Raw genomic sequence first — 57,278 nt, 5'->3', positions numbered from 1 at the left:
ACGATGAACTGGTGCTGGTACGAAATTTATCGCAGGTCAATTTCTGGAGTTTTTATACCCAGCTGCCTTATCCTCTACCACAGCGCAAAGATGTCGGCAATATTCATCCGGATGATGAATGGATGCAGAAACTCGGACCGGCGCTGATTGAAGCCGATGACTATCTGGCAGCCAAGCTGTCGATTCCATTGTCGAAAATTTTTGAAGAAAAATAGAGGTAGCACCTGCTGATCTTTAAGGCCGGGAAATAAGCGCCAGCTAAGCGGAAATTTCGCTGGTGCTTTTCCAGCAGATCAGCGCACCCAGACTGACCAGACTACAGCCGAGCCAGAACACCCAGCCAGGCTGTAGCTGCAACAGCCACATCGAGATCAATGAAGACAGCACTGGAATAAAATAGGTGGCCAGAATTAGCAGCTGAATACGGCCAAACTGAATACTCTGGTTCCAGTTATGATAGGCCATCCCAATCAGGGCACCGGCCAGCACAATCCATCCCCATAGCGAAAGGCTTGGCCATTGCCATGGCTCATCCAGTCCTACATGCAGCGCCCACAGCAAACCCGCAGTCACCACAAAAAACAGTGACACTGCATTGCTGCCTTGGGCATAGGCTCGGGTCAGCGCCCCGTAGCAGGGCCATAACAAGGCCGCTAAAAATGCCAGACTATAAGCCAACGGATTTTCCGTCAGTACGCTCCAGAGCTGGGCCAAGTTCCAGATCTCCGGATTGACCACCAGCATCAAGCCCAGTACGGCCAGCAAAAAGCCTGGAATTACCGCCCAGTGATAACGCAGCTGTTTGGCCAGAATCGCCAGCACAATACTCAGCGGCGGCCACAGATAATTGATCATGGCAATCATCAGCACCTGTTCGCGCTGTGTCGATAAAGCAATCGACAGCAGGAACAGAATTTCATAGCTGACAAATAATGCCCCACTCCCCCAGAGATAGATTTTCGGCATCTGGCTAAGTTTGGGCCAACCTTGGTGCAGCAGAATCACCAGCGCACTGACACTATAAATAAGCGCAAGTGCCAGCACCGGACTGAGCTGCTCACTAATCAGCTTGACCACACCTACTAGGCTGGCCCAGATCAGCAGTGAGCTCAAGCCCAGTGCAGTAAAGCGTTGTGATTGGCTCAGCATCAGGCCACGCGCCGCTTGAACCAGCCCTGTGCGCTGACCATAACCACGCCCAGCATCACCAGGATAGCACCCATAATAAAGCTGTGTTCCAGTTGCTCACCCAGCAGCCACACGCCGAACAGCACCCCAAATAATGGGGTTAAAAAAGAAAATACCCCCAAGCGTGAGGCCAGATAGTTTTTCAGTAACCAGAACCAGATTAAATAACTGGCAAAAGAAATCAGAATGGCATGAAACAACAGGCTGCCAATAGCGACCGGACTCCAGTGCACCACCGCCTGTCCGGACCAGTAGGCCAAAGGGAATAGCACGATAAAACCGCCCAGCAGCTGATAGAACAAGGTTTGGGTGGCTGGTGCTTCGGCCAGCGGGGTTAAGCGCACCGCTATGGTAGTGGCCGCCCATAAAATACCGGCACATAAAGCCAGAAAGTCGCCATAGAGCATGGAACTGGTTGCGGCACTGAGCTGACTGTCACGCCCCAAAAAAGTCACCACAATGCCCAGAAAAGCCAGCAGAATACCGCTCCATTGCAGCAGGGAAAGCCGTTCACTGGGCAGCTTCCAGTGCAGGCCTAAAGCTACAAAAATTGGCGCGGTATACAGCAGCACCACGGTATGGGAGGCCGAGGTAAAGCGGATGGCTTCAGCCAGCATAAAAAATTCGGCGGCAAATAGCAGCCCGACCAGCAAGCCCGGATACAAATACGTCGGTGTCCATAAATGCACACCTTGAGCCAGCCGGATTAACGGCCAGACCAGCAGCGCAGAAATCCCGGAACGCAGCGCCATTTGCATTAGCGGTGAAATATCAGGCGCGGCAATTTTTAGCACCACCTGCTGCAGTCCCCAGAAAATACACAGCACAAACATTATACTGGCTGCTCTGGCATCCAGTGCCTGTCGTTGTTTCACCAAAATTCCTTGAAAATTCTCGTTTTTCCCTAGCCTACCTTAATTGAATTGGCAGGCATTTAAAATATGTGCTGCACGCTTTTCCTGCAATTTACACATAAACAGCTGCCATAAAAAAACGACCCGTGATGGGTCGTCCTGAGTCTGGCCTGTCACGTTTAGTTATCGCTGACAAAGGCAATATCACTGAGTCCGGCTTCACTCGCACGTGACATTACCTGGGCAACGGTATCATAACGGGCATCTTTGTCGGCACGTAATTGTACCGTTGGCTTACGTTCCTGCTCGCCTGCCGCATTTAAACGGTTTTCCAGCTCATCCAGACTGATGATCTGATCATCCCAGGCCACTTCACCCGAAGCATTAATGCTAACGGTAATCGCCTGTGGTGGTGGATCAATAATTTCTGCCGTGGTTTCTGGCAAGGTTAATGGTATTGATGGGTTGGCAACGGTCGCTGTCACCAGGAAGATGATCATCAAGACCAGCATAATGTCGATGAGCGGAATGAGGTTCATCTCATTCATGCCGCTATCGTTGTCTTCACCCAATTGAAATGCCATTAAGCCTGACCTCCCACTAAACCTTGCTGTGCAGTTTTCACTTCAGCCTGAGCGGTCGCAGAATCCTGCTGCAGCATGGTGTCAATTAACAGGTTGTGTGCATGATCTTGCAGTTCATGTGACAAGGTCCGGTTAAAACGGCTACAGATGTTATAGGCAATAACTGCTGGAATTGCGACAGCCAGACCAAAACCGGTCATGATCAGTGCTTCACCGACAGGCGTCGCCACTTGAGCAAGGCCAGCCTGACCGCTTTTACCCACCGCTACCAGCGCGTGGAAAATCCCCCATACAGTACCAAACAGACCGACAAACGGTGCCAGCGATGCAATAGTTCCGAGTACCGATACGCCTTTTTCTGCAGAGGCTTTTTCTGCCGAAATCTGGCGTAACAGCGCCTGCTCTGCCACGGCCTTGCGCTGTTCAAAACTTAAAGGCGCAAATTTGGCTTTCAGGCTGTTCAGCGCTTGAGCGAGTTGAGCATAGGCTTGCTGTTTAAGTTGGCGGGTGCCCATCAGACGCAGCACAAAAATTGTCCAGGTCGCAATCGACATTGCCAGTAACACGAAATACAGTGTTTTGCTGACTGCATCTGCATGTTGCCAATAAACTGAAAAGTTCATACTCGAACTCCTGATTAAAGTTAGCCGTTAGGATTCAATGTCAATTCAAAGGGTTGCTCGGCACGAATTGGATAAGCAACGCCATTTTCCTTGTACGGTTTGAATTTTGCACTACGCACAGCGCGTAAAATCTTTTCATCTAAAGCAGCAATGCCGCTTGAACGGGTAATCCGCGCACTGGTAATTGAGCCTTTTTCATTGGCTTCAATTAAGACCACAACGCTACGGGTTTCACCCTGTAAATCTCGGTTGGTATACGATGGTTTTGGTGAGCGGCTCCACTGCACGCCCGAGCCCCCAATTGATACCGATTTGGTTGCTGGCACAGCTGGTGCAGGCGGCGCTACTGGCGCAGGCTGTACCACCGGTTGCGGTGCCGGTTTCACCACTTTGGTTTCAGAAACCGTGGTGGTAACGGTTGGCGTTGGCTGCGGCGTTGGCTCAACCGGTTTGACCACAGGTTTTGGCGCTTCGGCCTTTTTCACCTGCTGGACTTTTTCCACTTTTTTCGGTGGTGGTGGCAATGGTTTTTCAACCACCTTCACTTCTTTGACTTCTGGTGGCTTAGGCTGTGCCGGTTTTGGTTCTGCTTTTGGTTGTGGCGGTAAAGGTTTTGGGGGTTCCTGAATTTTGACAAAGCGGACTTTTAGCGGCTCCTTGTCAATCGGTTTCAGTTCCGGTGATTCCATCTGGCTAACCGCCCACAACACCCCGATATGGCCAATAACCACGGCCACCAGTGCAGACAGCACTTTCTTTTTCATGGGATGAGGAGATTGCATCATGGGAGTAGAAGATGGACTCATTAAACTCAGTTACCTTAAAGAGGTGATAGCCAGTTTCAGATTTGACCTATCAAGCTCATCGGTTAGCACAATTAAAGTACCGCAATGATAAATGAGAAGTGTTTTCATTTGCAACAATTAATTTGGCTATTTTAATGGCTTTTTCAAATAATCAATAAAAAAGGCATACTAAAAGTATGCCTTTAAATCTGCTGATTCACAACAACTTATTGGAATACCACTGTTTTATTGCCATCGACAATAATCCGGTCTTCCAGATGCCATTTCACTGCACGCGCCAGCACGTTACGCTCCACATCCTGACCCAGTTCACGCAGCTGCTCGACCGTAAAATCGTGGCTGACACGCTCCACATCCTGCTCGATAATCGGGCCCTGGTCTAAATCCGCGGTCACATAGTGCGCAGTTGCCCCAATCAGTTTCACGCCTTTGTCATAGGCTTGCTGATACGGGTTGGCGCCAACGAAAGCTGGCAGGAAGGAATGGTGAATATTGATCACTTTCATTTCCCATTTGCTGACAAATTCTTCATCCAGAATCTGCATATAACGTGCCAGCACCAGTACATCATTGCCCTGCATCAATTCATCAATTTTGGCATAGGCTTCGCGTTTATTTTCCTTGTTAACCGGCACCACTTCAAATGGAATACCAAAGTTCTCAACCGCTTCACGTAAAGTTTCGTGATTCGACACCACTTTGGTGATTTCACACGGCAGACCACCACGCGCATGACGCCATAACAGTTCCAGCAAGGCATGATCGACTTTAGACACTAAAATACCGACCTTTTTCACATCGGCCACCAAGGCCAGACGCCATTGCATTTCATAACGCTCGGCCACATTGCTGGCAAAGGTCTGGATCAGGCTTTCACGACGGCTTTGCAGATGATCCAGCTCGAATTCAACGCGCATGAAATAACGCCCGCCCTGAGCTTCAGTCGCGTATTGATCAAGTGCGGTAATATTTGCTCCCTGATGATACAAAAAGCTCGATACAGCCTGCACGATACCTGGCTTATCCTCACAAGTAATCAGTAAACGTGCAGTATTCGCAGTCGTCATATTCATGTTGGTTTATATCACTAATCAGTTAAATTGAAAAAATAAGCCGGCTATTCTAGCGCGTTTCCTTAACAGACTAAATAGGGGAATCAGTTTCTGTATTCTTGCTTGAAGATAAGCTGGCAAACAGTTCCGATGAACCCAGGGTCTGTAACAGGCCTTCATAGGTTTGACGGCTTTCACCACGCAAATACGCCCCTTCCAGGAATACCATCTGACGCAGCGCCTGCCAGACCCACTTCTCTTCCAGCGTATTCGAGTCGGTAATATGCCCCGACATATACAGGAAGTTGGTCCAGTTGGTCAGCACAATCCACAGGTTAATAATTAAGGCTTCAATTTCCGAGTCGGTCATTTCCATTAAACCGGCTTCCACGAAAGCTTTATAAATTTTTTGTCCCTGCTGCATCACCTGTCCGGCAAAACGCGGATACATTTTGCGGAAATCTTCGTTATTTTCCACCAGATGATAGACATCCCGATGCAAAAAGCGGTAGTTCCATAACTGGCTGCTAAGGACCTGAAAGTAATGAATCTTATCGTTGGCATCCAGCGGACGGTCATCTGGCAAGGCCAGCATGCTCAGGGTTTCGGCCTGATACTGCTCCATCAGCTCTTTAATAATTTCGTTTTTATTGCGGAAATGATAGTACAAATTACCCGGACTCATACCCAATTCAGCTGCAATATGATTGGTCGTCACGACACGTTCGCCACGTTCATTAAAAAGTTGCAGGCTTAACTGCAAAATACGTTCTTTGGTTTTCACCGTTTTCGAGTGTGACATCCTAAAGTAACCATTCTTTCAAACTGTTAAGAAACTAACAGATAAAGTAACTTGACTATTTAGAGTAAATACTCTAAAAACTAAATTAATTGATTCAATCGAATGGTAACACGCCATGAACAGTCAAACAAAAACAACTTCGATGACCACTCCCGACAGCACGCCCCATAACCTTGATGCACAACGTTTACATGATGTTCTGGCCCTGCAGAAATACGCCTATCAGCGCTATCCGCTGCCAACCGCCAAAGAACGGATTGACCGTCTGGCACGGTTAAAACGGGTGCTGGTTAAATATCAGGATCAGTTTGCCGAAGCAATTAATGAAGACTATGGTAACCGTTCGATGGGCGAGACCAAAATTGGCGAATTACTCACCTGCCTTGAACATATCAAATACTACAGCAAAAACCTCAGTGGCTGGATGAAACCATCCAAGCGACATGTCGGAATTATTCATCAGCCGGCCAAAGCCTGGGTGCAATACCAGCCTTTGGGTGTGGTCGGCATTATTGCACCGTGGAATTATCCGCTGTTACTGTCGGTCGGTCCGTTAATCTGCGCTTTAGCAGCCGGCAACCACGCCATGATTAAAATTTCCAGTGCCTCGATGCATTTTGGCCGTGTGCTGGAAAATGCCATTGCTGAAGCTTTCCCGCAGGAACTGGTGGCGGTCATTACCGGCGGCGGTGCGATTTCCGATACCTTTAGTCATCTGTCCTTCGATAAAATGATTTTTACCGGTTCGACCAATGTCGGTAAAACCGTGATGGCGGCGGCAGCCGAAAATCTGGTGCCGGTGATTTTAGAGCTGGGCGGTAAATCGCCCGTGCTGGTGCATCCATCAAGTGATATGGCCGATGTTGCCGAGCGGATTGCGGTTGGTAAACTCTGGAATGCCGGACAGACCTGCGTGGCACCGGACTATATGTTCCTGCCTAAAGGCAAAACCGCCGAATTCCTGGGTCATTATGAACAATATATTAAGCAGATGTATCCAAGTCTGCGCGACAATCAGGATTACACCTCCATTATTAATGACAAGCAGTACAACCGGCTGCAGGGCTATTTAGACAATGCCCGTGAACAGGGCGCCCAACTGATTGAAATCAATCCGCAAAATGAACTGCTGGACGATGTACGCAAAGTCGCTCCGACCGTACTGACCGGGGTCACCACCGAAATGCGCATCATGAAAGAGGAAATTTTCGGACCACTGCTGCCCATCATGGAATATGAACAAATTGATGATGTAATCGAGTTTATTAATAGCCGTCCGCGTCCACTTGCATTATACTACTTCGACTTTGATCAGGCGCGTGCCGACTATGTCGCACAGCGTACCCATTCAGGGCATTTCGGACAAAACATGGTACTGACCCATGTCGCACAGGATGACTTACCATTTGGTGGTGTCGGTGCGTCAGGGATGGGCAAATATCATGGTCCCGAAGGATTCTTCAGTTTGTCGCATGAACGCTCGGTGATGTCTAATCCGAAGCTGTATAGCTTGAAATACATCCTGCCGCCGTTCAATAAGCCGATTCACAGACTAATTTCAAAGATGCTTCTTCGCTAAATGATCAAGGCATGAGCTATTAGCATGGCTCATGCTGCGTTTTCCTGAAAATCGCTTGTCTTTTAAGCGCATTTTTGGTATAAAACGCCCCTTGAATGAATTCATCCGTTTATTTTTGACTGGCCATACAGATTTGCTGTTGGCTAAATCAATGGAGTTACACCATGTCTAAGGTTTGCCAAGTTACCGGCAAGCGTCCAGTCGTTGGTAACAACGTCTCACACGCCAACAACAAAACTAAGCGCCGGTTCGAGCCGAACCTGCACCACCACCGTTTCTGGTTAGAAAGCGAAAAACGTTTTGTACGTCTTCGTTTAACCACTAAAGGTATGCGTATTATCGACAAATTGGGCATTGAAAAGGTTGTTGCTGACCTACGTGCTCAAGGTCAAAAGATCTAAGTAAGGAGTCAGGACAATGCGTGATAAGATTCGCTTAGTTTCTACAGCTGGTACAGGTTATTTCTATACCACGACTAAAAACAAACGTACTATGCCGGAAAAAATGGAAATCAAAAAATTTGATCCAAAAATCCGTCAACACGTAATCTTCAAAGAAGCTAAAATCAAATAATTTTGGCTTTTTGAAAAAAACGACCTCTCTGCAGGTCGTTTTTTTTGCACTTTTTTTCTTCCAGTTGTTAAAATTTCCTGATCTTTTCAATCTGGCACTCTCTGTGCTTGTCTTTTTTACCCTTAACCTTGGCTTAAGGAGTTGTTAGTGCCGCATGATGTAGAACTTATTATCTTATTGGCTGTCGGCTTTGGACTGGCCTTACTGTTCGGCTATATTGCCGCCCGTTTACGTTTACCGCCCCTGATCGGTTATCTGGTGGCCGGTATCCTGATTAGTCCAAATACGCCCGGCGTGGTCGGTGATATTCACCTGGCCAACCAGCTGGCTGAACTGGGTGTGATGTTCCTGATGTTTGGCGTCGGGATGCATTTCTCGCTCAATGACCTGATGCAAGTCAAACGGATTGCCCTGCCCGGTGCCATCCTGCAGATTACTGTCGCCACTTTACTGGGGATTGGAGTCTCGATGATGTGGGGCTGGAGTTTCGGCTCTGCACTGGTGTTCGGTCTTAGCCTGTCCTGTGCCAGTACGGTAGTTCTACTCAAAGCACTGGGGGATCGCGGCCTGCTAGACTCGGTCAACGGCAAGATTGCCGTGGGCTGGCTGCTGGTCGAAGATCTGGTGATGGTACTGGTGCTGGTACTGTTACCGGCTACTGCGGTCCTGTTGGGTGGACAGGCACTTGCCGGTAGTGCAGCTGATGAAAACATCTGGCTGACACTGGGCATTACCCTGTTAAAAGTCACCGGCTTTATTGCCTTTATGCTGATTGTCGGAAAACGATTGGTACCCTGGATTATGCAGGTGGTGGCGCGTCTAGGTTCCCGTGAACTGTTTACCCTGACTGTGGTCGCGGCGGCCGTGTCAATTGCCTTTGGTGCCTATAAAGTCTTTGGTGTGTCGATGGCACTGGGCGCCTTCTTTGCCGGTATGGTGGTGAAAGAGTCTGACTTTAGCCATCGTGCTGAAGAAGAAACCCTGCCGCTACGGGAGATTTTCTCGATCCTGTTCTTCGTGTCGGTGGGGATGCTGTTTGACCCGCGGATTCTGCTGGAAGAACCGCTGCATGTGCTGGCAGTGGTCGGCATTATCATGATTGGTAAAACCATTGCCGCCATGGCCCTAGTCCTGTTCTTCCGCTACCCGATTAACACTGCATTAACGGTGGGTGCTTCACTGGCGCAGATTGGTGAATTCTCCTTTATTCTGGCCACGCTCGGCGTATCGTTACAGCTGCTGTCTCTAGAAGGTCAAAACCTGATTCTGGCCGGTGCCCTGATTTCCATTACCTTAAACACCTTCCTGTTTTCGGCGATTGAACCGGTACAGCGCTGGATTCGCGAGCGCTCACATCTAGCCCGTTTGCTGGAACGCAGTGGCGACCCGCTGGCGATGTTACCCGATGAAGTTTCACAAGATTATCTGCGGGATCAGGTCGTGATTATTGGCCATGGTGAAGTCGGCCGCCGTATTACCAAAAACCTGATGGCGGAAAATATCAAGGTGGTGATTGCCGAAGAAAACCGTGAGATTGTTGAAAACCTGCGGGAAAAAGGCATTGCTGCGGTATCTGGTGTGGCCACTGAGCCTGGAGTACTGATTCAGGCACATATTCAACATGCCCGTTTACTGGTGATTTCACCGATGGACATTATTGATATTCATAAAATTGTTGATATTGCGACTACTTTGAATCCGCAAATTCAGGTGCTGATCTGCGCGGAAAGCAAAGAAGAAGCCGAAGTCATTCGCCGTGACAATATCGGTGAGGTGTACTTTGCCAAAGAAGAAATGGCCAAGAACATGAGCAATCATATTTTAAACCAGATTGAAATTGCCCATCATCAACCACCCTCACATTAAGCCTCAGGCACAAAAAAGCGCACCTTCAGGTGCGCTTTTGCATTCCAGAGCATGAGCCGACTAGCTCAGATACTTCGGCTGCTCATCAACCACTTCGGCCTGCCATTCATTGACCTGCTTTTCCAGCAGCCCGAATAATGCGGCCTGAATCATGTGCTGGGCGACAATTGGCGTCTGATCTCCCAGCAGGGCTTTGACTTCATCATTAAACTGGATTTTGACCAGAGGTTCCTGTTCTGAACCAGCATTACGCAATGCCAACTCACCACCTTCAAGCTGAACCAATTCCAAAATCGCGTCCTGATTTCCAAATAAGGCTTTTAACTGTTCTATAGACATAATTCCTCCATGTTCAACATGGTGGCAAAGATGGACTCTTTGCATCGCTTAGATAGTTAATATGATGTCAGGTTTTCAGAATTCAAGGGACACTGGTCGGGTTTAGAATTCCACCATTTCATTTCTGAAACCATCAATTAACTGCATCAGCTCACGATGCCATTCACGCAGGATTTTGGTATCTGGCAGCCATGCTTGCGGGGTTTGAGTGACTTTAATAATCAGGTTCGATGAAGTCTCATCTTCCGGTTCCGGTGCGCTTGGCTCCGGCGTATACTGACAAAGACGATAAGCGCGTTTTAATTCAGCAATAAAGCCTTCTTTGGCCAGTTTTTGCAGAATCACCACTTCAGGCGATACCTGACCTTTGGCCGCCATCGCTTCTTCAATTGATTTTAAAGTCGGCTGCAGCTCATTCAGGCGGTAGTAACGCATCAGTTCCTGCAAAAAGGCCAGTACAGCACCATGCAGATGAAACACCGCTGCTTCGCGATGTGCCTGCGCCTGCTGGATATGTTCGGTTTGTTCGGCTTGCTGACATGAAAGACGGGCAAAATACAGTTTTTGATTGGTACGGTCGGCATGAAAGTGAGCAACACGGGACATGAATAGCGTTCCTAAATTTTGGCTTTTATTTCAACATTAAGCTTAAACGCTCTGCGTCCAAATGCCCAACAAAAAATACATATGAGCGCTATCATCAGCATCGATATTTTCTACGATAAGTTTAAATAGAGAAAAATGCAGCGCTAAAAAAGGAGCCACTAAGGACTCCTGTTGATGTTCAAGCTTTCGGCTTGTCTTCCGCAGCTTTAACGCGAATGCCAGCACCTTTGACTTTCAGGGTATTCAGGCCCTTAATCGCTTTGACGGCTTCACGACCATGCGGCATTTCCACAAAGCCAAACCCTTTGGACTTGCCACTGTCAGCCTCTTTAACAATCACCGCAGATTCGACTGTGCCAAACGGCTGAAACAGCGCCAGCAGTTCAGCATCGGTGATAGAACGCTCTAAATTACGTACAAGAATTTTCATTTACTTTTTCCAAATAGGCCAAATCATCCAAAAGCATGCGCCTACTCTACTCTGGAGATTGTGCATCAAGCTGCACAACACATGACTCTAGTTTAATCGAGATCAATCCCAAAATCTAAACGAATCTTCTGGCGTTCGATCAGCGCACTTTTAACAGTTTGTTCACGGGTTTTATAGTGGGTTTCACTTTGACACAGGTTACGGGTCAAATCGTTCAGAAAATAGCTTTCCACAGTACGCCCCTGTTCATCGACCGTATCTCTGGCCCACCAGCTGATGTTCTGCTTGGTCAGAATCAGCTCGTTTTGCGCCCGGGTTAAAGCCACATACAGCACCCGGCGTTCTTCTTCAACTTCGTCAAAATTCCCTTGCGCCCGTGCATGTGGATACTGCCCGGCAGTGACATTGGCCACATAGCAGACCTTCTGCTCGGTACCTTTGGCCGAGTGAATGGTAATGAGCGTGACCACATCATCATCTGACTGACGTTCAATTTCACTAATCGAAATCGGATCAAGCACATATTCTTCCAGAAACTCGCTGAGCTGACCGTGTTTGCTGGCCAGCTGCTTGACCAGATCAAAATCTTTAAGCCGTTTTGACCAGTCTTTTTTGGCGTAATTCTGTTCCAGCTGCTCCACCAGTGCCTCAATCGCCAGACTGACACAGACGTCGACTTCCTGTTTCAGTACCGCCATTTGCTTCATAATCAAAATGGTTTTATCCGGAATCCGGCCAAATTTCTCCAGCTTTTCCGCAATCTGCTCCATTTCCGGATTCAACAATAACTGCTGTGCCAGTTTACTGGCACCGACATCTCCCACGCCATTCCACAGGGTCAGAAAACGCATCCAGGCAATATCATCGGCCGGATTGGCAATGACCCGCAGCAGACTGAGCAAATCCTTAACGTGTGCCGATTCCAGTAATTTCATGCCGCCAATAAAACGATACGGAACATTGGCGGCAATAAAGGCCGCTTCAATATGCCGCGCGGCAAAACTGGAACGCACCAGCACCATATGCTCCTGCCATGCTGCGCCATGGATAAAGTGACGCTCTTTGATATCAATGGCAATCCATTTGGCTTCATCAAACTCATTCGGAAAAATGTGCATGCGCGGTTTTAAGCCGCTGCCGCGATACGCCTCCAGCCGTTTGTCATAGCCGATCGGACTTTGCTCCAGCAACCAGTTCGACAGATCCAAAATTTCCTGGGTTGAACGATAATTACGCTCCAGCTTATAAATCTGGGCACCCGGAACACGTTCTTTAAAGTGATGAATGTTTTCAAAGTCTGCACCACGGAAACCGTAAATCGACTGCGCATCATCACCAACACAGAACAGCTGCACCCGCTCTTTTAACGGCTCTAGTAAGGCCCATTGCAAAGGATTGGTGTCCTGCATTTCATCGACCAGCATGTGCTGGCACAACGACGCGACATAATCGACCAGCCCCTCTGATTGGGCCAGCGCCGAAGCGACAATTGCCAGAATATCGTCATAATCCAGAAAATGACGCGCCTGCTTGCGCGCTTCATATTCTTTCATGATCTCGGCAATCTGATCTTTATAATCCAGACATTCCGGTAACTGTTTTTCCAGGGCAATACTCAGTTTTTGCCGGGTATTGCGGGCAAATGAATACAGGTCACACAGCTGCTGTGGCTTGGGCAAGGCATTTGGATTTTTCTTGTCATCTTTACCACGCAGTAAACGGAACATCATGATCTGGTCATCACGATCAATAATCGAGAACTGTTCCAGCCCAAAGGCTTTTGGAATCCGGCGCAGCAGATACATACAGAAGGTATGGAAGGTCGAAGCACGCAAGCCCTTGGCCTGCTCGCCCAGCGCCAGTTCGACCCGCGCTACAATTTCGGCAGCGGCACGGCGGGTAAAGGTTAAAATCTGAATCTGGTTGGCCGGAACGCCCTGATCAATCAGATAAGCCGCACGCGCCACAATGGTTTTGGTTTTGCCACAGCCTGCCCCAGCCAAGACCAAACTGTGCTTTGCTTCAGTGGTGGCTGCATTTTTCTGTTGGGGATTTAACTCGTCGATGAGCTGTGCAAGTGACATACCAAATCATTTCTCGAAAATTCAAAGCGAGATCTTATCATAAGCATCCCATCAACATAAAAACTAGCCTATTTGTAAACCCGGATCGTTTTCGAATTGAGTACTTCGTATTGCAGCCCCAGCTGTCTGGTCGTTACGTCCAAAAATTCAAAAAAGTTCGCATTGCGTAAATGAAGGGGGAATTGATGATTCATGTCGACATCTGAATCCACAATCAGCGTGACCTTCTTTTCAATTGCCAGCAGATTTTTTAAAACGTTCAGATGTATCTCATCAAAATTAAAAGACAGTACTCTCGGCTGTGAGTTTTGCTGTACAGGATTTTTCTTGAGATAATTTTGCATATTTTCGCGGTAGGCTGGTTTTGCAAAACCGTGTACGGTGATGCAGCTTAATATCAAAACCAAGATGATCTTTTTCATGATTTCCCTATTTATCATTTTTTTAAACCCTTTTGGCATCTGGGTTTATCACGATTTCTTTAGCGATCGCATGACATTTTCGACGCTGTCGGTTAAATTATTTTCTGCATTTCGAATCGCATCTTCTACTGAAATATCAGGTAGATTAATGCCAATAATCTGTGTAAATCCCGCCTCTAGCAGTGGCTCAATATCTTCACCAATCATTCCTGCAAACGCATAGACCGGTTTATTCAAGCTTTTCGCAACCTGTGCCACGCCAAATGGGGTTTTGCCCATGAAGGTCTGCCGATCAATTTTCCCTTCGCCGGTCAGGACCACATCGGCCTGTGCAATTTTTTCAGCCAACCCGGTTTGCTGAATCAGCAGTTCAACACCTGACTGAATTTTTGCGCGAGCAAAAGCAAGCAAGCCAAAACCCAGTCCACCGGCAGCACCAGCCCCGGCCTGATGTTGGACCTTGACCCCAAGCGTTGTTTCAACCAGATTGGCAAAATAACCCAAGTTCTGATCGAGAATTTTGACCAGCTCCGGTGTGGCACCTTTTTGCGGTCCAAAAATGGCCGAGGCGCCATGTTCACCACAGAGCGGATTATTGACATCGCTGGCAATCAGCATCTCGGTGGTTGCCAAACGGGCATCCAAAGCACTAAGGTCAATCTCACAGATCTGCTTTAAATTGCCGCCACAAGGTTGCACCTCCAGGCCAGCCTGATCTAAAAATTTCACCCCCAACGCTTGCGCCATTCCACTGCCGGCATCATTGGTGACACTGCCGCCCAGTCCAATCACGATTTTAGACACGCCCAGATCCAGCGCCTGGCGGATCATCTCGCCAGTGCCATAAGTAGAAGTAAGCGCCGGATTGCGCTGCGCCAACGGAATAAGATGAATACCATTGGCCTTGGCCATTTCAATGACTGCAGTTTTGCCGTCGTCAATCAGGGCAAAGTAGCTTTCAACCTGTTGCTGCGGCAAAGGACCGCGTACCCGACACGAAACTTTCTGCCCGGTACATGCATTTAACAGGGCATCGACGGTGCCTTCACCGCCATCGGCCAGCGGTACCAAGCGACAGATTGCATCCGGAAACTGCCGCAAGATTCCGCGCTGCATGGCCTGGGCGGCCTGTACTGCGCTCAGGCTTTCTTTAAAGGAATCTGGTGCAATCACAAAACGAAGTGGCATGTGGTTTATCCCCAGCGTGGGTGTCCATTGTGGATAAGTGTTGACTTATCCGCATATTAGCGTAGCCAGCCAATTTCCGCAGCGGTCAGGTCATTAATCACGGTGTATTGCAGGCTGTCCGGCATTTTGCTGGTGCTGCTACTTAGCGGAATATGCCCGCCCATTAACTCAGCTTTCTGCTGTGGATAGCGTGGCTGTTGCTGCGGGTTGGCATAACCCAGCGGATAAATCGGCAGTCCGGTGGCCAGATCATATTTATCACGGGCGCCAAAAGCATGCAGTAATTCATGTGCCAGTACCACATGATTCTGCTGGTTCTGACGCTCGGCGGCAAACAGGTTAACCGAACCAATCCGGCCTTTTTCCAGCGCGGTAGAATGTTTTAAAGCTTTTTGATGGGCTGGATCATAATAGTTTAAATACAGGGTCACATGCGGTGCGCCATCAACCGACTGATGCTGACGCCAGGCATAAAACCGGAACTTGAGGCTCCAGATGATGCTATCGAGTAAAGAAGCCTGTTCCGGCACCTGTGGCGGCAACTGTTTCAGTTCCCGGCCAAGCTGCAGATAAAAATATACCGGTTGCTGGCGATACTGTGCCGCGGCCTGCTGCAAATACTGCTGCACCGTTTGAAAACTGCTGTTAGACAGCTGCTGGATATAACGCTGGGTGCTGTCCTGTCCATCGGCATTCACCGGATGCAAGAGCACCCGCACCGGTTTAGTCCAGTCCTGATTCTGGTCACGATAGGCATTTACCGCCACAATGAAAAGAATCAGCAACAGGATCAGGATACGAATCTTTTTCCACATCGGCTTAAGCGCTCTGTTTTTTGAGTTTTCTCAGATACATCTGACTCATTTCAATTTTGGTTTCAAACAGATTCAGAGTTTTAATGAGTCCGGAAAGCTTGGCCCGGCCATAGTTTCTGGAATCAAAATCCGGTTTTACCGCGCTGATATATTGCCCGACCATGCCCAGATTGGCCCAGCCATTTTCATCGGCATTGTCTTTGACTGCTTTATAAATCAGATTCAGTGTGGCGCGATCCATCATCTCTGCAGCCGGGTTTTCTTTCGGCACAGTGCTGGATTTTAGCTCGGAGTTTTTTGCACTTTCTAGGTTCTTTTTGTCCTGAACCGGGCTGATTTCATCTTCTTCAGCATTTTTCAGTTCATTTTCAGAGATCAGGTTTTCAATATAAATAAATTTATCACAGGCTTTTTTAAAGGCTTCCGGAGTGGATTTTTTGCCAAATCCATAAACACTGAGGCCATTTTCACGAATCCGTGAGGCCAGCGGAGTAAAGTCACTGTCACTGGACACAATACAGAAACCATCCAGCGCTCCGGCATAGAGCAAATCCATGGCATCAATAATCAGGATCATGTCGGTGGCATCTTTGCCTTTGGTATAGGCAAACTGCTGTACCGGGGTAATGGCATGCGGCAACAGCACATCACGCCACTTTTTCAGGGTTTCACTGCTCCAGTCCCCATAGACCCGTTTCACGCTGGCAATGCCATATTTGGCGACTTCTTCAAGCACCGAAGCAATAGCGTGAATCGAAGAGTTATCGGCATCAATTAACACCGCAAATTTTTTTGTTTGGATATCCACCGGTTCCCCAAGCGCTTATTATTCAAATTTATTGTGGAGTTGATTTTGACATAAAAAATGCCGATTGATGTCGGCATTTTTTATTTTTAGCTTTTAGGCTTCAACCCATTTGCCATCCTGATATACCAGACTCCATTTGGTCTGCTTGCCTTCAGGGGTTTCAGAGCCAATATATTGCGCCTGATTTTTACGGCTGAATTTCACCAGAGTCGGGTTGCCTTCTGGGTCTACATCGGGTGCTTGCAAAATGAATTGATATTTTGGATCAAGCTGGTCAGCAACCGTACGCAGTTCCGCCACCTTCGGTGCACGGGTTTCACGCACTTTCGGGAACTTGCTGGCCGCCAGGAATAGACCGGCAGCGCCATCACGCAGGACAAAGAAGTCATCGTGCTTGGTCGAGCGTAAATGTTCCATCTTGATGGGGTCGACACGCGGCGGCGCAGGCTGACCGTTTTTCAAGACTTTACGGGTATTGTCACAGCTGGTGCAGGCAAAGTATGGACCAAAACGGCCAGTTTTCAGCTGCATTTCGCCATCACATTTATCACATGGAATGGTCGGGCCATCATAGCCTTTAATCTTGAACTCGCCTTCTTCCAGCTCAAAACCGGCGCAGTCCGGGTTATTACCGCAAATATGCAATTTACGGCCACCATCAATCACGTAGCTATCCATGGCGGTTTCGCAAATCGGGCAGCGTTTTTTCGACATCAGGTCAGCAGTTTCAGCACTGTCATCATCTGACAGGGCTGCCAGAGATTCAACAGGTGTTAAATTCAAAGTGCCCTTACAGCGTTCTTTTGGCGGCAGGTTATAACCGGAACAGCCCAGGAATACCCCGGTAGTGCCGGTACGAATCTGCATTGGACGTTCGCATTCCGGACAATGCACGGCATCCACTTCCACCGGCAGGTTACGGCGCATGCCCTGTTCGCCCTGTGCATTGGTCAAACGGGTTTTAAAATCACCATAGAAGCTGTCGAGCAGATCTTTCCAGTTGCGTTCACCATCGGCCACTTTATCCAGCTGACCTTCTAAGTCCGCGGTAAAGTCGTAGTTCATCAGGTTGTTAAAGCTTTCATCCAGACGGTCGGTGACAATTTCACCCATCTTTTCCGCAAACAGGCGGCGGTTTTCCAGCTTGACATAACCACGGTCCTGAATGGTGGAAATAATCGCCGCATAGGTCGATGGACGGCCAATGCCACGTTTTTCCAGTTCTTTCACCAGCGAGGCTTCGGTAAAACGTGCCGGCGGCTTGGTAAAGTGTTGTGATGGGTCCAGCTTTTGCAGTTTCAGCACTTCGCCGACTTTCACTGCTGGCAGCAATACATCATCATCAGACTTGTTCTGACCACGCACTTTGGTAAAGCCATCAAAGACCAGGGTACGGCCTTTGGCTTTCAGTTCTACCCCATTGGCATTGACCAGAATGGTCGACGATAAATATTCGGCCGGAGTCATCTGACAGGCCACAAACTGACGCCAGATTAAATCGTATAAACGCTGGGCATCACGCTCGACACCGGCCAGGCTGTCGCCTTTCAGACCAACATTGGATGGACGAATCGCTTCGTGAGCCTCTTGCGCGCCGGCTTTGTTGCCGTAACGGTTTGGCTTGGCCGGTAAATATTTCTGGCCGTACTCGGATTCAATATGCGTACGCACCATATTCACGGCGTCATCACTCAGGAACGTCGAGTCGGTACGCATATAGGTAATAAAACCGGCTTCATACAGACGCTGTGCCAGCATCATGGTTTTCTTGACCGAGAAACCTAAGCGGGTACTGGCCGCCTGTTGCAGCGTTGAGGTGATATACGGCGCACTCGGATTCACCTTGGTCGGCTTGTCTTCACGTGCAGCCACCGTATAGTCTGCATCTTTAATCAGGTTCAGCAAGGCATCGGTTTCAGCCTTGTTACGCAGCTTTAGGGTCTTGCCATTTTGCTTGACTGCTTCCAGACGAATATCATCTTGTGCAGATTTGGTATCGGCAAATACCTGCCAGTATTCTTCCGGAATGAAGGCACGAATTTCACGTTCACGCTCTACCACCAGTTTCACGGCTACTGACTGGACACGACCGGCTGACAGACCACGGGCAATTTTTTCCCACAGCAATGGCGAAATCATAAAGCCAACCACACGGTCCAGGAAACGGCGCGCCTGCTGCGCATTGACTTTATTGGTGTCTAGACGTGCCGGATGCTTAAAGGCTTCCTGAATGGCATTTTTGGTAATTTCGTTAAATACCACACGCTGATAACGCGCATCATCACCGCCAATGACTTCTTTTAAATGCCAGGCAATGGCTTCCCCTTCACGGTCCAAATCCGTTGCCAGATAGACTTCATCGACCTGCGATGCCAGTTTTTTCAATTCAGCAACAACATTTTCCTTGCCCGGTAGCACTTCATACTGGGCTTTCCAGCCATGCTCCGGGTCTACCCCCATGCGGTTGACCAAGGCCTGCTGAGCTTTTTCTGCTTTTTGTGCTTCGGTCAGTTTGGCACGTGTGGTGGTTTTCTTTTCTGTACTTTTACTGGCGCCTGTAGGCAAATCACGCACGTGACCGACCGACGACTTTACAATGTAATTCGAACCGAGGTATTTGTTGATTGTTTTCGCTTTTGCAGGCGACTCCACAATCACCAAGGCACGCTTAGCGCCATCGGCAGATTTTGCTGTAGTGCTTTTCGATGTGGAGCGAGGAGCGTTCGCCATAGTTAACCGTAGTTCCTGTGAAAATGTTTTAAATTAAAGTTCAGCCAAAGAATGTAAATATGCCTTGATGTCATCCAGTTGGGTGGCTTTCAGATCAGCTTCTTCATCCCAATAGAGTCCTACACAGTTTGCCTGCATATCAATAGCATAAATGCCCTTTAATGCAACGGGTGTATGATTAAATTTTTCCTCACCATGCACCAGTTCAAGCTGCTGATCGACCACCCGGGCGCGCATTAACGGCAAGCGGGCCTCTGGAATCAATACGCTATAATAGGCCACCATACTGGCACGGCTTTCTGTGGCCATCGGAATTTTGGTCCAGTCCGGCGCAGCCACCAGACGCGGATGCAGGCCCATCTTGCGGGCTTTTTCACGCATCAGGCCGAGGGCTTTTTCTCTTGGACTGACACGCAAACCAAAAATCGAGCCCAGCACAAAAATGATGATGGCCAGTGCCACCCAAATTCCAGTATTTTCCATAGCTCAACCTTTATGTTCTTTTATTAGAGTTGCATAAGCGCCATATAAAACGCAAGTTTGCACGATAAAATTAATTCAGGAACATTTCGTGGCTATAGACCACTTCATGCCCGTTCCAGTAGATATAGCCTTTTTCCAGCAGTTCCTTGAGCAATAACCGCACGTCGGACTGGGGAAACATCTGTTCTAACAGGTCACGCAAGGCATAAATATCTTTGGGTTTATCGGCTTTCAGTTCGCGCAGTTTACGCGCCACTTCCAGCTGTACCGGATCAATCTGGTCAAAGTTTTTAAACAGCGGCTGCTGCGCACTTTGAATCGGCGCGGCGACAGAGTCCTGTTCAATAACAGGAGCAGCTCCGCTTTCTGTCGACTGTAACTGTTTTAAGGCCTGATCCAGACTGCTGGCCACCGGTGTTTTTTCAGCAGAGGCATTTAAATCCAGCTGAATCCACTGTTTCAGCACCTTCTTGCGAAAGGCAATTTGCTCATCATAACGCTTGATAATTTTCAGATTAATTAACAAACCGACCAGACGCTGGGCTTTTTCCGGCACCACCTGCAAAATATTGCAGAGAGAGTTTTTCAGCTTCTCGACCGTATTCGGTTTACCGCTCATTTTTGCCAGAGCATCGCAATATTTTTTGACCAGTTGCAAATACGGTTTTTGCTGGATGGTGGCAATGCTCGGCAAGCTGTATTTTGGCGTATGAAGTGGCTGCGCCGCATCTTCTGGCTGAATCAAAATCAGATGGGCACTGATATTCGAGGCCTGTAGCATCTGCACCAGAATATCGCTGCTGTCCTGGGCCGAAATAATTTCGACATGGCTATCTGGCTCAAGTAATGCCATTAACTGCCCGACCACCACGGCATATTCAAACTCTTTATGCGGTGCTTCCGGGGTGTCCAGTACCACCACCTGAGCGCTGTTCATCCAGCTGGCCAGTTCAGTCAGGTCATCCAGCGCGTACTCAAAGCGTCCGGCACAGTTAAACAGGTAGAGTGTCGAATAATGCTGCAGAATATCGCGCAGCAGTTGTGCCGTAGGCATATTCTGTTCAAGATCTAAAAGTACAACTTTCTGGGTCATGACAAAAAATAAAGGATCTGAGAGCCGAAAGTGGGCATTAGAGCCGGAAGTGAGATAAAGGTCAAATTTTTTTATTGTGGCGCTGTGATCGCTGCCTCAAAAGCGGCTGGAGCTAAACCGATCTACCAGTATCTTCTTTATATGGATACCTTAAAATAAACCCGCATTCAGGCTGCGGGTGTATTCATAGATTGTGCGGAATGTTCTAGCAATTGACAGATTAATAATGCGGCGGAATATTGGTCAGCGGATCGAAGGGAGCAATGCCTTCAGACAGGTCAGCTGACTCAACCCGTTGATAAAGCAGCTGCATTTGTTTCTTGAGGTCGGCAATTTCCAGATTCTGTTTAGTCACCTGCTCATTCAGCTGTTCAACTAAATCATCTAAAAATGCAATTCGGACTTGCAAATCTTCAATGGGTGCGGAAAATGACGCCTGATCATTTAGATTTTGTTGTTTAGTCATTTTAAATCCTCATTTGAGATTTTTCAGGAAACACTATGGCCTATATTACCCTAAGGGATGTCCAACTCGCGTTTGGTGGACCCGCCCTGCTCGACGGCGCGAACTTTACTCTTGAACGTGGCGAACGAGTGTGTTTGATCGGCCGTAATGGTGAAGGTAAGTCTACCTTACTTAAACTGATTGAAGGAAGCTTACTGCCCGATGCCGGTGAAGTCTCGATTCAAAATGGCTTAACCGTGTCCATGCTCACCCAGGATGTCCCGATGGATTCGGGCAAGGTTGCCGATATTGTCGCCGATGGTGCCGGTGAAGCAGCAGAGGTCCTGCGTGCCTATCATGCCGCCAATGATGCCTGCGTACTGGGCGATATGGCCGCCTGCGAGCGCATGGGTGAACTGCAACACAAACTGGATCAGCTTGATGGCTGGGCACTGGAAAACAAGGTCAACTCTATTTTAAGCAAAATGGGGCTGGACCCGAATGCCGATCTGGCAGATCTTTCCGGTGGCCGTAAACGCCGCGTGCTGCTGGCCCGTGCCCTGCTGACCCAACCGGACATCCTGTTACTGGATGAGCCGACTAACCATTTAGATGTTGAAAGTATCGAATGGCTGGAAAAATTCCTGCTCGATCAGAACAACCTGACCTTATTGTTTATTTCGCACGACCGGACCTTTGTCGACAGTCTGGCAACCCGTATTGTCGAACTGGATCGCGGGATTCTGCGCAGTTATGAAGGCAACTATTCACGCTATCTGGATCTCAAAGCCCAGCAGCTGGAAGCAGAAGAAAAACAGAATGCCCTGTTTGAGAAAAAACTGGCCGAAGAAGAAGCCTGGATCCGTCAGGGTATTAAAGCGCGTCGTACCCGCAACGAAGGTCGTGTTCGTGCCCTGAAAGCCTTACGCGAAGAATCCAAAGCGCGTCGCTTCCAGCAAGGCAAAGTCAACATGGGCGTACAGGAAGCTGCGCGTTCAGGCAAACTGGTCTTTGATATTGAGCATCTGGGCGTCAGCTATGATGGCAAGCCGCTAATCAAAGACTTCTCGGCCATTGTCATGCGTGGCGACCGGATTGGTCTGGTCGGAGATAACGGGGTCGGTAAAACCACCCTGATTAAAGCCATTTTGGATGAAGTGGAACACAGCGGTACCGTTAAAATTGGCACCCAACTGGAAATTGCCTATTTTGATCAGCTGCGTAACCAGCTGGATTTGGAAAAATCGGTCAAGGACAACGTTTCTGAAGGTTCTGACTTTGTTGATGTCAATGGACAGCGCCGTCATATCTACAGCTATCTGCAAGATTTCCTGTTTAACCCGGAACGTGCGCGTACCCCGGTCAAAGCCTTGTCCGGCGGTGAACGTAACCGCGTGCTACTGGCCAAACTCTTGCTGAAACCATCCAATTTAATTGTGATGGATGAGCCGACTAACGATCTGGATATGGTCACGCTGGAACTGCTGGAAGAAATGCTGGCTGAATACAAAGGCACCTTGCTGCTAATTTCGCATGACCGTGCCTTTATGGACAACGTGGTTACCTCGACCTGGGTGTTTGATGGCAAAGGCCATATTGAAGAATATGTCGGCGGCTATCAGGACTATTTACAGCAGCGTCCGGATCAAACCGTGGTTGACCAGAAAATGGCGGTGAAAAAGGCCCAGGCCAAGGCAGAAGCAGCAAAAGTAGAAGCTGCTCCGGCGCCTGTGAAAAAGAAACTCAGCTATAAAGATCAGCGTGAGCTGGACCAGCTGCCGGCTGAAATTGAAGCGCTGGAAACAGAACAGGCTGCACTGTCAGAAAAACTGGCTGATGGTTCCTGGTTTGTATCCGATGCCGAAGCTGCAACCCAGGCTTCGCAGCGTCTGGCAGAAATTGAAGAAATCCTGCTGGAAAAACTGGAACGCTGGGATGAGCTGGAAAATATGAGCAAAGGCGGTTAATTCACCCGTTCCGCAGCATCTGCCGGACAGCGGCAGATGCTTTTTATCTTCAAAATCGTTCATGCTACACTGCATTTAACCTTCATTTTAAAACGTCACTATGCCGCAACCGCAAGATTATCAACCTGGTGAATTTCAATGGTCCTTTCTGCTACCGAAATACTGGAGCATCTGGATCGGTATTATCTTCCTGATGATTTTGGCAATCTTGCCGTGGGCCATTCAGTACCGTTTAGGCCAGTGGCTGGGCCAGCTGGCGTTTCGCTATCTGCATTCACGCCGTAAAACCACTGTCCGCAATCTGGAGCTTTGCTTTCCGGAATGGTCTGCGCAAGAGGTGCAGGACAACGCGCGCCAGGTTTTTGTTGACCAGATGATTGGCGTATTTGAAACCCTAAATGCCTGGTATAGCCCGAAATGGTTCCAGGGCCGGGTCAGTATTGAAGGTCTGGAATATATTCAGCAGGCGCAAGCGGAAGGCAAAGGCGTCTTGTTGCTGGGCACCCACTCGACCCTGCTTGATGCCGGCGGCTATTTATGTGCCCAGTATTTTGAACCCGATGTGGTCTATCGTCCGCAGAACAATCCGCTGTTAGATATGCTGATTTACCGCTGCCGGGCCACCATTTATGCCCATCAGATTGACCATGATGATATGCGTGGTCTGGTACGTAACCTGAAAAATGGCCATGCCATCTGGTACAGTCCGGATCAGGATTTTGGCCTGAAACAAGGCGTAATGGCGCCATTCTTTGGCGTGCCGGCAGCCACCGTGACTGCGCATCGTCGTTTACTGAAAATGACCAAAGCCGCCGCAATTCCGCTGTATTTCTACCGCCATGGTGATCTTAAAAATCCGAAATATCATGTCTTGATTGAGCCACCGGTTGAGCGTTTACCAAGTGAGGATGAAGTCGATGATGCGACGCGTGTTAATTTGATTATTGAACGTCAGCTGCGCATCGCGCCGACTCAATATATGTGGTTTCATCGCCGTTTTAAGACCCGTCCACAAGGCTATGAGCAGCTGTACTAAGCAATACAGCTGTATTAAGCCAATCTTTCTGCGAGTCAAATACCATATGCTGATCAAAATACCAGGACACGACAGCCCATAAAGTTAAACCCGAGTTCTGCATCCTGCAAAACTCGGGCTTATGAGGTTGTGCTTTCAAAACTTTTTTGTTGTTATCTCTGGCTTTCCATTCCTGCATCATCTCCATGATGACAATCCACCGGCTTCAACTTCCTTAACGGGACTCTCCTTTCCCAACTCCATCTGCCGATATGCTTAGAATACGCAGCTTGCTCGGTTTCAGCTATTGGCCATCGGCCTAAATCTGTGTAAGCCATTTCTTACACTTTTCCTCAAATTTCATGGCGTCTTGCTGCCCTGCTTATAATCCTGAGCCAAATCATCGGTCACGATTTTTTCTTCCCGCTCGGCTTTTTCAATACCCTCCTGAATCGCCTCCTGCGCTTCTTCTTCATCGGCTTCAGTCTGTTCCAGCTCTTCCTGAATGTGCTCAAACACCCGACCGGTCTGTAACACCACATAGACCGGAAAATGATCTGAGCCCATATGTGGCAAACGCTTCATCTCCACCAGGGCAAAATCGGTACTGTGAAACACATGGTCCAGCGACCAGCGCAATAAGGGATAATCGGCATGGAAAGTATTGACATAATGCCGGCCGACGCGCGGGTCCAGCAGGCCACTGATGCGCTGAAACAGGCGGGTGGTGCGTGACCAGGCCACATCATTCAGGTCGCCCATCACAATACAGCTTTCATCCAGATCTTTAATCTGATCGCCGACAATTAATAGCTCGGCATCACGCAGGGTCGAATCTTTGGCTTCAGTCGGACTCGGCGGTTTCGGATGCAGACAATACAGCTGCACCGGCTGGCCTGAACGCAGGATCACTGTGGTATGAATTGACGGAATTTCATCACTAAGGATAAATTTCACTTCGGTTTCTTTTAAGGGCAGGCGGCTATAGAGATGCATGCCATATAAATTGTCCAGCGGCACCGGCACGCGATAAGGATAATCCGGCTCAATCACCGCCAGCTGCTGCTGCCAGACCGTATCGGTTTCCAGTGTCAGTACCAAATCGGGCTGGTATTTCCGGATTTCAGCAATGAGCAGGTGATATTTCTGGTTGGTGGTCAGCACATTGGAGACCATTAACGAAATTTGCTGATCAGGGTTCAGCTGCTCCGGCTTAACCTTTTTAACCTGCTTTTTCCAGATAAAGGTATAAGGCAGCACCATTTTCAGCTGGTACGCCAGGGCGGCAATCAGACCGGTTAAAATCACATAGCGCGGCGTATCCCAGGCAGCATCCCACAGCAGCATCAGCACAAAGGCCACAATCCCCAGCACCAGAACCTGTAATCTGGGAAAATCGGCACCTCGAAACCACCATTCATCGCGCGGAATCAGCGACCAGAAGCTGATCCAGATGACGAAAATGGCCAGCATTTCCACCCAAATCATATGCACCTACTTAGAAAGTTCATTTTTCTCGTTTTTTTTAAATAGAAATCTAACGTTATCAATTTTGTATGTAACACAAACAAGTTATTTCACTCAATAATAATGATGTTTTGATTATGTAGAGCTTGCAGTTGTGTCCCCTTTTGATACACTCATACTCCTTTTTGTTTTTTTACGCACCGAGGCAAAGTGACATGAAAGTAGGTCTGGTCGGTTGGCGCGGGATGGTAGGTTCCGTCCTTATGCAACGTATGGTTGAAGAGAATGATTTTGCTCATTTTGAGCCATTTTATTTCTCTACCAGTAATGCCGGTGGTGAAGCACCAGCGTTTGGCGGTAAAACTGCCCCAGCACTTATGGATGCAACGGACATTAACAGTCTGAAGCAAATGGATGTCATTATTACCTGTCAAGGTGGCGACTATACCTCAGACGTGTTCCCGAAACTGAAAGCTGAAGGCTGGAACGGTTACTGGATTGATGCAGCATCTACCCTGCGTATGGATGATGAAGCGATTATCGTACTTGATCCGGTGAACATGAACGTGATTAAAGACGGTCTGGTGAAAGGCACCAAAACATTTGTGGGCGGTAACTGTACGGTTTCACTCATGTTGATGGGCTTAGGCGGTCTGTTCCAGAACAATCTGGTGGAATGGGCAACCTCGATGACTTATCAGGCAGCTTCGGGTGCAGGCGCACAAAACATGCGTGAACTGATCACCGGTATGGGCTACCTGTATAACAACACCAAAGAACTGCTGGATGACCCACGCTCTCCAATTCTGGACATCGACTCTAAAATTGCTGAACTGCAACGTGGCGAAGGTTTCCCGTCAGCCAACTTCGGTGTACCGCTTGCCGGTTCTTTAATTCCATATATCGACAAACAGCTGGAAAATGGCCAGTCGAAAGAAGAATGGAAAGGTCAGTCTGAAACCAACAAGATTTTAGGCAACCAGCAAATCGTACCAATTGATGGTCACTGTGTCCGTATTGGTGCCATGCGTTGTCACTCTCAGGCCCTTACCCTGAAACTGCGTAAAGATGTACCTCTGGATGAAATCGAAGATATCATCGCCAGTGCCAATGACTGGTCGAAAGTGGTACCAAATACCCGTGAAGCCTCAATGACAGATTTAACGCCTGTTGCAGTAACCGGTACCTTAACTGTTCCTGTGGGCCGTTTACGCAAGCTGAACATGGGTAAGGAATACCTGGGCGCGTTCACCGTCGGTGACCAGTTACTGTGGGGTGCGGCAGAACCGTTACGCCGTATGCTACGCATCTTAATTGACTACAAAAACGCGTAAGCCTTTTAAGCAAAAGTAAATTACAAAAAGCCGATCTGAAAAGATCGGCTTTTTATGTAACTAGCCTGTAAATATTTTACAATCGACTTACAACTCGCTAATCTATTCTTTTCGCTATGCGATAAATGACCGAGCTAACGATTAAGATGACCGTATATAACAAATTAAAGATCGCGATTTTAGCTATTCTTGCCTCACAACATATTCATGCGATTAATGTCGATCCTGTTCAGATTCAGTCAGCACCTGGGGAATTGCTGTATGCTGAAATGAACTTCCGTCAGTCCAATGTCAATGCGCCAATTGAAGTCAGTCTGGCCTCGGCAGAAGATTTGATGGCCATTGGTGCCAGCCATCGTCCACCGGGTCATTTAAATTTCTTTACCCGACGTGACGGTGCTGGCAACGGAGTGATTACCATTACCTCTTCTCGGCCACTGACCGATACCGAACTGAATATTGTGGTCAAAATTCGTGAAGGCTCGGCCACGCGTTTACAGCATATTAAAACCTCACTAAAACGTAGTACCCTGGCAGAACAACGCGCGCAGTTGCAACCGAAAGAGCAGCCACTAACACCGGTCATGGTCGTGAATGAACGGGACATTGCCTTAAACTTGCCGACCAGTACCGCCTATACCACAGCCACGGCATCTGCCAGCACCACGCGCAGTGTAGAAGCACCCCTAGCGATTCAAGCCAGCCCGCCACCGGCTTTAAGTCCATCAACCACACCAGCTGTCAGCGCAGCAGCACAGCCGGCTGCAAGCCCTGTGTCAGCGGTTACGCCATCGACTTCGGCGACATCAGCTCAACCGGCCTCTACACATAACGCGGGCAACACAGCTGCCGTAAATACAGCTGCTCCGGTTTCAGCAGATCCACTGGTCAAGAAATATGCCGAGCAGTTAAAAGCTCAGCAACAGCAAGCACCGGCAAAGCCGGCACCAGTTACAGCACCCAAAGCACCTGCTCCATCTGCGCCAGCATCAACCACAGCACGGCATGTGGTGCAATCCAATGAATCGCTATGGGCAATTGCCTCACGTATTGCCGCAGAGAACCAGCAGCCGGTCGGCGAAGTGATGCAGCAGATTAAAGCCCACAATGAACATGCCTTTATTCAGGGCGATGCCAACCGTTTACGCCGCGGTGCAACCTTGAATTTACAGGCCGTCAGCAGCGGGCAAAAAGCCGCGAAAAAGACCGTGCCAATCCCGGTAACCCAGCCTTCACGCCAGTCTGGCAAGGCCAAATACCGGATCAGTCAGGCCGAAATGAGTCTGGTGGCAGAAAATCAGCAAGATTCTGCCCAAGGTTCTGCCAAAAAGAACACACAAAGCGCGCAAACCTCAGAAGAGTTGTCACTAAAAGTTATGACAGCGCGTGAGAAAACCGTTAAATTACAGAGAAACGTAACACAGTTAGAATTGGCATTAAGTCAGAAGGATCAAAGAATTCAATTACTCAATGCGCGTCTTGCTGAATTGCAACAACAGTTGAAAAAGCAACAAGCCGAAAATAAGCCAAAACTCTAACGTATTACTCAACATGATTTTTTCAGGAGAGATGGTTTATTCCTCTCTGCCTAAGGGGTAGCAACATGCTGATTTATGTGATTCCATTTATTTTGTTACTGGTCATCGCGCTGGTGTTAAAAAAGCGTGAAGCCAATAAAGAATCCGAACCAGCAGCAAAAAAACCGGCTGCAGCCAGCAAAACCAAGGCCAAAAAAAGCACCACTACGAAGAAAACTACGCTTAAAAGCACTATAGTGGCCGAGCCTGTTGCCGAACCACAAGGAAGCACACCACTTCCGGCAGATTTACGCCAGACCATTGAAACCCAGATTCGTGACCGTAACTTTTTCTCGGCCGAAGCGCAGATTAATCAGGCCCTGAAACGCGACCCGTCGTTGCATGAGCTGTATCTGCTGTTACTGGATGTGCATCTGACCCAAAAAGATGAATTTGCCACCCGCCAATTGCTGGATCATCTGAAGAACCTGGGACTGGAAGATATTCTGGCTCAGGCCAATGCCAAGGTAGATGCGCAAAAAGCCCCGCAGGCCAAAGAAGAACTTATTGAATTTACCCCAGCAACACCTGTAGCAGTTCAAGCCACTCAAGCCACACCTGCTGAAAAAGCCCAAACTACCGCAGATTTTGATGCCTTGATTCAATCCAGCAGTTCAAGCACAGCCAGCACGTCATTTGACCAGCTACAACAGTCACTCAAAACTGAAACGCCTGCCGAAGCAAAAACAGAGGAACTGCCAGCACTGGATCTGGAATTTACCCCAAGCACTCCGGCTGCGCCTGTTAACACCCCTGCGCCAGCAAAAACAGAAGAGGTTCAGCCTCTTGAATTTAATCTGTCTTTTGACTCGGCTGCCAGCACCCAAGTGGCTGCACCGGTAACACCGGTTGAGCCAGTGACTCCGGCTGCACAAGAACCTCAGGCACTGGATTTCTCGTTTGAGCTGGAAAAGACTGCAACTGAAGCCACACCTGCGACCACACCAGCTGTCACCACCCCACCTGCGGAAGAAAAATCAGACTTTAGTTTTGATTTCTCGATCAGTCCTACACCGGTGGCTGAACAGCCGGTAGAACCTGCGGTTACCGCACCAGCAGACACTGCACCGCTGTTCCAGTTTGACCTAGATAGCGCACCAACCATTGAAGCGACACCAGCAACGCCTGAAGCACCAATGGTTGAAGAACCCGCTATGGCTGCCGTGGCGGCAACCGCGGTTGATCCGCATGATCCACTGATTCAGTCCTTCCCGGAACTGGCCGAAGTCAATGAAATCCAGCTGAATCTGGAGCTGGCTCAGCAATATATTGAGCTGGGTGCCTATGATGCGGCCCGTGCCCTGCTGGCAGAAAAAGAAGCAAACTATTCTGCAGCACAGCAGCAACACGCCACGCAGTTACTCAATCAAATAGCTTCTTAAAGTAAATCTCACTAAGATAAAGCAGTCATCCTTGGCTGCTTTTTTTATGATGAAAAAAATTGCATTAATTTATATGGGCGGTACCTTTGGCTGTGTCGGCGAGCCACTCAGCCCCATGCCTGCAAAGCAGTTTCTTCCCCAGCTGCGTCATGTGCTACCGCTGCATCTATCGGTAGAATGTTTTGTGGCGCCGGTGATTCAGGACAGCAGCCGCTGTACCGCGACCGACTGGTTACGTCTGGTGCAGTTTATCCAGCAGCTGCAGTTACAACAGTTTCAGCATTTTGTCGTCATTCATGGCACCGATACTTTAAGCTATGCCAGTGCCGTGCTGGCACACTTTATCGCGCAGTCTGCACATGTAGTGCTGACTGGCAGCCAGTATCCACTGCTGACCATAGATGGACAGAACACCCGTGACTTCAGCGATGCGCTGGATAACCTGAATTTCGCCCTGGAATCGGTGCTGCAATTGCCGGTTGGCGTGTATCTGGCGTTTCATCATCAATGTTTCCATGGTCGCAGCGCCTTAAAATGCCACACCACTGAATTAGATGCTTTTCAGGGTCAGGCCGCCAGCAGTGCTTTACATCAAAAAGAACAAGCCGCCTACTTGGTACAGGCTGCAGATCTGGACAAAGCACAACACTTCAACTGCATGAGTGTGATGATGCAGCCGATTGGTTTAGAGCAGCAGCTCGCCAATTTGAAACTGATCGCCCAGCAGCCACCGCATTGCCTGATTTTACAAGGCTTTGGTACTGGTAATCTGGCTGTAAATGAAACACTCCTGACGTTGCTACAGTCCTTACAGACGCAAGATTGTGCCGTGATTCTGACCACCCAAGTGCCATTTGGCCCATTGGATCAGCGTTATGCGATCAGCAGCTGGATTCAGGACAGTAAAATTTTAGTCAATGATGGCTTTGGACATGCAGATCTGTATGCAAAAGCATTAAAAATGTATTTACAATACCCGCGCAGAGAACAATGGCAACAGCATTGGTATGACTAAGGCCAATTTGAGGTGAATATGCAACGTTTTGCGGTCGGGATTGAATTTTGTGGTATTCGCTACCGGGGCTGGCAAACCCAGCAACCAGGCGTCCCGAGCGTGCAGGAAACGCTGGAAAAGGTCCTCTCCAAAATTGCCGATGAACCGATTATCCTGCATGGCGCTGGCCGTACCGATGCCGGCGTGCATGCCACCAATATGGTGGCACATTTCGACACGGCAGCCATTCGCCCTGAACGTGGCTGGCTGATGGGCGCCAATAGCCAGCTACCCAAAGATATTGCGATTCAGTGGATTAAAGCCATGGACATGGATTTTCATGCCCGCTTTAAGGCCTGTGCGCGCCGCTACCGTTATGTGGTCTATAACCATCCACAGCGCCCGGCCCTGCTGCATAAACAGGTCACCCATGCCTACTATGCGCTGGATGTCGACAAGATGATTGCCGCTGCGCAAAAGTTTGAAGGCACTCATAATTTTGAAAGTTTCCGTGCCGCAGCCTGTCAGTCCAATCAGCCGGTCCGCACCGTCAGCCATTGCCGCCTGATCCGTCATGGGCATTATTTGGTGCTCGATATTCAGGCCGATGGTTTCCTGCATCATATGGTGCGGAATATCATGGGCTGTCTGCTGGAAATTGGCCAAGGTATGTATGATATTGACCATATTGATACAATTTTTGCCGCACAGGATCGTAAAGCGGCTGGCATTACCGCCCCACCCGATGGCCTGTACTTTATCCAGGCGCACTATCCAGAGCAGTTTGACTTGCCTCAAGTGCCTTTAGGTCCGCATTGGCTGAATATGCCGGAATAATTGTATTCCGCCCCCCCTTTTACTCAGGGAGTGGTTTCATTCTTGCCACTCCAAGCTTTAAAAACGAAAGTCACCCTTGCATCAAGCGGCAACTCTAAAAAAATCCCCCTTTAATCAAGGGGGACTGCGGAGATGCTTAACGCTGTTTACGTTTCCGGTACTCGACCGGTGTTTCATTGGTCCAGCGTTTAAAAGCCCGGTAAAAGGTGCTCGGTTCAGAAAATCCGGTCAGATACACAATCCGCTCCACGCTTTCATTGGTATTGGCCAGCAGTTTTTTAGCCAGACGGCAACGATAATCCGAGAGAATCTGCTGGAAACTGGTATTGGCCTCACTCAGCTGGGTGCGTAAACGACGCGGCGTGATATTCAGCTGCGCTGCCACGGTTTCCAATGTGGTTTCCCCACTTTCCAGGGTCGACCCAATCGCCCGGCGTACTTCACCGACCAGATCATAACGCGCCAGTTCCTGCAGCTTCTCCAGCGCCAGCTGCTCATGTAACTGCAACAGCTCCGGCTCGGCCTGCCACAGCGGATATTCTAAAATAGAAGGATCGAAATACAACCGTGTTTCATTCTGCCCCAGACTGACCGGGCACTCATAGACCCGGAAATATTCATCATCGGCAGCGCCCTGCTGGAAATTAAAGTCGATATACAGCGGCTGGAATTTGCCTTCGGTAATAAACTTGAAGAAACGCAAAATGCCCGACATGGCACATTCAGAAAAGTGACGATTGACAATATTGTCAGCCCACGGCTGTTGACCATTGGTTAAATAACAGCGGTCATCTTCAATCATCAGTTTGGCATCAAAGGCATCACTGATTAAACGCTGATAGGCCAGTGCCCGTTTTAAACCTTCACCAAAATTTTCCGAAGAAATAAACAGATGCTCAATCACCTGACCACGATAGAGCGGCAAATGTTCACCCAGATGCAAACCAATATCCGGGTCACGGCTGACTTCTTCCGCCGCCACCCAAAACGCATACTGCGCGCCCAAAGGCGTACGATCATTGGCCTCAACCTGATTAAGTGCGACACCTGCTTTTGTTAATATTTCTTCGGTTGGCAAACCGGCACGACGAATCGCTTGGTAGCCTAATCGCAATACAACCGATGCATCAGTTAGCTGACCCACGCAAAGACCTTCCTTGTATGTTCTTCATTTATACTTAAAAAGATTGATTTTAGATTAACTGTGATTGACCAAACTGACAACCATCCACCACGTTTTTTTGTAGAAAAAATTTAAATGTTTTGTTCGCTTATTTTACTGACAGATGATTCATCTGCGGCGGGTTTCACCTTGATTTTTTCAAAAAAATTGACTATAATTTGCGCCTTTCCAATTTGATCATCAGGTAGGCTATGGCCAATAAAGAGGAACTCATCGAGTTCGAAGGCGTTGTCACCGAAACGCTTCCTAATACTATGTTCCGTGTACGTTTAGAAAACGGTCACGAGGTGATTGCCCATATTTCAGGTAAAATGCGCAAGCACTATATTCGCATTTTAACTGGCGACAGCGTGAAAGTTGAAATGACGCCTTATGACTTAACGAAAGGTCGTATTACCTATCGTGCACGCTAAGTTTTAGCGCAAGCAAAAAGCCACCTTCAACAGTGGCTTTTTTATTGGCTGCTGATGCTGTGTAACAGCCAAGAATGGCGTCGAGATCTGCCGCTTATCGAATATACACATATTTTTAGGCTGTCCTTGCCTAGAATGAAGTTTTATTCAATGGAGATCGCGCATGTTTGTTTCTCGCTCCGTTGCTTTGGCGCTCTTCGCGTTCAGTCTCTCCGCTTGTGTAACCACGCCGTCCAGTACCCGAGCTGAACGTGATACCTATCTGGCTCAGTTTGTCGGCCAGTCCAGCCAGCAGATTCGCCAGCAGCTCGATTTAAGCCTGCTCGGTTACGAACAGGTCAGTTCACCACAAATCAACCCACAGGCGCTCACCTACACCGTTATACGCCCAATCAGCATTCCGATTCCTGTAGCGAATGCCCCGGCCACCGGCCCAGCCCATATTCCAGCACCCATTGGCCCAGCCAACAGCTATGATATTAACCTGCACTGCCAGATTGTGTTCCGGCTGGAACAGGATATTGCCCGCTCTGTACACTATAGCGGTCGCACCTGTTAAGCGCTGAATTTAGAGCTGACCATTCAATAGCCATAAAAAAACGCAGCCTGAAGCTGCGTTTTTTGATTTGCTGTCGAGACTTAGCCCAATGCCGCAACCACAGCCTGACCCATTTCCTGAGTACCCACTTTATTCATGCCTTCAGACATGATGTCAGCCGTACGTAAACCTTGATCAAGCACATTGCCCACTGCATCTTCAATCGCTTTCGCGGCAGCTTCTTCACGGAAGGTATAACGCAGCATCATTGCCACAGACAAGATGGTCGCCAACGGGTTGGCAATGTTCTGGCCAGCGATGTCTGGTGCTGAACCATGACATGGCTCATACATGCCTTTGCCATTTTCATCTAGCGACGCCGATGGCAACATACCGATAGAACCGGTTAGCATTGCTGCTTCATCAGACAGGATGTCACCAAACAGGTTACCGGTTACCAGTACGTCAAACTGTTTTGGCGCACGTACCAATTGCATTGCAGCATTGTCGACATACATGTGGGACAGGTTGATTTCTGGATATTGTTCAGCATGTAGCTGGGTCACGGTCTGCTTCCACAGCTCAGTCACTTCCAGCACGTTGGCTTTGTCCACCGAGCAGACTTTACCACCACGCAGTTTGGCCATTTCAAAAGCCACTTTGGCAATACGCTTGATTTCTGATTCAGCATAGACGTCGGTGTTAAAGCCCTGTTTCTCGCCATTTTCCAGCTCGCGAATACCACGTGGCTGACCAAAGTAAATCCCACCCGTCAGTTCACGTACAATCAGGATATCCAGACCCGATACAATTTCCGGCTTTAAGCTAGACGCATCAGCCAGTTGCGGATACAGAATCGCTGGACGCAGGTTAGCAAACAGGTTTAATTCGCTACGTAATTTCAACAGGCCACGTTCCGGGCGGATCGAACGCTCAATCGTATCCCATTTTGGACCACCAACTGCACCAAGCAATAAAGCATCGGCTTTTTTTGCCTGTTCAGACGTCACATCCGGATAAGGTGAACCATGCGCATCAATCGCGGCGCCACCTAACAATCCCTGTTCCCACGTCAAGCCCAGATTAAACTTTTCATTAACACGCGTAAGCACCTGCTCCGCTGCTGTGACGATTTCTGGGCCAATACCGTCACCGGCAAGAATCAAAATATGTTTTGACATGAGTTTTTCCATTTCCTGTAGCAGTCAACGACTGTGGAGACTAAATTTTCTGTTCCACAAATTCCCCCAGTCCATGTAAGACATTATAAGGTTTGCAGAAACGTCGAATAATTTTCTGGTTTTGTAAAAGATCCACACACAGCGGCTCTGGCGCCGAAACATTCAGCAGACTGCCTTTATGCTTGCTGCGGTCACGGTACATTTTAAAAGTGTACGTTTGACGCGGCTTAAACTGATGAATGACGTGCAGGGTTTCGGCCTGATCACGGGAAATCGGATAGAACCGGATCACCACTTCATGCTGTTTGGCCGGAACCGACAGATACAGCGGATTAGGCTGCCGTAGTGAATCTGCCTGCAAGCGCACCAGTCCCTGCTTGATGGCTTCACGACTCAGACGCTGACTTTCAGCATCCATGATCATGACCCCGTTCAAGCGTTCAAACTCGCAATGCTCGGTACCTGAACAATAAATACGTGCATTGGATTGGGATGCCTGTGTCTCTTTTACCTGTTTTAGACGTGCTGTATCCCAGGTTTGACATGCTGTTAACAGCGTAGCCACTCCCCCCAATACAGCAAGCCGACGAAAAACCTTCAACATAGCCCGAGCCCAACCTCATCAAAAAGCAGAATATTTAAATTATTATGCCTTGAATGTTAACAAGAGTTCGACGCCCGTGCTATGCCTATTTACGAAATAACTTAAGCTTGAATTTCCGCAAACACCCACGGACGCGCGGCTTTGGTTTTCTCCTCATACGCGCGAATATCATCGGCATCTTGCAAGGTCAAACCAATATCATCCAGACCGTTTAACAGGCAATGCTTACGGAATGGATCAACTTCAAACTTGAATGCTTCACCGTTTGGCGTACGGACTTCCTGTGCTTCAAGGTCAATAGTTAACTTATAACCTTCATTGGCTGCACATTCCTTAAATAGCTGATCAACCTGCGCTTCGGTTAAAATCACCGGTAACATACCGTTTTTAAAGCAGTTATTAAAGAAGATATCCGCAAAACTTGGGGCAATGACTGTACGCAAGCCGTATTCACTTAAAGCCCACGGCGCATGCTCACGGCTGGAACCGCAACCAAAGTTGGCACGTGAAATTAAAATGCTGGCGCCCTGATAACGCGGCTGGTTCAAGACGAAATCTGGGTTTTTAGGACGGGTTGAATTGTCCTGACCCGGATAGCCTTCATCTAAATAACGCAATTCATCAAACAGGTTGTCACCGAAACCGGTACGTTTGATTGATTTCAAGAACTGTTTTGGAATAATTAAATCGGTATCGACATTGGCACGGTCTAAAGGTGCAACGATACCCTGTTCAACGGTATAAGCTTTCATATTTATGTTCCAATGAATCCGTAGTCTCTCTCGCATCCGCTCCAGCAAGGAGCGGCCTGGGATGAGGGCTTAAACTTAGAATGAACGAACATCCACAAAGTGACCGGCAATTGCCGCTGCTGCTGCCATGGCCGGGCTGACCAGATGGGTACGACCACCATTGCCCTGACGACCTTCAAAGTTACGGTTTGAGGTCGATGCACAGTGCTCGCCTGGCTGCAACTTGTCGGCATTCATGGCCAGACACATCGAGCAGCCAGGTTCACGCCATTCAAAACCGGCTTCCAGGAAGACCTTGTCCAAACCTTCTGCTTCCGCCTGCTGTTTGACCAAACCAGAACCCGGTACCACCATCGCCTGTTTAATGCTTGGCGCCACTTTACGGCCTTTGATCACATCTGCCGCAGCACGGATATCTTCAATACGCGAGTTGGTGCATGAACCAATAAAAACACGATCCAGCTGGATATCTGCCAAAGCCTGACCAGCAGTTAAGCCCATATATTGATAAGCACGGGTCCAGTCATTGCGCTGTACCTCATCTTTGGCCTGTTCCAAAGTTGGTACTGCCTGAGAAACCGGAATGACCATTTCAGGTGAAGTACCCCAAGACACTTGCGGCTCAATCTCTTCACCCTGTAATACCACGACAGTATCAAAATGCGCATCGGCATCTGAATGCAAGGTATTCCAGTACGCCACAGCCTGATCCCATTGCTCGCCTTTTGGTGCATAAGGACGGTCTTTTACATATTCAATGGTTTTTTCATCAACCGCGACCATACCGACACGTGCACCGGCTTCAATTGCCATGTTACACACGGTCATACGGCCTTCAATCGACATATCACGGAACACCTGACCGCCAAATTCAATGGCATGGCCCGTACCACCTGCTGTACCGATTTTGGCAATAATCGCCAGCACCACGTCTTTCGGGGTCACGCCCTGACCCAACTGACCATCTACGCGTACCAGCATGTTTTTCATTTTCTTCTGAATTAAACATTGCGTGGCCAACACGTGCTCAACTTCTGAAGTTCCGATCCCGTGTGCCAAACAGCCAAAGGCACCATGGGTCGCGGTATGCGAGTCGCCACATACCACCGTCATTCCCGGCAAGGTTAAACCCTGCTCTGGTCCAACCACGTGAGCAATCCCCTGACGGATATCGTTAATATCAAATTCAACGATATTAAAAGTCTTACAGTTATCGTCTAAGGTTTGCACCTGAATACGCGAAGTATCATCTTCAATACCGGCTACGCCCTGCTCACGCTCTTTTTTCGAGGTCGGTACGTTATGGTCCGGAGTCGCAATATTGGCACTTAAACGCCATGGCTGACGGCCAGCCAGTTGCAAACCTTCAAAGGCCTGTGGAGAGGTAACTTCATGCAACAAATGACGGTCGATGTACAATAAAGCCGAACCATCATCACGCTGTTTTACCAAGTGGTCATCCCACAATTTGTCATATAATGTTTTTGCTTTTTGGGTTTCGCCTGCCATGTCGATGTGCTCCACTGGACTGGGTAATTCTGTCATTAATTTCGATTATAACCACACAATTACATAAATCTAATTTATCATTTTTATCAGTTAAAAAACTTTATGGAATAAATATAATTGATTTTTGCTCAGATTAACATCTGATTAAAAATTCAATTTTCCGATTGAATTTTACAAAATATTCGTTTTTACAAATTAATTCGTACTGACTATGATGATGTTATCAGCACTGAATTGTAGATACGAGGAACATCATCATGGCGCATATTCAAAACTTTGTCGCAAACAACCAGCGAATGTTTAAAAAGACTTTTAGCTACTATGTGATGCACATTACGGTGGCCATGCTTGTCGGCTATTTCGTTACCGGCAGTCTGTGGATGGCCATTACCTTAAGCTTATTGGAACCAACAGTACAGGCGGTGGCCTATTTTATTCATGAACGCATGTGGGAAAAGAAAGCACAAGACGGCACAGAGGAAATCACCGCCTAGCCTATTTTTCGCCCGGTGTTCCTCCCAAAAGATCATCTTCAGGATGATCTTTTTTATTTTAATATAACTTAAATTACTGTTTTTAAAATATTTATATTCAAGTTATGGTTGTTGAACTTCAATTTATAGAAAAATAATCTTTGATTAATTCTAAAAATTTCTAAATAATAATTTTAAGCATAAAAAATCTTTATAGGTGATTGCGATGAATCTTGCAGCATTTGAAGCTTTTGTAAAAGTCATGGAAACCGGTTCGATTTCTCTGGCCGCCGATCAGCTGTTTATTACCCAGCCCGCAGTCACCAAACGGATTCATAGCCTGGAAGAATATTTTGGGGTCAAGCTGTTTGAGTCGGCCGGCCGTGGCGTGCAGGCAACCCATGCTGCGCATTCGCTGTTACCCAAAGTCAAAAACTGGCTAAATGAACTGGGCGATATTCATCATACTTTAAGCCATGAACAGGGCCAGGTGCAGGGTCGCCTGAAAATTGGCACCAGTCATCATATTGGCCTGCATCATCTGCCCGATCATTTGCGTCGCTATGTCCAAGATTTCCCCGATGTCACCTTAGATGTGCATTTTGTCGATTCGGAACAGGCGCATGAACAGGTGCTGGCCGGTGATCTGGAACTGGCCTTTTTAACCCTGCCACCGCAAGGTGATGACCGGCTGCAATATGTCACCATCTGGAATGATCCGCTGGTATTTGTGGCTGCGCCTTTTCATCCGCTGGCCCAGCAGAAAAGACTGAAACTGGAAGATTTAACCCAGTTCCCGAGCCTGCTACCAGCAGCACAGACCTATACCAGCCAGATTACCCTGGCCGAGTTTGAAAAACAGGGCGTGAAGCCGAAGATCACCATGAGCAATAACCCGCTGGAATCCATCCGCATGCTGGTGTCGATTGGACTGGGCTGGTCAGTGTTACCGAAAACCCTGATTAATCAGGACTTGCAACAGCTGGATATTAATCTGGAAATGAACCGCCAGCTGGGCATGGTCTGGCATCCGGGACGCACACAGTCCAAAGCGGCGCAGGCGCTGGTTAACTTTATGCAGCAGCCGGACTAGGTTCATCGACCGGTCGCATCCTTCTGTACAGTTACTGAACAAAACAGCACGCTGCTCCAAATTGGCGTAATTTGAAAAGACAAGGTGCCCGCACAAGACACCAGGATCTTTATAAAAATGATGCAGGAGCAGAGTGATGAACCAGACCACTTCCCCGCTTGCCTATTCCCCTTCGTTCAGTTCAGCCCAGGCGCTCCAGCAGCGCCTAGCCGGCAGTGCACCGCCTTTACAGCCCAGTCCACCGCTGGATGTTATGCAGGCCGATACGCTACGTGCCACCCTCAAGCAGTATTTTCTGCAAACCTTTGACTGTTATGAATCATTGTTTAGCTGCCTCAACGGCGATGAGGCCTTTTATCACAAGCCGATTGCGCTGCGCCATCCGCTGATTTTTTACTATGGCCATACCGCGACATTTTTCATCAACAAACTGCTGCTCAGCAAACTGATTGAACAGCGTATCAATCCACATTTTGAATCCATCTTTGCGGTGGGTGTGGATGAGATGAGCTGGGATGACCTGGATGACAGCCGTTATGACTGGCCGACACCCGCGCAGGTCAAATACTACCGCGATCAGGTGCGTGCCACGGTGCTGGAAATTATTGAAAAGGCACCGCTGAGCACGCCAATTGACTGGCAGCATTCGTGGTGGTCGATTCTGATGGGCATTGAACACGAGCGGATTCATCTGGAAACCTCCTCCGTGCTGATTCGCCAGCATGCCCTTGACTATGTCCAGACACAGCCACCATGGCGGCCAAATATCCTGACTAACACCGCACCAGAGAATGCGTTGCTTCCAGTGGCAGCCGGCCGGGTACAGCTCGGTAAGGAGCGGCACGACCCGGTTTACGGCTGGGACAATGAATATGGCCAATATCAGGCAGAGGTAGCGGCGTTTGCGGCCAGCCGCTATCTGGTCAGCAATCAGGAATTTCTGGCCTTTGTTGAAGATGCCGGCTATCAGAACGCAAACTATTGGGAAGATGAAGGCTGGCAATGGCGCAGCTTTGCCCAGGCCAAATATCCGACCTTCTGGCGTAAACACGGGCCGGACTGGTCACTCCGGCTGCTGACCGAAGAAGTACCAATGCCGTGGGACTGGCCGGCGGAGGTGAATTATCATGAGGCCAAAGCCTTTTGCCACTGGAAAGCGAAGCAAACTGGTCAGCCAGTACGACTGCCCACCGAAGAGGAATGGTATCGGCTGGTACAGCTGGCTGGCGTAAATGAGCCGTCTGCACCTGCCAATCTGGCGCTGGCCTATGGTGCTTCCTCCTGTCCGGTCAATACCTTCCCGCATGGCGATTTTTATGACCTGCGCGGCAATGTCTGGCAATGGACCGAAACCCCGATTTATCCATTTCCGGGTTTTGTGGTGCATCCGATTTATGATGATTTCAGCACCCCAACCTTTGATGGCCGGCATAATCTGCTCAAAGGCGGCTCCTGGATTTCTGCCGGCAATGAAGCCGAGCTGGCCTCACGCTATGCCTTTCGCCGGCATTTTTTCCAGCATGCCGGTTTCCGCTATGTGGTTTCTGATCAGGAGCCGCCGGCGATTCAATCACAATATGAAACCGACCGGCTGGTGTCTGAATATCTGGAATTTCAGTATGGCCGTGAATATTTTGGCGTGGCCAATTTTGCCCAGACACTGGTGCAACTGGCCCTGACCCAGCTGGCCGACAGACCACGACGTAAAGCACTGGATATTGGCTGTGCTACCGGCCGCGCCAGCTTTGAACTGGCCCGTTATTTTGATGAAGTGGTCGGGATTGATTTTTCAGCGCGCTTTATCCAGAACGGCGTCAAACTGGCACAGGGCGAAACCCTGCATTACAGCATCTGCACCGAAGGTGAACTGGTGGATTATCATGCCTGTGATTTAGCCCAGCTTGGACTGGCGGAGGTCCGGGACAAAGTCCAGTTTTACCAGGGTGATGCCTGTAATCTTAAAGCAATTTTCAGAGGCTATGATTTTATTCTGGCAGCCAACTTAATTGACCGGCTGCATCATCCGGCGCAGTTTTTAAGCCAGATTCATACACGGCTGAATATGGGCGGCATTCTGATGCTCAGCTCACCCTATACCTGGATGGAAGAACACACTGTCCGCAGTGAATGGCTGGGTGGCTTTAAAAAAGATGGCGAAAACTGGAGCAGTCTGGATGGCTTAACAGCCTTGCTAGAGCCGCATTTCCGTTTAATGACTGAACCGCAGGACATCCCTTTTGTGATTCGGGAAACCCAGCACAAGTTTCAGCATACCTATGCGCAGGTCAGCTTCTGGGAACGGATTGCCTAAATGGATAGAAAAGAAAGTGAGGGATCAGGCCAAATTCCGGATTTGGCCTGATGATCTGGAGATTTGAACGAACGATTTAACGGCGAGGCACAGAGTCTTCATGCAGCGCTTCATTCAGCTGGTCGACCGTAATGGCCCACTCCCCATCCGAGGCAATTTTTTCAGCTAAAAACTGACGTTGACCATCACTCCAGAATTCTGCATCCATAATATGAATTTCCGCCGCCAGTTGATGCTGGCCGATAAAATCTTGAATCGCCTGTTCGCTGGAGTCCAGGCCCAGTTGTTCAAACAGATTGGTCATTCTTGGTCGGGTTTGGCGCATGCGTGAATCTCCCTGTTGTTGTTCTTGTCTTCACCATAGCATATAAAACTGCAAATCCTAGTGCTGTTAAAAAAAATTCACCTTTTCATAAATTTGCAAGATAGATGACAACCAGCTCAGACAAAAAACAGGGCCAGTTATAGCGGCCCTGTCTGCTGATCTTGGTGTAGATGAACTGCGCTTATTCGGCAGCAATCGACCAGTCCTGAATCTCCCAGCCCTGCTCGACCGCCAAGGCCCGCAGACGATCATCCGGATTCACCGCAATGGCGTGGTCTGCATATTCTAGCAAGAAACGGTCATTGATTGAATCTGAATAAGCCCAGGATTCGGTCACCTCACGTCCGGCCAGCCACTGTTCCAGACGTACCAGTTTACCCTGCTGATAACAGGCAGTATTGATGACCTTACCGGTATATTTGCCATCGACCACTTCGGCATTGGTGGCAATGATTTCGCTAATGCCAAATTCACGGAAAATTGGCGCAGTAATAAAATCCGAAGTCGCGGTAATGCCGACCAGTGCATGTCCGGCCTCACGATGACGCTGAATCGCCTTAAAACCTTCCGGGCGCATTTGTGGACGAATCACTTTTTGCATAAACAACTCATGCAGTTCGGTCAGGTAGTGTGACTCGTGCTGGGTCAGAAATTCGAATACAAATTCGTTATAGGCAATCGGGTCAAGCTGGCCAGCTTTGTAATCTTCATAAAATTTGTCATTCATGGCGCGGTGATGAACCGGATCGACCAGACCTTCATTGACTAAAAACTCACCCCAGGAATGATCCGAATCTGTATTTAACAAGGTGTGATCGAGATCAAATAGCGCCAATTTCATGAAAATACTCGTAAAAACTGAAATTTAAGAAAAAATTTGTAAATCTATCTCCGCTAGTCGATAGAAATTCGTTAAGATCATAGCAATTTTAACATTTTTAAACTTTGCTTTTTTTCGTGTTGGATACAGAAATAAAAATCCCCGGAAGCAAAGGCATAATTTACAGAATATTTAGGTAGCCAAATGATCGACTCAGAAGGTTTCCGACCCAATGTCGGGATCATTTTGGCAAACGACTTTGGACAGGTTTTATGGGCAAAACGCATTGGACACAATGCATGGCAATTTCCACAAGGAGGTATCCAGCATGGAGAAACCCCTGAGCAGGCACTTTATCGTGAGCTGAGAGAAGAAGTTGGCTTACTGCCCGAACACGTTCAAATTATCGCACAAACGAAAGGTTGGCTGCGTTACCGTTTGCCGCACCGTTACATCCGGCCCGATTCCGATCCGGTATGTATTGGTCAAAAACAGAAATGGTTTTTACTCAAACTCACGGCCTCGGCCCAGTTGATTCAGCTCAACCTGTCCGATCCGCCCGAGTTTGATCAATGGCAGTGGGTCAGTTACTGGTACCCACTGGGTCAGGTCGTGAATTTCAAACGCGATGTGTACCGCAAGGCGATGGTGGAATTATGTCATCAATTGCCATCTAAGAAAGCCTGAAAAAAGCTGTATGATCATGCAGATTTTTTAAACGACTCTTGCTATAAAGAGAACAGAACTGGAACGCTGATTTGGAGCAGACTTTATGTCGAATATGCAACTGGATACCCTAAGACGCATTGTGCAGGAAATTAATGCGTCCACCAGTTTGCATGAATCGCTCGACATTATGGTCAATCAGGTTGCTGAAGCTATGCATGTCGATGTCTGCTCCATTTACCTGCTTGACGAGCGCAACCAGCGTTATCTGCTGATGGCCTCTAAGGGCTTGAATCCTGAAGCGGTCGGCCATGTGTCTCTGCATACCGGTGAAGGTCTGGTGGGGCTGGTCGGCCAGCGTGAAGAAATCGTCAACCTGGACGATGCACCGAAACATGAACGCTTCCTGTATTTACCGGAAACCGGCGAAGAAATTTATAATTCCTTCCTCGGCGTGCCGGTCATGTACCGTCGTAAGGTCATGGGCGTACTGGTGGTGCAGAACAAGGAATGTCAGGACTTTAGCGAAGCGGCTGAATCCTTTCTGGTCACGCTCTGCGCCCAGCTCTCTGGCGTGATTGCGCATGCGCATGCCGTTGGCAATATTGATGTCTTTCGTAAACCCAGCAATCTGCCGGCCTACAAAACCTTCCAGGGCGTTTCCGGCTCGGGCGGGATTGCGCTTGGCCGCGCGGTCATTCTCTATCCACCAGCAGATTTGGCCGCGGTACCCGACCGTGAAGCCGATGACATCAGCGAAGAACTGAAACTGCTCGACACTGCGCTGGATGCCGTGCGTCAGGAAATTCAGGCGCTGGATGACAAAATGCAGGATGCGCTGATGGCCGAAGAACGCGCGCTGTTTAGCGTGTTCCTGCGTATGCTGGATGAAAATGCCCTGCCGGCGGAAATTAAAGAACTGATTCGGGATGGTAATTGGGCACAAGGTGCGGTGCGGATTGTCATTGACAACCACATTGCCCAGTTTGCCCAGATGGAAGATGACTACCTGCGTGAACGGGTTTCCGACTTAAAAGATCTCGGCCGGCGTATTCTGGCCTATTTGCAGGAAGCCGATGCCAGCCACCGCGAACTGACCGATGAAAGTATTCTGATTGGTGAAGAAATCTCGACCGCGGCACTGGTGGAATTACCGGTCGATAAAATTGCCGCAATTGTCACCACCGAAGGCGCCATGAACTCACATATGGTGATTGTCGCGCGCGCACTGGGTATTCCAACCGTGGTCGGGGTGACTGAACTGCCGATCAACACCCTCGATGACGTAGAAATGATTGTCGATGCGCATCAGGGCCGGGTGTTTATTAATCCGCCACGGCGTTTACGCACCCGCTATAAAGAAATTCAGAAAGAAGAAGAACTGATTGCCAAAGACCTGAAACAGTATGAAACCAAGGACGCCGTTACCCCAGACGGCGTGACGGTCAAACTGTATGTCAATACCGGTCTGATGATTGATGTGGTACGCGGGGTACAACGTGGTGCCAAAGGGGTCGGCCTATACCGCTCTGAAATTCCGTTTATGCTGCGGGATCGTTTCCCGGGCGAAGAAGAACAGCGTGCCATTTACCGCCAGCAGCTGAGCCACTTTGCCAATAAACCGGTGGTAATGCGTACCCTGGATATTGGCGCAGACAAAGACCTGCCGTATTTCTCGATTGAAGAAGAAAACTCGGCGCTAGGCTGGCGCGGGATTCGCTTCACCCTCGATCATCCGGAAATTTTTTCTTCGCAAATTCGCGCCATGCTCAAAGCCAGCATTGGCTTGAACAATCTGCACATCCTGCTGCCAATGGTCACCAGCGTCAATGAAGTTGAAGAAGCGCTATATCTGCTAGATCGTGACTGGCATGCGGTACAGGAAGAAGAACAGGTCAAGATCAACAAGCCGCGTATCGGGATTATGGTAGAAGTGCCCAGTGTGCTGCTGCAGATTGATGAATTTGCCGAACTGGTCGATTTCTTCTCGGTCGGTTCCAATGACCTGACCCAGTATCTGCTGGCAGTGGACCGTAACAATCCACGCGTGGCCAACGTCTATTCGCATTTCCATCCATCAGTGCTACGCGCACTGACCCGTCTGGTCAAGGAATGTCACAAGTACGATAAACCGGTCAGCATTTGTGGTGAAATGGCCGGTGATCCGCTATCTGCGGTGCTGTTGATGGCGATGGGCTTTAATACCCTGTCGATGAGTTCGAGTAACATTCTGCGCGTGCGTAAAGCGATTTGCCATGTGCCGATGAGCGAAGCACAGGAGCAGCTGGAACGGGTGCTGAAAATGAATAATTCGCTGATGGTGAAAAGCTGGATGGAATATTATTTTAAAACCCATGGTCTGGGCGATATGGTCAAGGCCTCTACCCGGATTGTTGGCGCTTAAGCCATATTTTGATTTAAATCAGACAGAATGAATAAGGGCGATAATCATCAGAATATCGCCCTTGTTTGTGTTTGCTATAGCCGCGTTTGGCATTCTTTTTCCGGTCGACAAAAACCTGGCTCTTGTTGACCTCATGCATATATTTGGCCACGAAGTTATGCTGAATCACTTCTGGCTGTTTTTTCTTTGCCATCACTTTATCCTTCCGGTTCATGATTTGAATGCAGGTGTTCCTGCGCTGTATTGATGGGTACATTTGCGCAAAATTCAAGCGCATTTTAGCCTTAAAACTGGGTTTTGTTTCCCATCATCCCCCTTGGAATGGGGAGTCAATCATACATTTTTTTGGACAATTCAGCAGCAATTTTGCGACAGTCATGCGACAATATAAAGAAAGGGTATAGAAAAATTTTGCAGTGTTTTTCTAAACATTCTTCAGCCAGAATTTAAAAGCAGATTCAGCTGCTCTGCCCCTATAATTATACCACGAAATCTTATAATTTTTTATTATTTTGCAAAGACTTATCAGTTAGACAACGCGCTAGAAAAAACTTCCTGATGGGCTAAGATGAAGCTAGAAGATCAATTCAAACAGCCTCTTCCAAAACAGGAGTTCACAAGCATGATTTATGAAGTTTCTGGAGATATTTTATTAAGCCAAGCCCGTGCCATTGCCCACGGTGTTGCCCCAAATGATAACTTTGCCACCGGACTGGCTTTAAGTCTGCGCGAACACTGGCCGGCGCTGTATAAAGACTTCCGTAACTATTGCCATATTTACCATCCTAAAGCGGGTGAGCAGTGGACCTGGGTCAATGCCGAAGGTCAGCGCATCATTAACCTGATGACTCAGGAAGCAGCCTATGACAACGGTTCTAAGCCGGGTAAAGCATCGACAGAATACGTCAACCGCACCCTGAAAAACCTGAAACAGCTGGTTGAAGCCGAGAATATTGAAAGTTTGGCGCTGCCACGTCTGGCTACCGGTGTCGGCGGTCTGGATTGGGAAGAAGTCCGCCCGCTGATTTACAAGCATTTAGAAGACCTGAATATTCCGGTTTATATCTACACCCTGTACCAGAAAGGGGTTAAAGCAGACGAACCGGCGCATTAAGCCAAACTCGTTTGATCGTTAGCGTGAGACTGATGCCGGGATCACACGGCTACGCAACTGCAGACCGCCATGCATCCAGTCCGATTTCCCCGCTTGGCTGAAGTCAAGCGGGGAATTTTTCTATCAGGATACTCTCTATCACGCGTGATGTTTAGGCCGCCAGCGCACGTTCTAACAGCCGGGCAACATCGACCTGGGCCGGGTCTAACATGCCCACCACCTGACCATGCAGGGTCTGATAACGGCTCTGGATAAAGGCCTGTGCCACAAAATCAGGTGCATGCTGGTTTAAGATGACCGCCTGTGCCAGCAGCACCAAACGGCTTACCAGCGTACGTGCCATAAACTGCAAGGCTTGTGGGTCTGTCTGCTGGAACAGCTGCATCAGCGCCTGTAATTCCTGCTGTAACAACGGCTGTTGTTGCACACCATCGGCCAGCGACTGCAACAGGACCTGCATGGACGCCGGATCACGCTGTATCGCGCGTAGCACATCCAGACACATGACATTGCCCGAACCTTCCCAGATACTATTTACCGGGGCTTCTTTAAAAATACGCGCCATGATGCCGTTGTCGACATAGCCATTGCCGCCAAAAACTTCCATCATTTCGCCGCTCAGCTCGACAGTACGCTTACACACCCAGAACTTGGCGGCCGGAGTCATAATCCGCTTCCAGGCCTGCGCCAGCAGCGTATCCAACTGATAGCACTGCGCCAGATAAAAACCCAGCTGCACCGCGGCTTCGGTTTCCAGTGCCAGATCAGCCAGCACCGCCTGCATCAGCGGCTGTTCAGCCAGCGGCTTACCAAAGGCTTTGCGTTGCCGGGTATAGGCAATACATTGCACCAGCGCCTGGCGCAACATGGCACTGCTGCCGACCACACAGGTCAGGCGGGTATAATTGGCCATTTCAATAATGGTGGGAATACCACGGCCAGCTTCGCCAATCATGATGCCCCATGCCTCATGAAACTCGACTTCCGAGCTGGAATTGCTGCGGTTGCCGACCTTGTCTTTTAGACGCTGGATATGAATCGTGTTCTTGCTGCCATCTTCCAGCCAGCGCGGCACAAAGAAGCAGGCCAAGCCATCCTGTTCGGTTTTGGCCACCACCAAATGCGCATCACACATCGGCGCCGAGAAAAACCATTTATGCCCGGTCAGCAGATAAGGCTGGCCACGACCCGCTGCCCCCACCGGAGTGGCGATGGTTTCATTGGCGCGTACATCGGAGCCGCCCTGCTTTTCAGTCATGCCCATGCCCAGCCAGATTGATGTTTTCTGCGCCATTGGAATATCCCGCGCATCATATTCATTCGACAGCAGTTTATCGCCGAGCTGTTGCCACAGTTCAGGTTCACGCTGAATAAGCGGAATACTGCCCAGGGTCATGGAGGCAGGACACAGGTTGCCACATTCGACCTGACCACTCAGATAAAACCGCGCTGCCCAATCGAGCCAGCCAGATGCGGACTGAGGTTCAATAAAGGGATGGGCATGGGTCTGAAATTCCCGGTTCAGCGCCATCCAGTAATGCCAGGCCGGATGGAACTCGACCACATCCTGACGGCGGCCGCGAGCATCAAAGGCCTGTAACTGCGGGGTATGGCTATTGGCTAAATGGGCAGAATGATAAGCCTCTGCCGATCCGGCCTGCTGACCGAGTGCGCTAAGGCGTGCCTGATCCTGACTGCCATAGCGCTGCAAGATTTCCTGCAATACGCGGTCACTCGCAAACAGGTTATAATCCTGACGTTCATCAAACTGATTCTGAATAGAATGGGTCATCCATGCCTGCATCGTTCATCGTTCCTGATTGATTATGATGATAGGCTTTCAGTATAAAGAATATTCACCCACAGCATGTTCGGTTTTCAGTCATGACCTCCCCCTCTGTACAGCTGCGGCGTAAGCCTCGCCAGTCCCGGGCCAAACAGACCCAGCAGGCACTGCTGGACAGTGTTGTTCGGCTTTTGCAGCAGCAGACACCCGCACAACTGACCATCCGTGAGATTACCGAACTGGCCGGGGTCGGTCTGGGCACCTTTTATGAATACTTTGCCCAGAAAGAAGATTTGCTGGCCTGGGTGATTCACCAGCAGATTATCCAGCATGCCGAGGCGCTACGCAGTTATACCCAGCCACCGCTACAGTTATCCACAACTGGTGATATTTGCAGCGATATACTGACCCTGCTGCGCTTTCAGCTTGACCGTATCCGCAGCGAACAGCGGCTGTGGGCCAGTGTGTTTTTACTGGAACGCAGCCTGTCGAGCGAGCAGGCCTATCAAAAGCATTATCAGCTGATGCTGGACAGCTGGCAGCAGATTTTAAGCCGCTATACGCCTGAAACCCGCGAACGCTTGCGCTGTGCCGAAAACCTGCATCGCATCAGTTATGGCTTTATTTCACAAACCCTGTTAATCCAGCCCACATTTCAGGACTGGCCGCAACTGCAGGCCGATATTGAACTGGCCATCCAGCCATTTTTAGCCCGGCTCATCTCAACAAAATCCGACCAAAACACTCAGAAATCAAAACTTTAAGCTATCGATTATTCCTTTGAGCACTAATCGTTTTATCTATTTGAAAAAGTGTTATATTCGGTTTAAGTTAAATAAGAACCAAGTTGCATTTTTATGTTTTTTTATCCATCGTCATTCTGCCCAGCCAGCTATTGCAAGGTAGATTTCAATGATAAGCTGGGTTTATTTTTTATATTGATGACTTTGATAACGGTTAATTTCATGAGATGTCACCTGCCTGGAGAATCCAGCCCGTGTCCAACGTCAGCACATGAATACAATAACGGAGAACGATAATGAGCCAAGACTTTAAAAAATGTCCGGTCACCCACCTCACCACCGATGCCGGTGCTCCGGTGGTCGATAACCAGAACAGTATGACCGCCGGTGCCCGCGGTCCATTACTTACCCAAGATTTATGGCTCAATGAAAAACTGGCGAACTTTGTTCGTGAAGTGATTCCTGAGCGTCGTATGCACGCCAAAGGTTCAGGTGCATTCGGAACCTTTACCGTGACTCACGACATTACCCAATATACCCGCGCCAAAATTTTCTCTGAAGTCGGCAAGAAAACCGAAATGTTTGCCCGCTTCTCGACGGTGGCCGGTGAGCGCGGTGCTGCCGATGCCGAACGTGATATTCGCGGTTTTGCACTAAAATTCTATACCGAAGAAGGCAACTGGGATTTAGTCGGTAACAACACACCGGTGTTCTTCTTCCGTGACCCGCGCCAGTTCCCGGACCTGAACAAAGCGGTAAAACGTGATCCAAAAACCAACGTCCGTTCTGCTAACAACAACTGGGATTTCTGGACCCTGTTACCAGAAGCGCTGCATCAGGTGACCATTGTCATGTCAGACCGCGGTATTCCTGATGGTTATCGCCATATGCATGGTTTTGGCAGCCACACCTACAGCTTCATTAATGCCAACAATGAACGTTTCTGGGTCAAATTCCATTTCCGTACCCAGCAAGGTATTAAAAACCTAACCGATGCCGAAGCCGCAGCACTGATTGGCCAGGACCGTGAAAGCAGCCAGAATGACCTGTTTAATGCGATTGAACGTGGCGATTTCCCGAAATGGACCCTATTCGTGCAGATCATGCCGGAAACTGAAGCGGAAACCGTGCCTTATCATCCGTTTGACCTGACCAAAGTCTGGCCAAAAGGTGATTATCCATTAATTGAAGTCGGTGAGTTTGAACTGAACCGTAACCCAGAAAACTATTTCCAGGATGTGGAACAGGCCGCTTTTGCACCAAGTACTCTGGTGCCGGGGATCAGCTATTCACCAGACCGTATGCTGCAAGCGCGTTTAATTAACTATGCCGATGCCGCACGTTATCGCGTGGGGGTAAACCATTCCCAGATTCCGGTAAACGCAGCCCGTTGTCCGGTCCACTCTAACCGCCGTGATGGTCAGGGCCGTATGGATGGCAACTATGGCGGCTTGCCACACTATGAGCCAAACAGCTTCCAGCAATGGCAGGAACAGCCACAGTACCGTGAACCACCACTGAAAATCCGTGGCGATGCCGATTTCTGGGATTATCGTCAAGATGACAGCGATTACTTTAGCCAGCCGCGTGCCCTGTTCAACCTGATGAATCCTGAACAGAAACAGGCGCTGTTTGACAATACTGCGCGTGCCATGGGCGATGCCTATGACTTTATCAAGTACCGTCATATCCGTAACTGCTTTATGTGTGACCCGGCCTACGGCGAAGGTGTAGCCCAAGCCTTGGGGATGACCGTGGCAGATGCTCAGGCCGCTCGAGCCACCGACCCTGCGCTGGGTCAGCCAGGCGTGCTCTAAGCCTCTACACAGAGAGTTCAAGCCATAAAAAAACCACCTTCGGGTGGTTTTTTGTTGCAGGATTTAAACTTAAACAATCAGCTTCTTGCCTTCGCGAATGCAATAAAACGGATTCATCAGTTTTGAGGATTTACGCATGGCATTTTGCAAATCGACTTCCGGCTGTTCACGGCCTTCATCGGTGAGCTGGAAGGTACGGTAATGAATGGCCAGCGAACATTTGGAATGCAGGTCTTTATGCGCCTGAAAAGCATCTTCCGGATTCATGTGCATATAGCGCATCAGGTCCCGTGGCTCATAGGCACCAATCGGTAATAGTGCAATCCGCGGTGCGCCAATACGGGCATGGATTTCCTTAAAATGCGAGGAATAACCGGTATCTCCGGCAAAGAAGCAGTGATCTTCACCATGCAGAATCGAGAAGCCACCCCAGAGGGCACTGTTCTGGTCGCGCATACCACGGCCTGAACCATGCTGCGCCGGAATATAGACCAGTTTTAATTCATTAAATAGCGCCGATTGCCACCAGTCCATTTCCACCACATGAAAGTTTTTTGGCAAATACCAGCTGTTGCCCAGTCCGGTATAAATTGGCATGGCAAAACGGGCATGTAACCAGCGCAGGGTGGCCAGATCCATGTGGTCATAATGGTTATGGCTCAACAGCACCGCATGAATGGTCGGTAACTCTTCCAGGGCAATTCCAGCCGGGCAAATCCGTTTCGGACCTCTGCCCTGCTGCGGTCCGGCATATTCACACCAGACCGGATCGGTCAGGAAATTATAGGGGCCAATCTGAATCAGAACGGTAGCATGCCCTACAAACCAGATCTGCCAGTCATCCAGGCTGGCATTCGGACGTTCCTGCGGAATCGGACGCTTGCCTTCAGCGGGCTGCTCTGGTGTGTTTTCTGCGGTCCAGCTATTGCGTTTACGCTGTAACAGCCATTTCAGCAAATCACTGCGGCTACGCCCTTCGGGTGCCGGCACCGGATTGAAAAACTGGGCACCGTTATAATGCCGGGAAGGTAAAAACTGCAAAGCAGGCTGACGCCAGGCGTGTGACCAACATGTTTCGGTTGGTAGCTGAAAATGCTTAGGTTCCGCGTTTTGATTCATGTCAGTCCGATAAAAATTGAAGCACGTAGAGCAAATCCTGTGATTTATTAAGTCTTCATTACACAGGACAGCAAGTGCCGATGCAATATGCATAGTATCCAAAATTGTGGAATATTTTGTTTTATGTTTTTGTTGTTTTTAGCAAAAGCCAAAACAGCAGGAAGCGCATGGCTTCCTGTGCTGTCACCATTTAGAAAAATACTGACGCTGCCAGTCTTTCCAGAAATACATCACAATGCCCAGCATCACCACCGCAATCCCGGCCACCGCATGTGCACTGATATGCTCATGATTCAGGGTCGCTCCGAGTACCAATGCAATAATCGGGGTCATCACATTGCTTAAAGAGACAGTGGACGCAGCCAGACGGCGAATCAGCCAGAAATAACACAGCATCGCCACAATCGAAGACATGATCATGGTAAACAAAAAGCCAATCATGGTTTGCATGCCCGGCCATTCGGTTGGCATATGTGACCAGATGAATGGCAACATCAGCATTGAACCCAGTGCCGAGACCAGCAAGGAACCGGTGGCCTGTGACATCGGACTCAGTGGTGCATTAATCTGCTTGACCCAGAAAATCGAGCTGATATACGACACCATGCTAATTAACATCAGCACAATCCCAATCGGGTTGATCTTGCTGTCTGCCGAGTCGGCAAAGACATAACTCAGCCCGGCCACCGCCACCGCCATGCCCAGCCATTGCAGGGCCACCAGTTTCTGGGTTTTTAAAATCACATGGCCAATTAAACCGGCAATAAGCGGGGAAAAACCAAAAATCAGCGCCATTAAACCCGAAGTCAGGTAATTGGCTGCCAGATAAATAAACAGCTGCGCACCAATCAGGTTCAGGCTGCCCGCCACATAACTTTTGAGTGAGGTTTCATCCAGCGGCAACGGATCACGCATCAGTTTCAGTAAAAACAGCGCAATCAGCGAAGCCCCGAAATAGCGGATAATCAGCACCCACATGGGATGGACTTCTTCCACACTCCACACAATCGCCAGCGGCGTGGTGGCCCAGATCAGCACCAGCAAGGCATAGATACTGGCGGTAACGATCATGGGAGATGAGTTTGAACTCATAGACAACTCAACTAAATTTGAAAACCATAAAATGAAGGCATCTTTATTCAAACCCATCTTGAAATAATGAGGATGACGACCTGAATGTCACCACGGAACGAAGAGAGACGCCCAAACAATGAAAAGAGTTTTGCCCTGCGAACTCAAAAATAAATTTTGAGGATTCTTATCAGCTTTAAAAAGTAAGACCTACCGACACAAAGTCATGTACAAATCACCATGCACATTGCGCTCATGTCTCGACATTAAAATAAAACAGCCATAAAAAAGCAGACCAAAGTTACCCAAGGTCTGCCCTGCCGTATCGCCGGATTATTTTACCAGCTTACGAAGATCCTGACTCAGATCGAGATATTTGTCAGCCTCAAAAGCCGCCTGTTTGCTGATCAGCTTTTTCAGGTGACGCATGTCTTTGGCTGCATTCACGGTAATCCCGCCAACGATCACGCCATCGGTGACACCAAACAATACGAATGATGATTCAGCACGCAGTTCAGGTTTAATCTCGCCACGCACATGCCATTCAGCCGCTGCCATATCACCAACAAACTGATAGTTGATGTCCAGCTGATCGGTCCAGAACCAGGCCGGGTTTGCCGCTGGATGTTCAACGCCCATCACGTGACGCGCGAAGATACCCGCTTGCAGGTTGGCATTTTCCCAGGTTTCAACGCGGCGGTGGTTACCACAGTCACGCAGTTGCGTGGCCACGTCACCCGCTGCATAAATATCCGGATTTGAAGTCTGGCAGTTTTCATTGACCTTAACCGCAAAGTCCGCATCCAGACCGGCTTCAACGGCCAGCTGTGCATTCGGGATAATCCCGATGCCATAGACCACAGCATCTGCACGCAGCTCTTCACCGCCTTCCAGTGTTACCACAATTTCTTCGCCATCCAGCTTGCATTCTGCAATCTGGGTCGACAGGCGTACATCAACACCGGCCAGTTGTTGCTGCTCCAGCAGGAACTCGCTCAGGATGCGTGGTGATGAACGACCCATCACCATTGGACCCATTTCAATCACGGTCACTTCACATTCTTTAAAGCGTGCGCTTGAGGCAAGCTCCAGACCGATGACACCGCCACCAATCAGGATGATACGGCGGCCCGGCTGTAATACCGGCACCAGCGCTTGTGAATCTTCCAGGTTACGCAGGGTGTACACGTGTTTACCCAGCGCATCGAAGTTGGGTAAACGACGCGCTGCACCACCGGTGGCCAGCAGTAACTTGTCATAAGCAACGACATCACCGTTTTGCAGTTCAACCGTTTTTGCCTCGGCATTGATTTTGGCCACACCGTTACCACGGATGGTTTCAACGCCCAGTTCCGCCAGTTTTTCTTCTGACAGAATTTCGATTTTGGTTTCGGCTGGTTTGAGAATCACATCTTTAGACAAAGGCGGACGCTCATACGGCAAATGGGTTTCATCCCCGATCAGGGTGATTTTGCCTTCGTATTTGTTGCCACGTAATTCCAGAATTGCGCTGGCACCGGCCTGACCTGCACCGACAATCACGATGCTGTTTACATTGCTCATTCAGTTAACCTTTTAATTCTGCAGAAACGATACCGAAACCGGCAATCCACTCGCTGATTTCTTCATAGCAGTGGGTGGTCATGTCATATTCGCCCAGCTCATGCAATGCAGCAAATGCCGCCATCCATGAACGGACTTCCTGACCGCCACGGCCGCCATCACGACGGATTTCCGCTTCAGTCATGGCTTCCAGTGCTGCGAAATCTGCCTGCTTGAATTTCTCCAGCAAAGCAATATCCCATTCCGCATTCAGCGGGACTGCCACAGAAGTATCCCCCGCGGCCAGCTTCTGACCCACGGCAATAATTTTTGCCTGACGGGCTTCACGGGCTTCCGGGGTCGGGTTACGACCGGCAATCAGGAATTCTTCCACTTCTGGTGGTACCGAACCCATTTGCGGGGTTGGTGGATCGTGAGACAGACCACCCGTACCCAGAACCAGTACGCGTTCGTTTTCAAGATTCAGTGACTTGATAAACTGACCGACCGCACGACCTAAAGCGATGGTACGTTTGGTGGTTGGCATTGGTGCAGCTGCACCATTAATGAAAACTGGAATAGTAGGATAACGATCGAGCTGACCACCACACAGGAAATGTAATGGCTGGGTCACACCGTGGTCGGCCTGCATACGATACGAATAGGCCACATCCACGCCTTCATCGAGGACACGGCGAACCAGATTGAGTGCAGTTTCTTCAGGCACATCAATCTTGTTGTTGTCTTTACCATAGTCCCAGTCACCTGCTGCAGTGGCACGAATACCCACACAGAAACTTGGCATCAGGTCATAGAAGAAACCATTGAAATGGTCTGGACCAAAGGTAATGATCAGGGTTGGATCGTAGGCTTTGACTTCCGCAGACAGTTTTTCAAACGCCTGACGAACAGCTTGTTCTTTGCGTTGTTCTTGCGGAGTGGCAAACTCCATTAAAGGACTGTGCGATGCACAAATAAGTTTAACGGCCATGTGTGACTCCTAAACGGAAGGCAGCCAAAAGGCTGCCGGGTTAGTCCATTATGTTTTAAGGCGTGAATTACTCGTCAAAGAAACCGGCACGTGGTTGACGTAAACCACGAATGCCCAAGCCACATTCCGCGTTAATCAGCACGCCGGTCAGTGGACGGTTGTTTTGACGTGAAGCCAGCAGCACATATGAACCGGTCATATCTTCTGGTTCTGGCAAGAAGTTCAGTGGCATACCACGGGCAATTTTCTCAGGATCACGTGCATCGAGCAGGCCAACATTTTCCTGACCGAGTGATGCCGCGCCTTTGATATTCACATTCATGGCAGACGGTGCCACGGCATTGACACGAACTTTTGGCGCTAATTCATAGGCCAGTTCTTTCATGATGCCTACACCGGCATGTTTGGATGCGGTATAAACAGGACCACCGCCCGATGAATACAGCGCAGAGTTTGATAAAGTGAAGATAATTGAACCTTCAGACTTGATCAGTTCGTCTAGCGCTGCTTTGGCACCCAGGATCAGCGACTTGGTATTAATGCCCATGATTTCATCAAAGGCTTTATCCAGTTGCTCACCCGAGGTGTTGACGATATCGGCATAGTGATCCCAGATACCGGCATTACCCACAAAACAGTCAAGCTTGCCAAAACGCTCAACGGTCGCTTGAACAGCACGGACATTGTCTTCATAGTTGGCAACATCACCAGCGATTGCAAGAATTCGGTCACCGAAGTGTTCCTGTAAAGCATCAACTTTAGACTGAGAACGCTGAAGAACGGCCACCTGTGCTCCTTCTTCTAAAAAACGCTCAACCAAAGCCCAGCCTAAACCTGAACCACCACCAGTGATGAGTGCAACTTCGCCTTTTAGCCAACC

At 49.0% G+C, this 57,278-nt stretch carries 56 protein-coding genes (2 of these 56 cut by a window edge); 22 read left to right on the top strand and 34 right to left on the bottom strand.

The window, feature by feature from the left end; genetic code table 11:
• Nucleotides 1–215: the end of a YihY family inner membrane protein gene (locus FTT68_RS06450; protein ID WP_005182132.1), read on the top strand. 1,033 nt of this gene lie to the left of the window's left edge; only the last 215 of its 1,248 coding nucleotides appear in the window; its start codon lies beyond the left edge, outside the window; the stop codon is at nt 213–215.
• A 43-nt stretch (nt 216–258) separates the two neighbouring features.
• On the opposite strand, the gene yddG is transcribed toward FTT68_RS06450, so the two are convergent.
• From yddG to FTT68_RS06415, 7 genes are all read right to left on the bottom strand, one after another.
• On the bottom strand, nt 259–1,149 hold the full coding sequence (gene yddG, locus FTT68_RS06445) for an aromatic amino acid DMT transporter YddG (RefSeq protein WP_160241633.1): 891 nt from the start codon (nt 1,147–1,149) through the stop codon (nt 259–261).
• Entirely contained in the window at nt 1,149–2,063 is a 915-nt protein-coding gene (locus FTT68_RS06440) for a DMT family transporter (protein ID WP_127799009.1), read from the bottom strand. Before FTT68_RS06440 ends, yddG begins: the two co-directional genes overlap by 1 nt.
• Nucleotides 2,064–2,221: 158 nt before the next feature.
• Nucleotides 2,222–2,626 (bottom strand): biopolymer transporter ExbD, encoded by a 405-nt coding sequence (locus FTT68_RS06435; protein ID WP_005182129.1) that lies wholly within the window; start codon nt 2,624–2,626, stop codon nt 2,222–2,224.
• Nucleotides 2,626–3,249: a MotA/TolQ/ExbB proton channel family protein gene (locus FTT68_RS06430; protein WP_005182127.1), complete on the bottom strand. Its 624-nt coding sequence runs from the start codon at nt 3,247–3,249 to the stop codon at nt 2,626–2,628. The genes FTT68_RS06435 and FTT68_RS06430 overlap by 1 nt, the downstream gene beginning before the upstream one ends.
• 20 nt (nt 3,250–3,269) lie before the next feature.
• Nucleotides 3,270–4,055, bottom strand: coding sequence for an energy transducer TonB (locus FTT68_RS06425; RefSeq protein WP_016659573.1), 786 nt, complete (start codon nt 4,053–4,055; stop codon nt 3,270–3,272).
• A gap of 206 nt (nt 4,056–4,261) precedes the next feature.
• On the bottom strand, nt 4,262–5,128 hold the full coding sequence (gene purU / locus FTT68_RS06420) for a formyltetrahydrofolate deformylase (RefSeq protein WP_005182122.1): 867 nt from the start codon (nt 5,126–5,128) through the stop codon (nt 4,262–4,264).
• A 70-nt stretch (nt 5,129–5,198) separates the two neighbouring features.
• On the bottom strand, nt 5,199–5,909 hold the full coding sequence (locus tag FTT68_RS06415) for a TetR/AcrR family transcriptional regulator (protein ID WP_005182118.1): 711 nt from the start codon (nt 5,907–5,909) through the stop codon (nt 5,199–5,201).
• Nucleotides 5,910–6,024: 115 nt separating this feature from the next.
• Between FTT68_RS06415 and FTT68_RS06410 the strand changes: the two genes are divergently transcribed.
• The 4 genes from FTT68_RS06410 (at nt 6,025) to FTT68_RS06395 (ending at nt 9,927) form a co-directional block, all read left to right on the top strand.
• Nucleotides 6,025–7,488, top strand: coding sequence for a coniferyl aldehyde dehydrogenase (locus FTT68_RS06410; protein WP_005182115.1), 1,464 nt, complete (start codon nt 6,025–6,027; stop codon nt 7,486–7,488).
• A 164-nt stretch (nt 7,489–7,652) separates the two neighbouring features.
• Nucleotides 7,653–7,889, top strand: coding sequence for a 50S ribosomal protein L28 (gene rpmB, locus FTT68_RS06405; protein WP_000048256.1), 237 nt, complete (start codon nt 7,653–7,655; stop codon nt 7,887–7,889).
• Nucleotides 7,890–7,905: 16 nt separating this feature from the next.
• Nucleotides 7,906–8,061 (top strand): 50S ribosomal protein L33, encoded by a 156-nt coding sequence (rpmG, locus tag FTT68_RS06400; RefSeq protein ID WP_003654787.1) that lies wholly within the window; start codon nt 7,906–7,908, stop codon nt 8,059–8,061.
• A 147-nt stretch (nt 8,062–8,208) separates the two neighbouring features.
• Nucleotides 8,209–9,927, top strand: coding sequence for a cation:proton antiporter (locus FTT68_RS06395; protein ID WP_075167257.1), 1,719 nt, complete (start codon nt 8,209–8,211; stop codon nt 9,925–9,927).
• A gap of 60 nt (nt 9,928–9,987) precedes the next feature.
• Here the strand turns inward: FTT68_RS06395 and FTT68_RS06390 are convergent, their stop codons facing one another.
• The 12 genes from FTT68_RS06390 to FTT68_RS06335 all read right to left on the bottom strand — a co-directional run bounded on the left by FTT68_RS06390 (nt 9,988) and on the right by FTT68_RS06335 (nt 21,391).
• Entirely contained in the window at nt 9,988–10,266 is a 279-nt protein-coding gene (locus tag FTT68_RS06390) for a hypothetical protein (RefSeq protein ID WP_005182110.1), read from the bottom strand.
• Nucleotides 10,267–10,368: 102 nt separating this feature from the next.
• Nucleotides 10,369–10,872, bottom strand: a complete 504-nt coding sequence (locus tag FTT68_RS06385; RefSeq protein ID WP_180175240.1) for a DUF6586 family protein — start codon at nt 10,870–10,872, stop codon at nt 10,369–10,371.
• 178 nt (nt 10,873–11,050) lie between these two features.
• Nucleotides 11,051–11,302 carry an RNA-binding protein gene (locus tag FTT68_RS06380; protein WP_005182105.1) on the bottom strand — a complete coding sequence of 84 codons (252 nt, stop codon included), beginning with the start codon at nt 11,300–11,302 and terminating at the stop codon, nt 11,051–11,053.
• Nucleotides 11,303–11,394: 92 nt separating this feature from the next.
• On the bottom strand, nt 11,395–13,386 hold the full coding sequence (locus FTT68_RS06375; RefSeq protein WP_180006784.1) for an ATP-dependent helicase: 1,992 nt from the start codon (nt 13,384–13,386) through the stop codon (nt 11,395–11,397).
• 68 nt (nt 13,387–13,454) lie between these two features.
• Nucleotides 13,455–13,808, bottom strand: coding sequence for a hypothetical protein (locus tag FTT68_RS06370; RefSeq protein ID WP_180006783.1), 354 nt, complete (start codon nt 13,806–13,808; stop codon nt 13,455–13,457).
• 48 nt (nt 13,809–13,856) lie between these two features.
• Entirely contained in the window at nt 13,857–14,996 is a 1,140-nt protein-coding gene (locus tag FTT68_RS06365; RefSeq protein ID WP_180083858.1) for a glycerate kinase, read from the bottom strand.
• A gap of 56 nt (nt 14,997–15,052) precedes the next feature.
• Nucleotides 15,053–15,811, bottom strand: a complete 759-nt coding sequence (locus FTT68_RS06360; protein ID WP_168381745.1) for a hypothetical protein — start codon at nt 15,809–15,811, stop codon at nt 15,053–15,055.
• A gap of 4 nt (nt 15,812–15,815) precedes the next feature.
• Nucleotides 15,816–16,619, bottom strand: a complete 804-nt coding sequence (locus FTT68_RS06355) for an NYN domain-containing protein (RefSeq protein WP_005182091.1) — start codon at nt 16,617–16,619, stop codon at nt 15,816–15,818.
• A gap of 93 nt (nt 16,620–16,712) precedes the next feature.
• Complete coding sequence (gene topA, locus FTT68_RS06350; protein ID WP_005182090.1) at nt 16,713–19,349, bottom strand: type I DNA topoisomerase; 2,637 nt, start codon at nt 19,347–19,349, stop codon at nt 16,713–16,715.
• A gap of 33 nt (nt 19,350–19,382) precedes the next feature.
• Nucleotides 19,383–19,832, bottom strand: a complete 450-nt coding sequence (locus tag FTT68_RS06345; RefSeq protein WP_005182089.1) for an ammonium transporter — start codon at nt 19,830–19,832, stop codon at nt 19,383–19,385.
• 70 nt (nt 19,833–19,902) lie between these two features.
• Nucleotides 19,903–20,925, bottom strand: a complete 1,023-nt coding sequence (locus FTT68_RS06340) for a hypothetical protein (RefSeq protein ID WP_180036658.1) — start codon at nt 20,923–20,925, stop codon at nt 19,903–19,905.
• 220 nt (nt 20,926–21,145) lie between these two features.
• On the bottom strand, nt 21,146–21,391 hold the full coding sequence (locus tag FTT68_RS06335; protein WP_005182087.1) for a SlyX family protein: 246 nt from the start codon (nt 21,389–21,391) through the stop codon (nt 21,146–21,148).
• Between the two features lie 35 nt (nt 21,392–21,426).
• Here FTT68_RS06335 and FTT68_RS06330 point away from each other — a divergent pair, with 35 nt between their 5' ends.
• Complete coding sequence (locus tag FTT68_RS06330; RefSeq protein ID WP_104487702.1) at nt 21,427–23,337, top strand: ATP-binding cassette domain-containing protein; 1,911 nt, start codon at nt 21,427–21,429, stop codon at nt 23,335–23,337.
• A 100-nt stretch (nt 23,338–23,437) separates the two neighbouring features.
• Nucleotides 23,438–24,373, top strand: a complete 936-nt coding sequence (gene lpxL / locus FTT68_RS06325) for an LpxL/LpxP family Kdo(2)-lipid IV(A) lauroyl/palmitoleoyl acyltransferase (protein ID WP_016659582.1) — start codon at nt 23,438–23,440, stop codon at nt 24,371–24,373.
• 339 nt (nt 24,374–24,712) lie between these two features.
• Here lpxL and FTT68_RS06320 read toward each other — a convergent pair whose 3' ends face one another.
• Nucleotides 24,713–25,840, bottom strand: coding sequence for an endonuclease/exonuclease/phosphatase family protein (locus FTT68_RS06320; protein WP_016659584.1), 1,128 nt, complete (start codon nt 25,838–25,840; stop codon nt 24,713–24,715).
• Between the two features lie 194 nt (nt 25,841–26,034).
• Between FTT68_RS06320 and asd the strand changes: the two genes are divergently transcribed.
• The 5 genes from asd (at nt 26,035) to truA (ending at nt 31,943) form a co-directional block, all read left to right on the top strand.
• Nucleotides 26,035–27,153, top strand: coding sequence for an aspartate-semialdehyde dehydrogenase (gene asd, locus FTT68_RS06315; RefSeq protein ID WP_005182074.1), 1,119 nt, complete (start codon nt 26,035–26,037; stop codon nt 27,151–27,153).
• A 125-nt stretch (nt 27,154–27,278) separates the two neighbouring features.
• Nucleotides 27,279–28,691, top strand: a complete 1,413-nt coding sequence (locus FTT68_RS06310; RefSeq protein ID WP_180083860.1) for a FimV family protein — start codon at nt 27,279–27,281, stop codon at nt 28,689–28,691.
• 65 nt (nt 28,692–28,756) lie between these two features.
• Nucleotides 28,757–30,112 (top strand): fimbrial protein FimV, encoded by a 1,356-nt coding sequence (locus FTT68_RS06305; RefSeq protein WP_180083862.1) that lies wholly within the window; start codon nt 28,757–28,759, stop codon nt 30,110–30,112.
• Between the two features lie 46 nt (nt 30,113–30,158).
• The gene (locus FTT68_RS06300) at nt 30,159–31,127 is read left to right on the top strand and encodes an asparaginase domain-containing protein (protein WP_168397711.1); all 969 of its coding nucleotides are present in this window, start codon (nt 30,159–30,161) and stop codon (nt 31,125–31,127) included.
• Nucleotides 31,128–31,145: 18 nt separating this feature from the next.
• On the top strand, nt 31,146–31,943 hold the full coding sequence (gene truA, locus FTT68_RS06295; RefSeq protein WP_016659589.1) for a tRNA pseudouridine(38-40) synthase TruA: 798 nt from the start codon (nt 31,146–31,148) through the stop codon (nt 31,941–31,943).
• 136 nt (nt 31,944–32,079) lie between these two features.
• Here the strand turns inward: truA and FTT68_RS06290 are convergent, their stop codons facing one another.
• On the bottom strand, nt 32,080–33,087 hold the full coding sequence (locus tag FTT68_RS06290) for an AraC family transcriptional regulator (protein WP_180083864.1): 1,008 nt from the start codon (nt 33,085–33,087) through the stop codon (nt 32,080–32,082).
• 230 nt (nt 33,088–33,317) lie between these two features.
• On the opposite strand from FTT68_RS06290, the gene infA reads away from it, so the two are divergent.
• Together infA and FTT68_RS06280 are read left to right on the top strand one after the other, a co-directional pair.
• The gene (gene infA / locus FTT68_RS06285) at nt 33,318–33,539 is read left to right on the top strand and encodes a translation initiation factor IF-1 (protein ID WP_001284370.1); all 222 of its coding nucleotides are present in this window, start codon (nt 33,318–33,320) and stop codon (nt 33,537–33,539) included.
• Nucleotides 33,540–33,702: 163 nt separating this feature from the next.
• Nucleotides 33,703–34,098, top strand: a complete 396-nt coding sequence (locus tag FTT68_RS06280) for a hypothetical protein (RefSeq protein ID WP_016659590.1) — start codon at nt 33,703–33,705, stop codon at nt 34,096–34,098.
• A gap of 80 nt (nt 34,099–34,178) precedes the next feature.
• Here the strand turns inward: FTT68_RS06280 and leuB are convergent, their stop codons facing one another.
• The 4 genes from leuB to leuC form a co-directional block, all read right to left on the bottom strand.
• Entirely contained in the window at nt 34,179–35,258 is a 1,080-nt protein-coding gene (leuB, locus tag FTT68_RS06275) for a 3-isopropylmalate dehydrogenase (RefSeq protein ID WP_005182055.1), read from the bottom strand.
• Nucleotides 35,259–35,298: 40 nt separating this feature from the next.
• Nucleotides 35,299–35,862 (bottom strand): hypothetical protein, encoded by a 564-nt coding sequence (locus tag FTT68_RS06270; protein ID WP_180083866.1) that lies wholly within the window; start codon nt 35,860–35,862, stop codon nt 35,299–35,301.
• A gap of 101 nt (nt 35,863–35,963) precedes the next feature.
• Complete coding sequence (gene leuD, locus FTT68_RS06265; protein ID WP_180083868.1) at nt 35,964–36,614, bottom strand: 3-isopropylmalate dehydratase small subunit; 651 nt, start codon at nt 36,612–36,614, stop codon at nt 35,964–35,966.
• A gap of 75 nt (nt 36,615–36,689) precedes the next feature.
• The gene (gene leuC, locus FTT68_RS06260; RefSeq protein WP_005182046.1) at nt 36,690–38,123 is read right to left on the bottom strand and encodes a 3-isopropylmalate dehydratase large subunit; all 1,434 of its coding nucleotides are present in this window, start codon (nt 38,121–38,123) and stop codon (nt 36,690–36,692) included.
• Nucleotides 38,124–38,380: 257 nt separating this feature from the next.
• Between leuC and FTT68_RS06255 the strand changes: the two genes are divergently transcribed.
• The 3 genes from FTT68_RS06255 to ovoA all read left to right on the top strand — a co-directional run bounded on the left by FTT68_RS06255 (nt 38,381) and on the right by ovoA (nt 42,000).
• Nucleotides 38,381–38,617, top strand: a complete 237-nt coding sequence (locus tag FTT68_RS06255) for a DUF2061 domain-containing protein (protein WP_005182043.1) — start codon at nt 38,381–38,383, stop codon at nt 38,615–38,617.
• A gap of 205 nt (nt 38,618–38,822) precedes the next feature.
• On the top strand, nt 38,823–39,689 hold the full coding sequence (locus FTT68_RS06250) for a LysR family transcriptional regulator (RefSeq protein WP_005182039.1): 867 nt from the start codon (nt 38,823–38,825) through the stop codon (nt 39,687–39,689).
• Nucleotides 39,690–39,825: 136 nt separating this feature from the next.
• Nucleotides 39,826–42,000: a 5-histidylcysteine sulfoxide synthase gene (ovoA, locus tag FTT68_RS06245; protein WP_180083870.1), complete on the top strand. Its 2,175-nt coding sequence runs from the start codon at nt 39,826–39,828 to the stop codon at nt 41,998–42,000.
• Between the two features lie 76 nt (nt 42,001–42,076).
• Here ovoA and FTT68_RS06240 read toward each other — a convergent pair whose 3' ends face one another.
• The gene (locus tag FTT68_RS06240) at nt 42,077–42,325 is read right to left on the bottom strand and encodes a DUF2789 family protein (protein ID WP_005182035.1); all 249 of its coding nucleotides are present in this window, start codon (nt 42,323–42,325) and stop codon (nt 42,077–42,079) included.
• Between the two features lie 181 nt (nt 42,326–42,506).
• On the bottom strand, nt 42,507–43,166 hold the full coding sequence (locus FTT68_RS06235; RefSeq protein WP_005182034.1) for an HAD family phosphatase: 660 nt from the start codon (nt 43,164–43,166) through the stop codon (nt 42,507–42,509).
• Nucleotides 43,167–43,349: 183 nt separating this feature from the next.
• Between FTT68_RS06235 and FTT68_RS06230 the strand changes: the two genes are divergently transcribed.
• Complete coding sequence (locus FTT68_RS06230; RefSeq protein WP_005182032.1) at nt 43,350–43,832, top strand: RNA pyrophosphohydrolase; 483 nt, start codon at nt 43,350–43,352, stop codon at nt 43,830–43,832.
• A gap of 85 nt (nt 43,833–43,917) precedes the next feature.
• Entirely contained in the window at nt 43,918–46,215 is a 2,298-nt protein-coding gene (gene ptsP / locus FTT68_RS06225) for a phosphoenolpyruvate--protein phosphotransferase (RefSeq protein WP_152342191.1), read from the top strand.
• Nucleotides 46,216–46,228: 13 nt separating this feature from the next.
• On the opposite strand, the gene FTT68_RS06220 is transcribed toward ptsP, so the two are convergent.
• Nucleotides 46,229–46,408, bottom strand: a complete 180-nt coding sequence (locus tag FTT68_RS06220) for a hypothetical protein (RefSeq protein ID WP_005182025.1) — start codon at nt 46,406–46,408, stop codon at nt 46,229–46,231.
• Nucleotides 46,409–46,837: 429 nt separating this feature from the next.
• Here FTT68_RS06220 and FTT68_RS06215 point away from each other — a divergent pair, with 429 nt between their 5' ends.
• Nucleotides 46,838–47,329, top strand: a complete 492-nt coding sequence (locus FTT68_RS06215) for a macro domain-containing protein (RefSeq protein WP_016659595.1) — start codon at nt 46,838–46,840, stop codon at nt 47,327–47,329.
• Between the two features lie 151 nt (nt 47,330–47,480).
• On the opposite strand, the gene FTT68_RS06210 is transcribed toward FTT68_RS06215, so the two are convergent.
• Nucleotides 47,481–49,133 carry an acyl-CoA dehydrogenase family protein gene (locus FTT68_RS06210; protein ID WP_180083872.1) on the bottom strand — a complete coding sequence of 551 codons (1,653 nt, stop codon included), beginning with the start codon at nt 49,131–49,133 and terminating at the stop codon, nt 47,481–47,483.
• 80 nt (nt 49,134–49,213) lie between these two features.
• Here FTT68_RS06210 and FTT68_RS06205 point away from each other — a divergent pair, with 80 nt between their 5' ends.
• On the top strand, nt 49,214–49,879 hold the full coding sequence (locus tag FTT68_RS06205; RefSeq protein WP_168395851.1) for a TetR/AcrR family transcriptional regulator: 666 nt from the start codon (nt 49,214–49,216) through the stop codon (nt 49,877–49,879).
• 275 nt (nt 49,880–50,154) lie between these two features.
• Nucleotides 50,155–51,675, top strand: a complete 1,521-nt coding sequence (locus FTT68_RS06200) for a catalase (RefSeq protein WP_005182013.1) — start codon at nt 50,155–50,157, stop codon at nt 51,673–51,675.
• A gap of 69 nt (nt 51,676–51,744) precedes the next feature.
• Here FTT68_RS06200 and FTT68_RS06195 read toward each other — a convergent pair whose 3' ends face one another.
• From FTT68_RS06195 to hcaB, 5 genes are all read right to left on the bottom strand, one after another.
• Nucleotides 51,745–52,794 (bottom strand): MBL fold metallo-hydrolase, encoded by a 1,050-nt coding sequence (locus FTT68_RS06195; protein WP_005182011.1) that lies wholly within the window; start codon nt 52,792–52,794, stop codon nt 51,745–51,747.
• Between the two features lie 183 nt (nt 52,795–52,977).
• A complete protein-coding gene (locus FTT68_RS06190; protein ID WP_016659599.1) occupies nt 52,978–53,886 on the bottom strand; it encodes a DMT family transporter in 909 nt (302 codons plus the stop codon).
• Nucleotides 53,887–54,198: 312 nt separating this feature from the next.
• On the bottom strand, nt 54,199–55,428 hold the full coding sequence (gene hcaD, locus FTT68_RS06185; RefSeq protein WP_160241646.1) for a 3-phenylpropionate/cinnamic acid dioxygenase ferredoxin--NAD(+) reductase subunit: 1,230 nt from the start codon (nt 55,426–55,428) through the stop codon (nt 54,199–54,201).
• 4 nt (nt 55,429–55,432) lie between these two features.
• On the bottom strand, nt 55,433–56,398 hold the full coding sequence (locus tag FTT68_RS06180) for a 3-carboxyethylcatechol 2,3-dioxygenase (RefSeq protein WP_005182005.1): 966 nt from the start codon (nt 56,396–56,398) through the stop codon (nt 55,433–55,435).
• A gap of 67 nt (nt 56,399–56,465) precedes the next feature.
• Nucleotides 56,466–57,278, bottom strand: partial view of a 3-phenylpropionate-dihydrodiol/cinnamic acid-dihydrodiol dehydrogenase gene (gene hcaB / locus FTT68_RS06175; RefSeq protein WP_005182001.1) — the 3' portion only. It continues 3 nt past the right edge of the window; only the last 813 of its 816 coding nucleotides appear in the window; its start codon lies off the right edge, out of view — the gene reads right to left on this strand; the stop codon is at nt 56,466–56,468.

The sequence above is a fragment of the Acinetobacter sp. Q85-2 genome (assembly GCF_013420555.1).
In the GTDB taxonomy this organism is placed as follows: Bacteria; Pseudomonadota; Gammaproteobacteria; order Pseudomonadales; family Moraxellaceae; genus Acinetobacter; species Acinetobacter indicus.
The sequence above is the reverse complement of the archived record's forward strand: the minus strand, read 5'-3'. Positions and strand labels throughout refer to the sequence as shown.

What these genes read in the sequence shown, in the direction of transcription:
- FTT68_RS06385 (WP_180175240.1), bottom strand. Translation starts at nt 10,872, where the DNA reads ATGTCCCGTGTTGCTCACTTTCATGCCGACCGTACCAATCAAAAACTG.
- FTT68_RS06365 (WP_180083858.1), bottom strand. Translation starts at nt 14,996, where the DNA reads ATGCCACTTCGTTTTGTGATTGCACCAGATTCCTTTAAAGAAAGCCTG.
- FTT68_RS06210 (WP_180083872.1), bottom strand. Translation starts at nt 49,133, where the DNA reads ATGCAGGCATGGATGACCCATTCTATTCAGAATCAGTTTGATGAACGT.
- FTT68_RS06330 (WP_104487702.1), top strand. Translation starts at nt 21,427, where the DNA reads ATGGCCTATATTACCCTAAGGGATGTCCAACTCGCGTTTGGTGGACCC.
- FTT68_RS06375 (WP_180006784.1), bottom strand. Translation starts at nt 13,386, where the DNA reads ATGTCACTTGCACAGCTCATCGACGAGTTAAATCCCCAACAGAAAAAT.
- leuC (WP_005182046.1), bottom strand. Translation starts at nt 38,123, where the DNA reads ATGGCAGGCGAAACCCAAAAAGCAAAAACATTATATGACAAATTGTGG.
- FTT68_RS06410 (WP_005182115.1), top strand. Translation starts at nt 6,025, where the DNA reads ATGAACAGTCAAACAAAAACAACTTCGATGACCACTCCCGACAGCACG.
- FTT68_RS06370 (WP_180006783.1), bottom strand. Translation starts at nt 13,808, where the DNA reads ATGAAAAAGATCATCTTGGTTTTGATATTAAGCTGCATCACCGTACAC.
- FTT68_RS06435 (WP_005182129.1), bottom strand. Translation starts at nt 2,626, where the DNA reads ATGGCATTTCAATTGGGTGAAGACAACGATAGCGGCATGAATGAGATG.
- asd (WP_005182074.1), top strand. Translation starts at nt 26,035, where the DNA reads ATGAAAGTAGGTCTGGTCGGTTGGCGCGGGATGGTAGGTTCCGTCCTT.
- FTT68_RS06220 (WP_005182025.1), bottom strand. Translation starts at nt 46,408, where the DNA reads ATGGCAAAGAAAAAACAGCCAGAAGTGATTCAGCATAACTTCGTGGCC.
- FTT68_RS06415 (WP_005182118.1), bottom strand. Translation starts at nt 5,909, where the DNA reads ATGTCACACTCGAAAACGGTGAAAACCAAAGAACGTATTTTGCAGTTA.
- FTT68_RS06305 (WP_180083862.1), top strand. Translation starts at nt 28,757, where the DNA reads ATGCTGATTTATGTGATTCCATTTATTTTGTTACTGGTCATCGCGCTG.
- FTT68_RS06300 (WP_168397711.1), top strand. Translation starts at nt 30,159, where the DNA reads ATGATGAAAAAAATTGCATTAATTTATATGGGCGGTACCTTTGGCTGT.
- FTT68_RS06240 (WP_005182035.1), bottom strand. Translation starts at nt 42,325, where the DNA reads ATGCGCCAAACCCGACCAAGAATGACCAATCTGTTTGAACAACTGGGC.
- truA (WP_016659589.1), top strand. Translation starts at nt 31,146, where the DNA reads ATGCAACGTTTTGCGGTCGGGATTGAATTTTGTGGTATTCGCTACCGG.
- yddG (WP_160241633.1), bottom strand. Translation starts at nt 1,149, where the DNA reads ATGCTGAGCCAATCACAACGCTTTACTGCACTGGGCTTGAGCTCACTG.
- FTT68_RS06380 (WP_005182105.1), bottom strand. Translation starts at nt 11,302, where the DNA reads ATGAAAATTCTTGTACGTAATTTAGAGCGTTCTATCACCGATGCTGAA.
- FTT68_RS06335 (WP_005182087.1), bottom strand. Translation starts at nt 21,391, where the DNA reads ATGACTAAACAACAAAATCTAAATGATCAGGCGTCATTTTCCGCACCC.
- leuD (WP_180083868.1), bottom strand. Translation starts at nt 36,614, where the DNA reads ATGAAAGCTTATACCGTTGAACAGGGTATCGTTGCACCTTTAGACCGT.
- FTT68_RS06190 (WP_016659599.1), bottom strand. Translation starts at nt 53,886, where the DNA reads ATGAGTTCAAACTCATCTCCCATGATCGTTACCGCCAGTATCTATGCC.
- purU (WP_005182122.1), bottom strand. Translation starts at nt 5,128, where the DNA reads ATGAATATGACGACTGCGAATACTGCACGTTTACTGATTACTTGTGAG.
- leuB (WP_005182055.1), bottom strand. Translation starts at nt 35,258, where the DNA reads ATGTCAAAACATATTTTGATTCTTGCCGGTGACGGTATTGGCCCAGAA.
- FTT68_RS06310 (WP_180083860.1), top strand. Translation starts at nt 27,279, where the DNA reads ATGACCGAGCTAACGATTAAGATGACCGTATATAACAAATTAAAGATC.
- rpmB (WP_000048256.1), top strand. Translation starts at nt 7,653, where the DNA reads ATGTCTAAGGTTTGCCAAGTTACCGGCAAGCGTCCAGTCGTTGGTAAC.
- FTT68_RS06320 (WP_016659584.1), bottom strand. Translation starts at nt 25,840, where the DNA reads ATGATTTGGGTGGAAATGCTGGCCATTTTCGTCATCTGGATCAGCTTC.
- ptsP (WP_152342191.1), top strand. Translation starts at nt 43,918, where the DNA reads ATGTCGAATATGCAACTGGATACCCTAAGACGCATTGTGCAGGAAATT.
- infA (WP_001284370.1), top strand. Translation starts at nt 33,318, where the DNA reads ATGGCCAATAAAGAGGAACTCATCGAGTTCGAAGGCGTTGTCACCGAA.
- FTT68_RS06200 (WP_005182013.1), top strand. Translation starts at nt 50,155, where the DNA reads ATGAGCCAAGACTTTAAAAAATGTCCGGTCACCCACCTCACCACCGAT.
- rpmG (WP_003654787.1), top strand. Translation starts at nt 7,906, where the DNA reads ATGCGTGATAAGATTCGCTTAGTTTCTACAGCTGGTACAGGTTATTTC.
- topA (WP_005182090.1), bottom strand. Translation starts at nt 19,349, where the DNA reads ATGGCGAACGCTCCTCGCTCCACATCGAAAAGCACTACAGCAAAATCT.
- hcaD (WP_160241646.1), bottom strand. Translation starts at nt 55,428, where the DNA reads ATGAGCAATGTAAACAGCATCGTGATTGTCGGTGCAGGTCAGGCCGGT.
- FTT68_RS06250 (WP_005182039.1), top strand. Translation starts at nt 38,823, where the DNA reads ATGAATCTTGCAGCATTTGAAGCTTTTGTAAAAGTCATGGAAACCGGT.
- FTT68_RS06340 (WP_180036658.1), bottom strand. Translation starts at nt 20,925, where the DNA reads ATGACCCAGAAAGTTGTACTTTTAGATCTTGAACAGAATATGCCTACG.
- FTT68_RS06345 (WP_005182089.1), bottom strand. Translation starts at nt 19,832, where the DNA reads ATGGAAAATACTGGAATTTGGGTGGCACTGGCCATCATCATTTTTGTG.
- FTT68_RS06390 (WP_005182110.1), bottom strand. Translation starts at nt 10,266, where the DNA reads ATGTCTATAGAACAGTTAAAAGCCTTATTTGGAAATCAGGACGCGATT.
- FTT68_RS06360 (WP_168381745.1), bottom strand. Translation starts at nt 15,811, where the DNA reads ATGTGGAAAAAGATTCGTATCCTGATCCTGTTGCTGATTCTTTTCATT.
- FTT68_RS06195 (WP_005182011.1), bottom strand. Translation starts at nt 52,794, where the DNA reads ATGAATCAAAACGCGGAACCTAAGCATTTTCAGCTACCAACCGAAACA.
- FTT68_RS06235 (WP_005182034.1), bottom strand. Translation starts at nt 43,166, where the DNA reads ATGAAATTGGCGCTATTTGATCTCGATCACACCTTGTTAAATACAGAT.
- lpxL (WP_016659582.1), top strand. Translation starts at nt 23,438, where the DNA reads ATGCCGCAACCGCAAGATTATCAACCTGGTGAATTTCAATGGTCCTTT.
- FTT68_RS06180 (WP_005182005.1), bottom strand. Translation starts at nt 56,398, where the DNA reads ATGGCCGTTAAACTTATTTGTGCATCGCACAGTCCTTTAATGGAGTTT.
- FTT68_RS06255 (WP_005182043.1), top strand. Translation starts at nt 38,381, where the DNA reads ATGGCGCATATTCAAAACTTTGTCGCAAACAACCAGCGAATGTTTAAA.
- FTT68_RS06215 (WP_016659595.1), top strand. Translation starts at nt 46,838, where the DNA reads ATGATTTATGAAGTTTCTGGAGATATTTTATTAAGCCAAGCCCGTGCC.
- ovoA (WP_180083870.1), top strand. Translation starts at nt 39,826, where the DNA reads ATGAACCAGACCACTTCCCCGCTTGCCTATTCCCCTTCGTTCAGTTCA.
- FTT68_RS06430 (WP_005182127.1), bottom strand. Translation starts at nt 3,249, where the DNA reads ATGAACTTTTCAGTTTATTGGCAACATGCAGATGCAGTCAGCAAAACA.
- FTT68_RS06270 (WP_180083866.1), bottom strand. Translation starts at nt 35,862, where the DNA reads ATGTTGAAGGTTTTTCGTCGGCTTGCTGTATTGGGGGGAGTGGCTACG.
- FTT68_RS06425 (WP_016659573.1), bottom strand. Translation starts at nt 4,055, where the DNA reads ATGAGTCCATCTTCTACTCCCATGATGCAATCTCCTCATCCCATGAAA.
- FTT68_RS06205 (WP_168395851.1), top strand. Translation starts at nt 49,214, where the DNA reads ATGACCTCCCCCTCTGTACAGCTGCGGCGTAAGCCTCGCCAGTCCCGG.
- FTT68_RS06280 (WP_016659590.1), top strand. Translation starts at nt 33,703, where the DNA reads ATGTTTGTTTCTCGCTCCGTTGCTTTGGCGCTCTTCGCGTTCAGTCTC.
- FTT68_RS06230 (WP_005182032.1), top strand. Translation starts at nt 43,350, where the DNA reads ATGATCGACTCAGAAGGTTTCCGACCCAATGTCGGGATCATTTTGGCA.